This is a genomic window from Achromobacter sp. RTa (assembly GCF_000757485.1).
Classification (GTDB): domain Bacteria; phylum Pseudomonadota; class Gammaproteobacteria; order Burkholderiales; family Burkholderiaceae_B; genus Achromobacter.
The window spans coordinates 30,566-74,720 of sequence record NZ_JPYO01000034.1; the positions used below are offsets into that span (position 1 = coordinate 30,566).

Annotated in this window: 41 protein-coding genes, 3 tRNA genes and 1 pseudogene; 32 read left to right on the plus strand and 13 right to left on the minus strand. The window is 67.8% G+C overall.

The window, feature by feature from the left end:
- Nucleotides 1-120 precede the first annotated feature (120 nt).
- The 8 genes from JL37_RS12195 to JL37_RS12230 all read left to right on the plus strand — a co-directional run bounded on the left by JL37_RS12195 (nucleotide 121) and on the right by JL37_RS12230 (nucleotide 6,065).
- A tRNA-Ala gene (locus JL37_RS12195) sits at nucleotides 121-196 on the plus strand.
- A gap of 40 nt (nucleotides 197-236) precedes the next feature.
- Nucleotides 237-312, plus strand: a tRNA-Glu gene (locus JL37_RS12200).
- A gap of 69 nt (nucleotides 313-381) precedes the next feature.
- Nucleotides 382-458, plus strand: a tRNA-Asp gene (locus tag JL37_RS12205).
- A gap of 250 nt (nucleotides 459-708) precedes the next feature.
- Nucleotides 709-1,764, plus strand: coding sequence for a TRAP transporter substrate-binding protein DctP (dctP, locus tag JL37_RS12210; protein ID WP_043544401.1), 1,056 nt, complete (start codon nucleotides 709-711; stop codon nucleotides 1,762-1,764).
- Between the two features lie 21 nt (nucleotides 1,765-1,785).
- A complete protein-coding gene (locus JL37_RS12215; protein ID WP_043544402.1) occupies nucleotides 1,786-2,301 on the plus strand; it encodes a TRAP transporter small permease subunit in 516 nt (171 codons plus the stop codon).
- Complete coding sequence (locus tag JL37_RS12220) at nucleotides 2,301-3,620, plus strand: TRAP transporter large permease subunit (RefSeq protein WP_043544403.1); 1,320 nt, start codon at nucleotides 2,301-2,303, stop codon at nucleotides 3,618-3,620. Before JL37_RS12215 ends, JL37_RS12220 begins: the two co-directional genes overlap by 1 nt.
- Nucleotides 3,621-3,697: 77 nt before the next feature.
- Nucleotides 3,698-4,573 (plus strand): 4-hydroxy-tetrahydrodipicolinate synthase, encoded by an 876-nt coding sequence (gene dapA / locus JL37_RS12225; RefSeq protein WP_043544404.1) that lies wholly within the window; start codon nucleotides 3,698-3,700, stop codon nucleotides 4,571-4,573.
- Between the two features lie 10 nt (nucleotides 4,574-4,583).
- On the plus strand, nucleotides 4,584-6,065 hold the full coding sequence (locus JL37_RS12230) for an aldehyde dehydrogenase (protein ID WP_043544405.1): 1,482 nt from the start codon (nucleotides 4,584-4,586) through the stop codon (nucleotides 6,063-6,065).
- 43 nt (nucleotides 6,066-6,108) lie between these two features.
- Here the strand turns inward: JL37_RS12230 and JL37_RS12235 are convergent, their stop codons facing one another.
- Nucleotides 6,109-6,765, minus strand: a complete 657-nt coding sequence (locus tag JL37_RS12235; RefSeq protein ID WP_043544406.1) for a GntR family transcriptional regulator — start codon at nucleotides 6,763-6,765, stop codon at nucleotides 6,109-6,111.
- A 267-nt stretch (nucleotides 6,766-7,032) separates the two neighbouring features.
- Here JL37_RS12235 and JL37_RS12240 point away from each other — a divergent pair, with 267 nt between their 5' ends.
- The 3 genes from JL37_RS12240 to JL37_RS12250 all read left to right on the plus strand — a co-directional run bounded on the left by JL37_RS12240 (nucleotide 7,033) and on the right by JL37_RS12250 (nucleotide 10,655).
- A complete protein-coding gene (locus tag JL37_RS12240) occupies nucleotides 7,033-8,526 on the plus strand; it encodes a helix-turn-helix transcriptional regulator (protein ID WP_043544407.1) in 1,494 nt (497 codons plus the stop codon).
- 240 nt (nucleotides 8,527-8,766) lie between these two features.
- Nucleotides 8,767-9,783, plus strand: a complete 1,017-nt coding sequence (gene bioB, locus JL37_RS12245; RefSeq protein ID WP_043544408.1) for a biotin synthase BioB — start codon at nucleotides 8,767-8,769, stop codon at nucleotides 9,781-9,783.
- On the plus strand, nucleotides 9,780-10,655 hold the full coding sequence (locus JL37_RS12250) for an EamA family transporter (RefSeq protein WP_043544486.1): 876 nt from the start codon (nucleotides 9,780-9,782) through the stop codon (nucleotides 10,653-10,655). Before bioB ends, JL37_RS12250 begins: the two co-directional genes overlap by 4 nt.
- Before the next feature lie 16 nt (nucleotides 10,656-10,671).
- Here the strand turns inward: JL37_RS12250 and JL37_RS12255 are convergent, their stop codons facing one another.
- Both JL37_RS12255 and JL37_RS12260 read right to left on the minus strand, forming a co-directional pair.
- Nucleotides 10,672-12,039: an MFS transporter gene (locus tag JL37_RS12255; RefSeq protein ID WP_043544409.1), complete on the minus strand. Its 1,368-nt coding sequence runs from the start codon at nucleotides 12,037-12,039 to the stop codon at nucleotides 10,672-10,674.
- A gap of 86 nt (nucleotides 12,040-12,125) precedes the next feature.
- On the minus strand, nucleotides 12,126-12,629 hold the full coding sequence (locus JL37_RS12260) for a peroxiredoxin (protein WP_043544410.1): 504 nt from the start codon (nucleotides 12,627-12,629) through the stop codon (nucleotides 12,126-12,128).
- A gap of 242 nt (nucleotides 12,630-12,871) precedes the next feature.
- On the opposite strand from JL37_RS12260, the gene JL37_RS12265 reads away from it, so the two are divergent.
- Nucleotides 12,872-13,294, plus strand: a complete 423-nt coding sequence (locus tag JL37_RS12265; RefSeq protein ID WP_043544411.1) for a hypothetical protein — start codon at nucleotides 12,872-12,874, stop codon at nucleotides 13,292-13,294.
- A 193-nt stretch (nucleotides 13,295-13,487) separates the two neighbouring features.
- On the opposite strand, the gene JL37_RS12270 is transcribed toward JL37_RS12265, so the two are convergent.
- Both JL37_RS12270 and JL37_RS12275 read right to left on the minus strand, forming a co-directional pair.
- On the minus strand, nucleotides 13,488-14,366 hold the full coding sequence (locus tag JL37_RS12270; protein WP_043544412.1) for a dienelactone hydrolase family protein: 879 nt from the start codon (nucleotides 14,364-14,366) through the stop codon (nucleotides 13,488-13,490).
- 60 nt (nucleotides 14,367-14,426) lie between these two features.
- Nucleotides 14,427-17,987 (minus strand): DUF748 domain-containing protein, encoded by a 3,561-nt coding sequence (locus JL37_RS12275; protein ID WP_043544413.1) that lies wholly within the window; start codon nucleotides 17,985-17,987, stop codon nucleotides 14,427-14,429.
- Between the two features lie 171 nt (nucleotides 17,988-18,158).
- On the opposite strand from JL37_RS12275, the gene moaC reads away from it, so the two are divergent.
- The 5 genes and pseudogenes from moaC to glp all read left to right on the plus strand — a co-directional run bounded on the left by moaC (nucleotide 18,159) and on the right by glp (nucleotide 21,175).
- Nucleotides 18,159-18,647 carry a cyclic pyranopterin monophosphate synthase MoaC gene (gene moaC / locus JL37_RS12280; RefSeq protein ID WP_043544414.1) on the plus strand — a complete coding sequence of 163 codons (489 nt, stop codon included), beginning with the start codon at nucleotides 18,159-18,161 and terminating at the stop codon, nucleotides 18,645-18,647.
- Entirely contained in the window at nucleotides 18,628-18,879 is a 252-nt protein-coding gene (locus JL37_RS12285; RefSeq protein ID WP_043544415.1) for a MoaD/ThiS family protein, read from the plus strand. The genes moaC and JL37_RS12285 overlap by 20 nt, the downstream gene beginning before the upstream one ends.
- Nucleotides 18,880-18,884: 5 nt before the next feature.
- Nucleotides 18,885-19,349: pseudogene (locus tag JL37_RS12290) on the plus strand (molybdenum cofactor biosynthesis protein MoaE); the annotation flags it as partial.
- A 95-nt stretch (nucleotides 19,350-19,444) separates the two neighbouring features.
- Nucleotides 19,445-19,966, plus strand: a complete 522-nt coding sequence (gene moaB, locus JL37_RS12295; RefSeq protein WP_043544416.1) for a molybdenum cofactor biosynthesis protein B — start codon at nucleotides 19,445-19,447, stop codon at nucleotides 19,964-19,966.
- A gap of 3 nt (nucleotides 19,967-19,969) precedes the next feature.
- Entirely contained in the window at nucleotides 19,970-21,175 is a 1,206-nt protein-coding gene (gene glp / locus JL37_RS12300; RefSeq protein ID WP_043544417.1) for a gephyrin-like molybdotransferase Glp, read from the plus strand.
- A 63-nt stretch (nucleotides 21,176-21,238) separates the two neighbouring features.
- Here glp and moaA read toward each other — a convergent pair whose 3' ends face one another.
- Nucleotides 21,239-22,342, minus strand: a complete 1,104-nt coding sequence (gene moaA / locus JL37_RS12305; RefSeq protein WP_043544418.1) for a GTP 3',8-cyclase MoaA — start codon at nucleotides 22,340-22,342, stop codon at nucleotides 21,239-21,241.
- Between the two features lie 7 nt (nucleotides 22,343-22,349).
- Entirely contained in the window at nucleotides 22,350-23,450 is a 1,101-nt protein-coding gene (locus JL37_RS12310) for a substrate-binding domain-containing protein (RefSeq protein WP_043544419.1), read from the minus strand.
- Nucleotides 23,451-23,591: 141 nt separating this feature from the next.
- Here JL37_RS12310 and JL37_RS12315 point away from each other — a divergent pair, with 141 nt between their 5' ends.
- From JL37_RS12315 to JL37_RS12340, 6 genes are all read left to right on the plus strand, one after another.
- Nucleotides 23,592-24,149, plus strand: coding sequence for a formate dehydrogenase subunit gamma (locus tag JL37_RS12315; protein ID WP_043544420.1), 558 nt, complete (start codon nucleotides 23,592-23,594; stop codon nucleotides 24,147-24,149).
- Entirely contained in the window at nucleotides 24,146-25,717 is a 1,572-nt protein-coding gene (locus JL37_RS12320; RefSeq protein WP_043544421.1) for an NADH-quinone oxidoreductase subunit NuoF, read from the plus strand. The genes JL37_RS12315 and JL37_RS12320 overlap by 4 nt, the downstream gene beginning before the upstream one ends.
- Before the next feature lie 13 nt (nucleotides 25,718-25,730).
- Nucleotides 25,731-28,607 (plus strand): formate dehydrogenase subunit alpha, encoded by a 2,877-nt coding sequence (gene fdhF / locus JL37_RS12325; protein ID WP_043544422.1) that lies wholly within the window; start codon nucleotides 25,731-25,733, stop codon nucleotides 28,605-28,607.
- Between the two features lie 29 nt (nucleotides 28,608-28,636).
- Nucleotides 28,637-29,461 carry a formate dehydrogenase accessory sulfurtransferase FdhD gene (gene fdhD / locus JL37_RS12330; RefSeq protein WP_052097133.1) on the plus strand — a complete coding sequence of 275 codons (825 nt, stop codon included), beginning with the start codon at nucleotides 28,637-28,639 and terminating at the stop codon, nucleotides 29,459-29,461.
- 18 nt (nucleotides 29,462-29,479) lie between these two features.
- Nucleotides 29,480-29,737, plus strand: a complete 258-nt coding sequence (locus JL37_RS12335) for a formate dehydrogenase subunit delta (RefSeq protein WP_043544423.1) — start codon at nucleotides 29,480-29,482, stop codon at nucleotides 29,735-29,737.
- A 113-nt stretch (nucleotides 29,738-29,850) separates the two neighbouring features.
- Nucleotides 29,851-30,969: a class I SAM-dependent methyltransferase gene (locus JL37_RS12340; protein ID WP_052097128.1), complete on the plus strand. Its 1,119-nt coding sequence runs from the start codon at nucleotides 29,851-29,853 to the stop codon at nucleotides 30,967-30,969.
- Nucleotides 30,970-30,999: 30 nt separating this feature from the next.
- On the opposite strand, the gene JL37_RS12345 is transcribed toward JL37_RS12340, so the two are convergent.
- The 3 genes from JL37_RS12345 to JL37_RS12355 form a co-directional block, all read right to left on the minus strand.
- Nucleotides 31,000-31,683 (minus strand): DUF1345 domain-containing protein, encoded by a 684-nt coding sequence (locus tag JL37_RS12345; RefSeq protein ID WP_043544424.1) that lies wholly within the window; start codon nucleotides 31,681-31,683, stop codon nucleotides 31,000-31,002.
- Between the two features lie 69 nt (nucleotides 31,684-31,752).
- Nucleotides 31,753-32,277: a chromate transporter gene (locus JL37_RS12350; protein ID WP_043544425.1), complete on the minus strand. Its 525-nt coding sequence runs from the start codon at nucleotides 32,275-32,277 to the stop codon at nucleotides 31,753-31,755.
- Nucleotides 32,274-32,849: a chromate transporter gene (locus JL37_RS12355; protein WP_043544426.1), complete on the minus strand. Its 576-nt coding sequence runs from the start codon at nucleotides 32,847-32,849 to the stop codon at nucleotides 32,274-32,276. Before JL37_RS12355 ends, JL37_RS12350 begins: the two co-directional genes overlap by 4 nt.
- 191 nt (nucleotides 32,850-33,040) lie before the next feature.
- Here JL37_RS12355 and JL37_RS12360 point away from each other — a divergent pair, with 191 nt between their 5' ends.
- The 4 genes from JL37_RS12360 to JL37_RS12375 all read left to right on the plus strand — a co-directional run bounded on the left by JL37_RS12360 (nucleotide 33,041) and on the right by JL37_RS12375 (nucleotide 35,804).
- Nucleotides 33,041-33,967: a LysR substrate-binding domain-containing protein gene (locus JL37_RS12360; protein ID WP_043544427.1), complete on the plus strand. Its 927-nt coding sequence runs from the start codon at nucleotides 33,041-33,043 to the stop codon at nucleotides 33,965-33,967.
- Nucleotides 33,968-34,025: 58 nt separating this feature from the next.
- On the plus strand, nucleotides 34,026-34,829 hold the full coding sequence (murI, locus tag JL37_RS12365) for a glutamate racemase (RefSeq protein ID WP_043544428.1): 804 nt from the start codon (nucleotides 34,026-34,028) through the stop codon (nucleotides 34,827-34,829).
- 103 nt (nucleotides 34,830-34,932) lie between these two features.
- The gene (locus tag JL37_RS12370; RefSeq protein WP_043544429.1) at nucleotides 34,933-35,358 is read left to right on the plus strand and encodes a universal stress protein; all 426 of its coding nucleotides are present in this window, start codon (nucleotides 34,933-34,935) and stop codon (nucleotides 35,356-35,358) included.
- 17 nt (nucleotides 35,359-35,375) lie between these two features.
- Nucleotides 35,376-35,804: a universal stress protein gene (locus tag JL37_RS12375; protein ID WP_043544430.1), complete on the plus strand. Its 429-nt coding sequence runs from the start codon at nucleotides 35,376-35,378 to the stop codon at nucleotides 35,802-35,804.
- A 29-nt stretch (nucleotides 35,805-35,833) separates the two neighbouring features.
- Here the strand turns inward: JL37_RS12375 and JL37_RS12380 are convergent, their stop codons facing one another.
- From JL37_RS12380 to JL37_RS12390, 3 genes are read right to left on the minus strand one after another with little or no spacing between them, the layout of a single operon-like run.
- Nucleotides 35,834-37,204 (minus strand): sensor histidine kinase, encoded by a 1,371-nt coding sequence (locus JL37_RS12380; protein WP_043544431.1) that lies wholly within the window; start codon nucleotides 37,202-37,204, stop codon nucleotides 35,834-35,836.
- Between the two features lie 5 nt (nucleotides 37,205-37,209).
- On the minus strand, nucleotides 37,210-37,872 hold the full coding sequence (locus JL37_RS12385; protein WP_043544432.1) for a response regulator transcription factor: 663 nt from the start codon (nucleotides 37,870-37,872) through the stop codon (nucleotides 37,210-37,212).
- On the minus strand, nucleotides 37,872-38,195 hold the full coding sequence (locus tag JL37_RS12390) for a PepSY domain-containing protein (RefSeq protein WP_043544490.1): 324 nt from the start codon (nucleotides 38,193-38,195) through the stop codon (nucleotides 37,872-37,874). Before JL37_RS12390 ends, JL37_RS12385 begins: the two co-directional genes overlap by 1 nt.
- 223 nt (nucleotides 38,196-38,418) lie before the next feature.
- Here JL37_RS12390 and JL37_RS12395 point away from each other — a divergent pair, with 223 nt between their 5' ends.
- From JL37_RS12395 to JL37_RS12415, 5 genes are all read left to right on the plus strand, one after another.
- Complete coding sequence (locus JL37_RS12395; RefSeq protein ID WP_197064601.1) at nucleotides 38,419-38,736, plus strand: PepSY domain-containing protein; 318 nt, start codon at nucleotides 38,419-38,421, stop codon at nucleotides 38,734-38,736.
- A gap of 54 nt (nucleotides 38,737-38,790) precedes the next feature.
- The gene (locus JL37_RS12400; RefSeq protein ID WP_043544434.1) at nucleotides 38,791-40,107 is read left to right on the plus strand and encodes a sorbosone dehydrogenase family protein; all 1,317 of its coding nucleotides are present in this window, start codon (nucleotides 38,791-38,793) and stop codon (nucleotides 40,105-40,107) included.
- A gap of 119 nt (nucleotides 40,108-40,226) precedes the next feature.
- Nucleotides 40,227-40,931 carry an SDR family oxidoreductase gene (locus JL37_RS12405; RefSeq protein WP_043544435.1) on the plus strand — a complete coding sequence of 235 codons (705 nt, stop codon included), beginning with the start codon at nucleotides 40,227-40,229 and terminating at the stop codon, nucleotides 40,929-40,931.
- 100 nt (nucleotides 40,932-41,031) lie between these two features.
- Nucleotides 41,032-42,600, plus strand: coding sequence for a DUF1800 family protein (locus JL37_RS12410; RefSeq protein ID WP_043544436.1), 1,569 nt, complete (start codon nucleotides 41,032-41,034; stop codon nucleotides 42,598-42,600).
- Nucleotides 42,601-42,614: 14 nt separating this feature from the next.
- On the plus strand, nucleotides 42,615-43,982 hold the full coding sequence (locus JL37_RS12415) for a DUF1501 domain-containing protein (protein WP_043544491.1): 1,368 nt from the start codon (nucleotides 42,615-42,617) through the stop codon (nucleotides 43,980-43,982).
- The last annotated feature ends 173 nt before the right edge of the window (nucleotides 43,983-44,155 follow it).

Consider the following 44,155-nt stretch of genomic DNA (forward strand, 5'->3'; position numbering starts at 1 on the left):
CCCCGTCCGCTCCGCCAAAAGCTCTCGTTCAGGGTCTTTCAAGAGCTCCGTATTCGGGGCTTTTTGCTTTTTAGGGTGTAAGGCCTGGTTGCCGGCGGTTTGTGGCAACGAGGATTCCTGGGGGGTATAGCTCAGCTGGGAGAGCGCTTGCATGGCATGCAAGAGGTCAGCGGTTCGATCCCGCTTACCTCCACCAGTCCAAAGCGAAGAACGCAGTACGAGTTTTGCAGTTCCAGGTCCCCTTCGTCTAGAGGCCTAGGACATCACCCTTTCACGGTGAGTACAGGGGTTCGAATCCCCTAGGGGACGCCAGTTCGCTGGCACGCAGTACCCGTTGCCTTGACGCCGCAACGTATTGAAGAAGTGAAAGCACACCGCTGCGGAGCGGTAGTTCAGTTGGTTAGAATACCGGCCTGTCACGCCGGGGGTCGCGGGTTCGAGTCCCGTCCGCTCCGCCAAAGATCATGGAAAGCCTTGTAAAGCCCTTGCTTACAAGGCTTTTGTCATTTCCGGCCCCATTCAGGCAAGCCCGCCTGCGTGCACGCCGCCTTCCCGCGCAGCAACGCCCGCGCAACCCTCCCCCTCCTTCCGCAAGACGCCTGCGCGCCCGCCTAGGGCTTACCCTTAAATATGTTGTTAATATATTTAATGGATATTAGACTGTCGCCGCAAAGACCGGTTCGATTTCCACATCCACAAGGGGAAAACATGAAAACATTGATCCGCGTATTGGCTGCCACTGTCGTCTCGGCATGCGCCGCCGGTTCCGCCGTTGCGGCCGACGTCACCTGGCGAGTTCCGACCTCGGTTCCGGAAGGCTCGCCCTTCTACAAGAATTTCCTCGAACGCTTTGCCTCCAACGCCAAGACGCTGACCGGCGGACGGGTGGAGATCCAGCCCTTTGGCGCGGGCGTGATCGTGCCGGCGCTGAAAGTGTTCGATGCGGTGCAGGACGGCGTGGTCGAAGCCGGCCATTCCACCTCCAGCTACCTGGTCAACCAGAACCCGGAAAACGCCATCTTCTCGGGCTTCCCCGGCGGCATGGGCCCCGACGCCTACAAGGCCTGGCTGTACGAAGGCGGCGGCAAGCAGCGGCTCGAAAAGCTGCGCGCCAGCCAGGGCCTGAAGACCATGATCGTGGGGATCGGTTCGTCGGAGATCATGGCGCACGCCAACAAGCCGATCCGCAACGCCGAAGACCTGAAGAACCTGAAATACCGCACTTCGGGCCCTTGGGCGGAGGTGATGCGCGACTACTTCGGCGCGGTGCCGACCGTGGTGCCGCCGGGCGAGACCTACACCCTGCTGCAGCGCAAGGGCGTGGACGCAGTGGAATGGGCGCCGCCGTCGGCCAACATGCCCGAGGGCTTCCACCAGGCCGCCAAGTACATCGTGGTGCCCGGCGTGCACCAGCCCACGTTCATGTGGGAAGTGGTCGTGAAGAAGGAGACCTGGGACAAGGTTCCCGCCGACCTGAAGCCGCTGATCGAGGCAGCCGCCGAACTCACGACGCAACAAGGACTGGACCACTTCTACGACGCCGACATGAAGGCCATGGCGAAGTACCGCAGCGGCCGCAACGAGATCATCACGCTCGGCCCGGAATTCGTGAAGCAGCTTTCCGATGCGGGCAACGACTGGATGCGCAAGACGGCCGAAGCGCAAAAGGCCGCCGGCAAGCCGGACATGGCCGAGGTGCTGGCTGATTACCAGGCCTATCACGAGCGCTGGAAGGCCGAGAGCGGCTACCTGGTTCGCAACTGACGCGCGGCGAGGAAGGCGATCATGCTCGATGTCCTGGCCCGGTTTGCCAACGGCGTGTCCCGATTCGCTTCCCTGCTGGCCAGCATATCGGCGGCAGTGCTGACCCTGGCGATGGTGTACGAAGTCTTCGCGCGCTATGTGTTCGACGCGCCGACGGTGTGGGCGTTCGACATCGCCTACATGAGCAACGGCGCGGTGTTCCTGCTGGGCATGGCCTATGTCCTGCGGGAAGACGCCCATATCCGCATCGACGTGCTGCGCAACCGCTTGCCGGCCCGCTTCAACAACGCGGTCCAGGGCGTCGCCTACCTGCTGATCCTGGCGCCGCTGTTCGGCGTGCTGTCCTCGATCGCCGTCTCGCACACCTGGCGCGCCTGGGTGCGCCACGAAGTCGAGACGGTCAGCCCCTGGGCGCCGGTGATGTGGCCTTTCTATCTGCTGATCGCGATCGGCCTGATCGCGATGACCCTGCAACTCGCGTCCGAGGGCCTGCGCGCCTTTGCCGGCCAGCGCTCCCCCGCCGCGAAGGAACATTGATGAATCCGACTGTCGCAGCGTTGATGTTCCCGGGGATGTTCCTGCTGATCTTCCTGGGCATCCCGGTTTCCCTTTCCCTGATCATCCCCGCCCTCATCGCCGGCTGGTTCGCCTTCGGCGGGAATGTCTTCAACCAGCTCTACGGCGGGCTTTACTCGGCCGCCACCAATTACATCCTGTCCGCGATCCCCATGTTCGTGCTGATGGGCGCCATCCTGGAACGCTCTGGGATCGCGGCGCGCCTGTTCCGCACCATGCAGCTCTGGCTGGGGCGCCTGCCGGGCGGCCTGGCCGTGGCGACCATCGCCATGGGCGCGACCTTTGCGGCGGCCGCCGGCGTGGTCGGCGCGGTCGAGGTCATGGTGGGGCTGATGGCCATCCCCGCGATGCAGCGCTTTCGCTACGACAACTCGCTGATCGCGGGAACCATCTGCGCCGGCGGCTCGCTCGGCACGATGATTCCGCCGTCGGTGGTGGCCGTGGTGTATGCCTCGCTGGCGCAGGTTTCGGTGGGCGAACTGTTCGCCGCCATGCTGTTCCCCGGACTGATCATGGTAGGGCTGTTCGTCCTGTACATCATCGGCGTTTGCGTGCTGAACCCGAAGAAAGGCCCGCCCGCCGACGCCGAGGACATGCGACTGCCGCTGGCAGCCAAGCTGCGTATCACGCTGAGCGGGCTCGTGCCCACGATGCTGCTGATCTTCGCCGTGCTGGGTTCGCTGATGGCGGGCATCGCCTCGCCGACCGAGGCGGCCGCCGTGGGCGCCGTCGGCGCCTTGATCCTGTGCATCTGCTACGGCCAGTTCAGCCTGTCGATGATGCGCGAGTCCCTGGCGATCACGGTCCGCATTTCGGCGATGATCCTGCTGATCGTGGCCGGCGGCATCATGTTCACCGGCATCTTCGCGGCCAACGGCGGCTCGCGCCTGATCCAGGGCCTGACGTCGGACCTGGGCCTGGGCGTCAACGGCACGCTGGTCCTGTTCCTGTGCATCGTCTTCCTGCTGGGTTTCGTCCTGGACTGGACGGCCAATGTGCTGATCTGCGTGCCGCTGTTCCTGCCCGTCCTCACGGCCGCGGGCGTCGATCCGATCTGGTTCGGCACGCTGGTGATCATCGTGATCCAGACGAGCTACCTCACGCCGCCCATGGCCTCGTCGATTTTCTACCTGCTGTCGATCGCCCCGCCGGACATGAAGTACGGCCAGGTGTGCAGGGGCGTGGTGCCCTTCATCCTGGTGCAGTTCGTGACGCTGGCGATCGTGGCGCTGTTCCCCGCCTTGGCGACCTGGCTGCCGCAGCGCATCGTGGGCTTCTGAACAAACCTGGTTTGCGGGCCCGCGCGGCCTCGCTTTTGCCCGGCGATACGGGCGCTTTTTCTGCAATAGGAAGACGTATGAATATCGAAGGAGTCCTGGTACCCATCGTGACGCCGTTCGGCGCGGACGGCCGCGTGAATGCCGATGCCCTGCGGCAGCTGGTGGAACGCTTCGTGGAAGCGGGCGTGGCCGGCATCGTGGCCTGCGGCACGACCGGCGAGTTCTACGCCCTGGAGGACGCCGAGCGCGAGCTGGTGCTGCGCACGGTGGCGGAGGCCGCAAGCGGACGCATCACGCTGATCGCCGGCATCAATGCGCTCTCCACGCCCGAAGCGATCCGCAACGCCCAGCAAGCCCGGGAACTGGGCTATGAAGGCCTGATGCTGACCGCCCCGCCGTACAGCCTGCCCGAGCAGGCGGGCATCCTGCAGCATTTCCGCACCGTGGCGGCCGCCACGCCGCTGCCCATCATCCTGTACGACTTCCCGGCCCGCATCGGCGTGCAGATCGCAGTGGAAACGGTGATCGAACTGGCCCGTATCCCGAACATCATCGGCATCAAGGAAAGCAGCGGCAACTTCAACCGCGCGCTCGCGCTGATCCAGGCCCGCATTCCGGATTTCCAGATCATCAGCGGCTCCGACGACATGGCCGCCGACTTCCTGTTCTGGGGCGTGCGCAGCTGGATCAGCGGCGGTGCCAACGTGTTCCCCGCCGAACAGGCAGCCATGGTCAAGGCGGCCGCCGAACAACGCTGGGATGACGTCCGCGCGCTGATGAGCGGCATGTACCCCGTGATCCAGGCGATGGAATCCGGCGACTACAACCAGAAGGCCAAGCTCGGCTGCCGCCGCCACGGCGTCGACGCCGGGACGGTGCGCCTGCCGCTGGCGCCCTTGTCGGCCGAGGACGAGCGCGCGTTCCTGGCCATGCTCGATGCCTACCAGGGATAGGGGAACCGCCATGCCGCAAGCCAAAGAGCAGATTTTCGAGCAGGCCCGCGCCGGGCAGCTATGGGCGGGCAATCTGATTCCCGGCCATGCCGCGCCGGGGGCCCGTCTCGAGAACACCACGCCCATCGACAACAGCGTGATCGGTTCGATCGAAGCCGGCACGGCTGCCGACGTGGACCGCGCCGTGCAGGCCGCCCGCGCCAGCTTCAAATCGGGCGAGTGGTCGGGCCTGGCGCCGGCCGAACGCAAGCGCATCATGCTGGCCTGGGCCGGCCTGCTGGCCGAGCACGCCGAAGAACTGGCCGCGCTGGACTGCGTGGACGCCGGCAAGCCGATCACCGAATGCCTGAATACCGACATGCCGGCCACGCTGGACACGTTCCGCTGGTATGCCGAAGCCGTGGATAAGTGCTTCGGACGCATCTCGCCGACGGGACCCGAGGCGCTGGGCCTGATCGTGAAGGAACCCATAGGCGTCGTGGGCGCGGTGCTGCCGTGGAATTTCCCGGCGCAGATGTATGCCTGGAAGGTGGCCCCGGCTCTTGCTGCGGGCAATTCCGTGATCGTCAAGCCCGCCGAGCTGACCTCCCTGAGCGCCTACCGCATGACCCAGCTCGCCCATCAGGCCGGCATACCGGCAGGCGCCCTGATACTAGTCACGGGTCTGGGCGAAACCGTCGGCCAGGCCATCGGCCGCCATATGGGCGTGGACGTGGTGTCGTTCACCGGTTCGACCGAGGTGGGAAGGTATTTCCTCAAGTATTCCGCCGAGAGCAATCTCAAGGAAATCGTGCTGGAATGCGGCGGCAAGAGCCCCCAGGTGATTTTCGACGACGCCGACCTGGACGGCCTGGTCGATCACGTGCTCGCCGCGGCCTTCTGGAACATGGGAGAGAACTGCAGTTGCGGTTCGCGCCTGATCGTGCAGGCCGGAATCAAGGACGCCCTGCTCGACCGGCTGCGCCAGCGCCTCTCGGAATGGAAAGTGGGCCTGCCCACCGAGGCCGACGTCAAGATCGGGCCGATGATCGAACGCGCGCATTTCGACAAGGTGCGCGGCTTCCTGGACAACGCGGCGGCCGATGGCGCCCGCCTGATCCATGGCGGGCGCATCCATTCGGAACTGGGCAGCGGCTGGTACGTCGAACCGACGATCTTCGACGCCGTGGGGGCGGACTCGCGTCTGTTCCAGGAAGAGGTCTTCGGCCCGATCCTGGCGGTGACGCCATTCGAGACCGAAGCCGAGGCCATTGAACTGGCCAACAACAGCCAGTATGGCCTCGCGGCCTCGCTGTACACCCGCGACGTACGCCGCGCGCAACGCGTGGCGCGAGCCATCCAGGCCGGCACCGTGTCGGTCAACGGCTTCTCGGAAGGCGACATCACCACGCCGTTCGGCGGCTACAAGCAGTCGGGCTTCGGCGGCCGCGACAACGGCCTGGAAGCGCTGGATCAATACCAGCAGGTCAAGACCATCTGGTATGTGAACTGAGCCTTGCTCAATGGCGCGGGCCTTCGCAAAGCCCGCGCCGCTGTCACCCTTCGATCACCGTGTGGGTGAATTCCGTCAGGTAGCTCATCAATGCGTCCGCGCCCGCCATGGCCCGCTCCGGGTCATTGGCGTGGATGCCTTCGGCCTCCATCAGGTGGCACTGCGCGCCGCGCTCCAGATCGCCTTCATGCTGGAAGGCGTACCAGAAGCGCCGGCACTGGATGATCATGGGAATGATCGCCTGCACCGCATAGGGGTTGCGGCTGGCTTCGTGATTGACCCTGTCCAGGGCCTGGTCGGCGTGCATGTAGCCGGCCAGGTCCCCGCGCCCCGCCGCATCGACCATGTCGTGCGCATGCTGAAGCAGCTTGGCGCGCTGCTCCGGCGTGGCGCGCCGCGCCGAGGACATGGCGATCAGGCGCTCCAGGACCCGGCGGGTTTCGATCAGGATCAGGTGCTCCGCGATGCGGATCTCGCTCACCCGCAGGCCGCGGCGCGGCTGCTGTTCGATCAGGCCGCTGGCGACCAGGCGCATCAAGGCCTCGCGGATGGGCGTGCGGCCCAGGCCGGTCAACTGGATCAGGTCGCTTTCCACGATAGGTTGGTTGGGCTCGAGCTTGAGCGTGGCGATCATTTGCTCGATCGCGTCGTAAGCGGCTTCGGTCGCACGAGTTTTGACGATGGGAGGGGAGTGATTCATGGAAACAATGACCAGGATCCTGCGAGAGTCGAGCGCGCCTCGCGGAAGCTGGGAAGCTCCCTGCAGCGATCGTTAATATTTTTTAAGTATATTAAATTCCCGATCTCCTCGCCTAGGGTCCGCCGCAAAACTATCCCATTGTCGGACCCGGGACTGCCACAGGCTGCGGCCCCCCCTACGCTCAGACTCGTCCGTTTCGCCATCTGGACAGCGGAACAACGCGCCTTCATTCTTTGCGTTCGTGCCCCGCGAAATGAAGAGGACTACGTGACCGAGAACGCCACCGCCCCCCATGCGCGCCACCAGCATCTGCAAAGTATCGCCGCCGGCTTGAACGAGGGCATCATCCTGCTGGAAGCTAACGGGACCATCGCGTGGGCCAATGCCAGCGCTCTCGGCCTCCACGGCACCGACAAGCTGGCAGACCTGGGGGACACGCCTTCCGGCTACCGCAAACGCTACGTCCTCTCCCACCGCAACCACCACCGGGTAGCCGCCCGCCAGTATCCGCTGGACCGCCTGGCGGCGGCCGAACCGTTCGAGGACCTGCTGCTGGACCTGGCGCGCAAGGACGACAAGGAATTCGTGCGGCGCGTGCGCGCGAGCGGCCTGCGCCTTCAAGGCGGCGACGGCGCGGACTACCGGGTGCTGATCCTGCACGACCAGACCGGACGCCCCGACCCCGGCGAAGGCATGGAACGCGCCTTCGACGCCAATCCCGCTCCCGCCCTGCTCTGTCGGCTGCACGATCTGCACTGCGTGAAAGTGAATCAGGGGTTCCTCGAAATGACAGGCTGGACGCGCGAAGCCGTCCTGGGAAAATCGGCTGTCGAGCTCGACGTACTGGGAGGCGGCGAGGACAAGGAGCTCGCGATCGCCCGCCTCAGCCAGGGGTTGGCCATCCCCCCGCGCGAGGGCCTGGTGAAGCTGGCGCGAGGCGGCGAAAAATGCGTAATCGCGTTCGGGCAGCCGGTCGACCCGGACGGCGTGCCGTGCATGTTGTTCACCTTCATCGACATGGACTCGCGCAAACGCGCCGAGCTGGCCCTGCGGGGCAGCGAAGAGCGCTATTCGCAGGCCTTTCGCCTGGCGCCGGCGCCGATGGCGCTATGCCACGCCGACGACCTTCATGTGCAGGAAGCCAATGACGCCTTCGCGGCTGCCATCGGCGCGGACGTCGAGGGCTGCGTCGGGGTGCCGCTGCCCGAACTGGGCCTGCATGCCAGCGAAGACATCGCCGCGAGCCTGAAAGGCAGCGAGGGCTTCCGCAATCGGGAAGCCGCGCTGATCGCACGGGACGGCGCACAACTGGATTGCCTGGTGTCGGCCGCCCCGGTCAAGATCGGCGGCGTGCCGCATGTGCTGGTGCTGATGCAGGACATCACCGAGCGCAGGCGTTCCGAGACCGAATTGCTGACCGCCATCGAGGCCGTCATGCAGGACACGTCCTCATTCAGCCGCGGCATCATCGAAAAGCTGGCGCAATTGCGCCAGCCCGCCCCCGCGACGCTCGACGCCGCGGAGCTCGCCCAGCTCACCTCGCGCGAACGCGAAGTCCTGGGGCTGATGTGCCAGGGCCACGACGACGACGGCATCGCCAGGCATCTGAAACTGTCGCGCAATACCGTGCGCAATCATGTGGCCACCATCTACAGCAAGATCGGCGTGCACCGCCGCAGCGCCGCCATCGTCTGGGCGCGCGATCGCGGCATCACCGGCCGCGAGGCCGCCCGCAAAAGCGACAAGCGGGGCCAGGGCTGAATTTTGAAATTTACAATTAGATGCAAAATATCCAGGCCAGCCACGTCGCCGAAGAAGAGGCCCAGTTAGCGATCGGCGACGATCAAAATCCGCCAATTCCAGCAAAAACCACTCCTAAACCCCTCTAATTCCGGCAATACCCCCTGCATTGCGCAAACCGCGCACAGCTTCTTACGATCCGCCGATCCAGCCCTTGCCCAGCAAGCGGTTCGATTCCGCAAGACCGACAGGAGCCCGTTCATGCAGACCGCCTACATCCCCGTCCCGACTGCCGCCAAACCGGCGACCGCGCCCGCCTGGAACGCCGCCGGCATCATGGCGCTCTATGAGATGCCGTTCATGGACCTGGTTTTCCGCGCCCAGCAGACGCACCGCGCGCATTTCGATCCGAACGCCATCCAGCTGTCCAGCCTGCTCTCGATCAAGACCGGCGGCTGTCCCGAGGATTGCGCCTATTGCCCGCAGTCCTCGCACTACGACACCGGCCTGGACGCGGACAAGCTGATGCCGCTGGAAGACGTGGTGGCCGCGGCGCGCGCCGCTCAGGCCGGCGGCGCGCAGCGCTTCTGCATGGGCGCCGCGTGGCGCAGCCCCAAGCCGCATCATCTGGACGCCGTGGCCGAGATGGTCAGCGCCGTCAAGGCGCTGGGCCTGGAAACCTGCGTCACCCTGGGCATGCTGCGCGCAGGGCAGGCCGAGCAGCTCAAGGAGGCCGGCCTGGACTACTACAACCACAACCTGGACACCTCGCCCGAGTTCTACGGCAAGATCATTTCCACCCGCACCTACCAGGACCGCCTGGACACGCTGGACCGGGTGCGTGACGCCGGCATCAGCGTATGCTGCGGCGGCATCGTCGGCATGGGCGAATCGCGGCGCGAGCGCGCTGGCCTGATCGCCCAACTGGCCAGCATGGAGCCCTATCCCGAATCCGTGCCGATCAACAATCTCGTCCAGGTGGAAGGCACGCCGCTGGCCGGCGTGGAGGCGCTGGACCCCTTCGAGTTCGTGCGCACCATCGCGGTGGCCCGGATCGCCATGCCGCGCGCCGCGGTGCGGCTGTCGGCCGGCCGCGAAGCCATGGACGACGCGCTGCAAGCCCTGTGCTTCATGGCGGGCGCCAACTCGATGTTCTACGGCGACGCGCTGCTGACCACCGCCAATCCGCAGATGGAAGCCGACCAGCGCCTGCTGGCGCGCCTGGGCATGCGGATCGACGCAGCCCAACATACCGCGGAAGCCGCGCCGTGCCGTTGACCCCGGGCCTGCTCTACCTGCTTGCCAGCGTCGCCTGCAGCGTCACGGTGGCCGTGCTGCTGAAGCTGGCCCGGCGCTGGCAGGTGGACGTGCGGCAGGCCATCGCCATGAACTACCTGGTGGCCGCCCTGCTCTGCTGGGCCGTGCTGCGGCCGGATCCGGCCGGCCTGCTTGCGCCGAAGACCCCCTGGATGGTGCTGGCCGGGCTGGGCATCCTGCTGCCCAGCGTGTTCCTGGCGATGGCGGCGGCCGTGCGCCACGCGGGCATCGTGCGCAGCGACGCCGCGCAACGCCTGTCGCTCTTCATTCCGTTGCTGGCGGCGTTCCTGCTGTTCGGCGAGCCGCCCAGCGGCCGCAAGCTGGCCGCGACCGTGCTGGCCGCCGGCGCGCTGTATTGCCTGTTGCGCCGCGCCGCCCCGGCTTCGGCCCCCACGGGCGGCGAAGCCGGCGGCGGCCGCGCGGCCTGGGCCTGGCCGCTGGCCGTCTGGCTGGGCTATGGCGTCATCGACATTCTGTTCAAGCAGATGGCGCGCGCGGGCACGGCGTTCGCGGGCGGGCTGCTCCTGGCGTTCGTCATCGCGGGCCTGCTGATGCTGGCCTACCTGCTGCTGCGCCGGGTTCGCTGCCGAACCAGGCACCTGGCCGCCGGCGTGGCGCTGGGGCTGGCGAACTTCGGCAACATCCTGACCTACATCCGCGCGCACCAATCGCTGCCCGAACATCCCGCGCTGGTGTTCGCATCGATGAACATGGGGGTGATCACGCTGGGCACGCTGGTTGGCGCGCTGGCCTTCCGCGAACCGCTGTCGCGCATGAACGCGCTGGGCATCGCCCTGGCCCTGGCCGCCATTGTGCTGATGGCGCCCTGGTAAGGGCGCCATCCGGGGCTCAGGTGCCGGTGCGGGCCTCGCGCCCCGCATCGGCCTCGTCTTCGTTCTCGGCCTCCTCCGCCGGCACGGCCTCGGCCACCGGGGCGACGCTCGCGGGATCGGGCTGCGCCATTTCCATGGCGATGTCGTTCTCGGGGTCCACGCGGGGATCGAGCACGGCCGCGGCGGGCGAGCTTTGCAGGGTGTCGGGCATGGGCACGAAATGCGTCGGCGCCTCTTCGACCTGGTGCGCCCCGGTAACGCGGGTGGGACGCACGTGCCAGACCAGGATGACGGCGCAGGCCGAGGTGAACACGTAGTACATGCTGGGGCCGGCCAGCGACATCAGCACGCCCGCGATCATGGGACCCACGCAGGCTCCGACGCCGTAGGTCATCAGCAGCACGGCCGACAGGCTGACGCGGCGCTCGGACTCGACGTGGTCATTGGCGAACGCCGCGCCCAGCGGATACAGGGTGAACTGCAGCACGCCGAAGACACAGGACATGGCGACCAGCGCCCAGTACGGCAGCGCGATCCAGCCCCACATGACGGCGGGCAGCAGCACCAGCAGCAAGGCGTTGAAGCGGATCAGCCCAGCCCGGTTGATGCGGTCGGACAGCCAGCCCATGGGCCATTGCGACAGCAGGCCGGCCGTCACGGCTGCGGCCACGAAGATGGCCGCCTGCGAGGTCGACAAGCCGTGCTTGGCCGCATACACGGCGGCCAGGCCGTAGAACGCGCCGGAAAGATTGCCTGCCACGAACAGCACCGTCATCGACAGCGGCACGCGCCGCATGAAGAAGCGGATGTCCAATGGCGCCGGCAGCGGCGTGGGCGGGTGGGAACGGGCCGTGACGGCGATGGGCACCAGGCACAGCACCAGGCACATCGCCACCAGCGTCAGGGGCCGCAAGTCCAGGGTGGCGTACGCGGTCAGGGCGAGCTGCCCCAGCACCGTGCCCAGGCCGGACACGACCATGTAGACGGAGAAGACCCGCCCGCGCTGGTGGTTTTCGGTCTGCTCGTTGAGCCAGCTCTCGATCACCATGAACTCGGTCACCATGACGATGCCGGAAATGACACGGAACACCAGCCACAGCGGCATGGAATCGACCAGCGTCTGGGCCAGGATCATGCTGGTGGCGATGGCCGCGCAGGCCACGAAGGCCCGGATGTGGCCCACGCGGATGATCAGCCGGTGGCCGAGGCGCGCGCCGCACACCAGGCCCAGGTAGTAGCCGGCGATCAGCGCGCCGATCCACACTTCGCTGACGGACTGCGCCGTCAGCCGGAGCCCCATATAGGTATTGAAAAGACCCGTGCCGATCAGCATCAGCAAGGTCGCGAAGTACAGAGAGGAGAATGAAGAGAGCGTGGCAAGCATGGCGTCGGCAACCGCTGCTGGCGGCAGCGCTGCGGGCCGCCATGGCGGCCCGCAGCGCTGAGCGGTAAAACAGGAACTGCGTAGGATCAGACTTGCGACAGCATCGTGGCGGCGTCGCTGACTTCGAACTTGCCAGCCGCTTCGACGTTCAACTGCTTGACCACGCCGTCGACGATCAGCGCCGAGTAGCGCTGCGAGCGCACGCCCATGCCGCGCTGGACCAGGTCCAGCTCCAGGCCCAGCGCCTGGGTCCACAGCGCCGAGCCGTCGGCCAGCATGCGGACCTTGCCATCGGTCTTCTGTTCGCGGCCCCAGGCGCCCATGACGAACGCATCGTTGACGGACACGCACCAGATTTCATCGACGCCCTTGGCCTTCAGGGCCGCGGCCTGCTCCACGTAGCCCGGCAGATGCTTGGCCGAGCAGGTAGGCGTGAAGGCGCCGGGCACGGCAAACAGCGCGATGGTCTTGCCGCGCGCCAGGTCGGAGACCTGGAAGGCGTTGGGGCCCAGCGAGCAGCCGGCGGTTTCGGTTTCGATGAATTCGGTCAGGGTGCCATCCGGCACGCGGTCGCCGACTTTGATCGTCATGTGAATCTCCAGGGTGTGAGGGGCAATGCATTGGGGCAGGATCGCCCCACAGGCTCCATCATAGTTCCTGCGCGGCCGGACTGCTGCCGGCCAGCGGCGGGGAAAAGAAGATGCACAGTCTGAAACGACTCCACACCGCCCTCTCATGGCCTCGAAACGGCGGATTGCCATAATCTTGTGTTGGAAATCCTTGCCCGCCAACGCCGCCGACAGGCGCGCGGGCGCCAAGCGGAGATTCACCGATGCGCAAGATATTGACCGGCCTGGCCTGGGTGCTGGGCGCAGCCGCTCCGGCCTGGGCGGCCCCCGATGCCAGCGAACAGATCCAGTACGACTCCTTCATCACGGCCGCGGGCGCGTCCAACGGCGCGGCGCGCGCCTGCGGCGCCTCCGAGCCCGACCTGGCCCAGCATCAGTCCACCGCCCGCAAGAACCTGCTCCAGTACGCCCAGGAATACGGCTTTGCCGCGGGCGGCTACGATGCGTTGTTCAAGAAGGGGCAGGCCGAGGGCAAGACGATGATGGACGAGATGAAACGTTCCGGCGTGGACGGCTGCCGGGGCGTCCTGGGCGACTTCCAGAACGAACGCGTGATGGATTACGAGGACATGAAGAAGGCGCTGGCGGAGGTCAATGACGGCTTGCCCGGGGAAGATGCGAAGTAGTCTTTCGGGTGTCTGACACCCGCGAGGCGCCTGGGCATGTCGACGGGCATTTCCTGGGGTGTCAGGCACCTGCCGCCTCAGTCAGTGTCTGACACCTGCCGCATCAGCCTGTGTCTGACACCCCGAGACCATCCTGTGCGCCAGGAGTCTCCCCCCGGGGGTCTGACACCAACCAGCTCACGAGCCCCGCCCCTCAAAGCCCGTTCTGCTTGAACCAGTCCAGCATCCGGGTCCAGGCCTGTTCCGCCTCCGCCTTGCGGTACGACGGCCGGTAATCCGCGTGGAACGCATGCGGGGCGTCGGGATAGACGTCGATCCGGGACGCCTTGGCCGCCGCGGGCCCCTGGGCCAGCGCGATCCGCATGCGGTCCACGTCGGCCTGCGATATGCCCGCGTCTTTGCCGCCGTAGGCGCCCAGGACGGGCGCTTTCAGCTCGTTCACCAGGCTGAGCACGGACTTGGGCTTCAGGTCGCTGGGCTCGCCGGCCAATTGGCCGTACCAGGCCGCGCCGGCTTTCAGCTTGGGATTGTGCGCGGCGTATAGCCAGACCTGGCGGCCGCCCCAGCAGAAACCCAGTATTCCCAGCTTGCCTGGATCGCCTCCGTTGGCGGCGGCCCAGGCCGCGGTGGCGTCCAGGTCGCCCTGGACCTGGGCGTCCGGCACCTTTCCGATCACCTCCGCCTGGAGCTTGGGAATATCGGTGTATTTGGAGGGATCGCCCTGCCGGGCGAACAGTTCGGGCGCGACGGCCAGGTAGCCCAGATGGGCCAGCCGTCGGCAAACGTCCTGGATGTATTCATGCACTCCGAATATCTCCGACACCACCATCAGCGTCGGCAGGTTCTTCTTGCCCTGCGGCGCCGCGCGGTAGGCGGGGATCTTGCCGTCCTGGGCGGGGATGTCGATCTTGCCCGCCACAAGGCCGTCGGCTTTCGTGGAAATGGCCGTCTGCGCCACGGCCTGGCCGGCCGCCAGCGAAAATCCGGCCGCCACCGAAGTGGCGATGAAGCCCCGCCGGTCCAGCTTCAGGGGCGGAAGCAGGCTGTCGAATTGCGCGTCCTGGTCTTTCATCGAGCGTCTCCTGGCAAAGGCCGGCCAGGGGCGCCCGAGCGCCCCCGCGGCCAGCCTGGTTCACTTCAGGGAGAAGTCCACGCGCGAGGGCTGCCCCTCGTCCTCGATGCCATCGGCGTCAAGCTGCGGCGCAATGATGAACACCCGTTCCGCGAGTCCTTCCTGGGCTTGCAGCTTCTCATAAACCGCCTGCGCGCGGGCATCCGCCAATTGCCGCAGCTGCTCTTCGCCGACGGGCGCCACGCTGCGCAGCATCTCCTCCATCTGCTCCGCCGGCACGGACTTGGCCATGCCGATGAAGTTGCGCGGCTTGTCCTTGATGTCCGTATCGTCGTAGACCTCTTCCAGGTACTTGGCGCGCTCCGCGGCCGATACCTGGACCCCGGCCGGGTTCGGCTTCTTGCCGCGCGGGGCGGTGTCGGCTGCCTTGGCGGCGCGGATCTGGCCGTCGACCCAGGCCTGGCGCAGGCCTTCCATGTCGGTCTTGGGGTCGGCGCGGCCGCTGATGTCCATTTTCAGCGCGGGACGGTCCAGGAGCGCCTTGGTCAGCGTGTCGATGCGCTGCACGCTGTCGTCCGTCAAGGCCGCGCTGCCGGGCGCGAACTCGACGTAGGACAGCTCCTCGCCGCCGCCGAAGGCCGAGGCCAGCAGGCTGAAAGGCGAGGTCACGGCCTTGACCACCAGGTTCATCAGCACGCGGACCACGATGCCGCCCACCGAGAACTCAGGGTCGTCCAGCGATCCGGAAATCGGCAGGTTGATGTCGATATTGCCGCGCGCATCCTTCAGCAGGGCCACGGCCAGCAGCACGGGCAGCTTGGTCGCGTCGGGGCTGTTGGTCTTGTCGCCGAAGGTCAGCTGGTTGAGCACGACGTGATTGGAAGCCTGCAGCGCGCGGTCCTTGATCTTGTATTCCAGGTCGACCGAGAGCTTGCCGCGCTTGATGGGATAGCCCACGTACTTGGCGGAATAGGTATTGAAGCGCGGCAGGTCCACGCCCTTGGCCGAGGCCTTCAGGTCCAGCGACAGGTACTTGGCGAACGGCTGCACGATGCCGCTGATCGACAGGGGCGCCGTCGTGTAGACGCGGCCCGTGACCTTTACCTTTGCGGGCTGGGGATTGGTGGACGAGACCGCCGTGATCGATCCCTCGACGCTGGATAGTTCCGCCACGTAGTTGGGCTTCACGAAGCGGTCGGTGAAAGTCATGCGGCCGCGCTTCAGGGTGACGCTGTTGACCGCGATGTCCGGCATGGCGCTGGACCCGCCCTTGGCGGCCGGCTCCGCGGGCGGCGCGCTGCGGCGGCCCGGCGTTTGCGTGTCCTGCGTGATGGAGCCGCCCGCCTGGCCCGGCGCTGCCACCAGGTCCATGACGTTCAGGCGCCCTTGCGCATTGAGCAGCACGCGGCCGTAGAAGTCTTCCAGCGCGATGTCTCCCAGCTTGGCGCCGATCTTGTCGCCCGCAACCGAGATATCCATGCCGGAGAAGCCCAGCCGCTTCCAGTTCAGGAAATCGTCGTTGTTGACGCGGTCCTGGAGATCCACGCCCGTGATCTCGACGCCGCCTTTCCAGCTGGCCTTCATCGGCGCGTTGCCGGCCGCGGCCGCGAACTCCGCATTGCCCTTCGCGCCCAGCGTCACGGCGCGCACCGTGGCGTTCAGGCTGGAGGCCGCGTATGGCGCAAAAGAGGCGACGTTCAGTTCGGACAGGTCCACGGACGTCTTCACCGTCAGCGGCTGCGGCGTGAAGGCGCCCTTCAGGTCCAGCTTGCCGTTGCCCTGGATACCCGCCGCCGCCAGGGTGAAGTTGCTCTGCCCCGGCCCCATGGCAAGGCGGTCGGCGGTCACGCGCAGGCTTTGCAGCGCGATGTCCAGCGCGGGCTTGAGAGATTCGTCGCGCGCCTTGAACTGGGTAAGGTCCGCCTGCACCGCGGTCGCGGATGCGTCCACGGCGCCGTTGGCCTCGCGCACGTGCACCTGGGCCGTCGCGCCCAGGCGGCCATCGAGCAGCGAGACCGGCGCCGCGCTGCGGACGGCCGGAGCCAGGGGCGCCAGCGCGATGTTGCCCAGGCGCACGCCCAACTCCAGCGACAGCGGCTTGAGGACCAGCGGCCCCTTGGCGCGCAGCCAGCCGCCGTCGGTGCTGTTGTCCATGGTCAGCCACAGATTAATGGGTTCGTCCTTCACTTGCGGCAGGGCCACGCCTTCGACCGTGGCAGCCAGGCCGGTCATGACGTAGTCCAGCTTGCTGATCGCATCGGTAACGTAGACCTCGCCCTCGTGCAGGTTGAAGGCGTCCAGCGCCACCTTCCATTCCTCGGGCGCCGCGGCGGGAACTGCCGGCGCGGCGGGAACTGCCGGCGCGGCGGGCGTGGCGGCGGGATCCGCGGGAGCGGAAGCCTGGGCGGGAGCCGCGGCAGGTTCAGCCGCCTGCGCGGCTGCGGGCGCTGCGCCCGCGGCAGCCGCCGGGTCCGCCGCGGCCTTCCTGGGATCCAGGCCGCTGGCCTTGCGGAGCTTGTCCGCCACGGGCGTTGCGGTGGGCTCGACGCCGCCCAGCTGCTTCAGTTGGGCGACCACGTCCAGCCAGTTCAGGTGCTCGTTGGCGTAGCGCCGCACGTGGATCTGCGGCGCCCAAAGGCCCACCTCGCCCACGTAGGCGCGGCGCGCTATCGGCTCGAGTTCCAGCCGGGTGACGGTCAGCGCGCTCCATGCCGCCAGGCCTTGGCCGGCGGTATCGCGCAGGTCGAACCGGCGCAGCCCCAGGTCGCCGACGACGCGGATCTTGGGCGGCGCATCCTTGGGTTGCTCGAACACCACCTGCAGATTGGAATCCAGCAGCGCGCTTTCGAGCTTGAACGGCAGGGGCATGGGCCAGACGTCCGCCCATTTTTCGAGCTGCAGGCCGTTGAACGCAACCTGCAGCGTGGACGAAGGCACCTCGTCGAAGGGACGGGCCACGCCGGTCAGGTCGAAGGGACTGCCGTTGATGCGCAGGTGCAGGCGGGGCTGCACGTCGATGTCGGTGGCGTAGCCGAAGGTCGAAATGAAGGGCACGCCCACGCCCAGCTCGTCCACGACCTGCTTGCGGCCGGTAACCTTGTCATCCAGCGTGATGGAGCCGTTCTCGATCACCATGTTGTTCAGCGAGAAGCGGGGCAGCCCTTCATCCGGCTTGGGCGGCTCCTCGGGCTTGGCCGCGGCCAATTCGGCCACGCGTTGCTGAATATCAGAGAAATTGAAGCGGGTGACGTCCTCGCGCACGATAGCGATGTTAGGCTCGCGCAGCGTCAAGCGATCGACGACGGGCGCAAACCAGAACAGCGAGGTCCAGGCGGCGCTGGCGTCCAGTTCGGCCAGCGTCAGCAGCGGAGTCTGCGAGCCGGGCTGGGCCACGGCCAGGTCGCGCGCGCGGATGGTCAGCGTGAACGGGTTGAAGGTGATCTTGCCGACGGAGACGTCGCGGCCGATCATTTTGGAGACGTCCTGGGTCAGGACGTTGCCCAGCACCTTGGGGACTTGCCAGGCAGCGACGCCGAAGAGGATCAGTATGAATGCCGCAATGCCCAGAAGAATTTTGCCGACCCGGCGTGTCAACCGAAGCTTAGGCATCCGCAAGGGCATTGCACGTCTCCTGATACGAATTGAAGGCCGTGCGATCCCGTCCTTCTAATGACTACAGGCGCGATTATCGCGCCCCCTGCACCGCTCGTCTATCATAGGCGTATCAGCGGCCTTGCCCGGCCAGCCGGGGCCGCTCTTTTCAAACATTAACAATTCTCGCTCCTGATTCCCATGTCCACGTCCACCCCCACCTTGAGCCACCTGGATGAAGCCGGCCAGGTCCGCATGGTCGACGTCATCGCCAAGACGGACACCGAACGCGTGGCGATCGCCACAGCCGGAATACGCATGAACGCCGTGGCCTACGGCCTGCTGACCCAGCCGGGCCAGGGCAAAGGCGAGGTCCTCAACACCGCCCGCGTGGCCGCCATCCTGGCCGCCAAGCGCTGCGCCGAGCTGATCCCGCTGTGCCACAGCCTGCCGCTGTCCTTCGTCGGCATCGAGTTCGCGCTGGATGACGCCGCCCACCGGATCGACATTCTGGCCACCTGCCGCACCAGCTATAAAACGGGCGTGGAAATGGAGGCCATGACGGCTTGCAGCGTGGCTGCGCTGACCATCTACGATATGTGCAAGGCTGCCGACAAGGGCATCGTGATCGAGCAAGTTCGCCTGAAGTACAAGGCGGGAGGAAAAAGCGGTGAGTGGCGCAACGATTAACCTTCTCTATTTCGCGCGCGTGGCCGAGCTGGTCGGCAAGCGCTCCGAGGCCTGGCCCCTGGAGGAAGATTCCACGGGCGCGCAACTGCTGGCCGCGCTGGGCGAACGCTATCCCCAGCTGGCTCCCGCCGCGCGCCTGAAACTGGCCATCAACCAGACCCACGCCAAGCCGTCCGCCCCCATCCGCGCGGGCGACGAGGTCGCGGTATTCGAACCCGTCACCGGAGGGTGAACGCCATGATCAGCGTCCAGGAAGCCGATTTCGACGGCGCCGCGCTCACGGCCGCGCTGCGAGAGCGCGCCGGGCCGGGCGTGGGCGGCATCGTCACGTTCGTGGGCTACGTGCGCGACTACTCGCCCGACGCCCCCACCGACACGCTTTTTCTCGAACACTATCCCGGCATGTGCGAACGCGAACTCGAAGAGATCGCCGCAACCGCCCGCGCCCGCTGGAACCTCGACGGCACGGTGATCGTGCATCGCGTGGGCGCCCTGCCCCGCAACGCCCAGATCGTATTCGTGGCGGCGGCCAGCGCCCATCGGGGCGACGCTTTCCGTGGCTGCGAATACATCATCGACGCACTCAAGACCCGGGCCCCCTTCTGGAAGCGCGAGACCCTCGCGGGCGGCGACAGCTTCTGGGTGGAACAACGCCAATCCGACCAGGACCGCACGCAGTCCTGGGATGAAAAGACCCCCACGTCGCACACTACGCGCTTGCTGCCCCCCAAGGAGGCCGTTTTTGCCTCGGGGCGGCCCAGCGGCAAAAAATCCTCAACGACAAAGAAGGAGCATCCATGAGCGACGAAAGCCCCGTTTCGCTGGCCTGCGCAGTGCTGACGGTCAGCGACACCCGCAGCGCGGGCGACGACACGTCCGGCAACCTGCTCGCCCAGAACCTGGCGCGCGCGGGCCACCAGTGCGTGCGGCGCGACATCGTCAAGCACGATCTCTATCAGATCCGCCGCGTCCTGAGCGACTGGATCGCCGACCCGGAAGTCCAGGTCATCATCACGACCGGCGGCACCGGCTTCGCCCCGCGCGACCAGACGCAAGCCGCGGTGCTGCCTCTGCTGGATCACGAGGTCCCCGGTTTCGGCGAGCTGTTCCGGCAGCTCTCCCATGCGGAGATCGGCAGCTCGGCCATCCAGTCCGGCGCCTTCGCGGGTTCCGCCAACCGCACGCTCGTCTTCTGCCTGCCCGGCTCGAACAACGCCTGCGAAACGGCCTGGGAACAGATTCTGCGCGAACAGCTGGACAGCCGCCACCGCCCCTGCAATTTCGCCACGCAATTCAAGAACCGCGAAGAAGGCAACTGACCCATGCTGGATTTCGATCAAGCCCAGACCTTGCTGGCCAATGCCGCGGGCCCGTTGCAACGCAGCGAGGAAGTCGGCCTGGCCGACGCCGCCGGCCGCGTGCTGGCCGCCGATCTCCAGGCAACCGTGGACATCCCCCCGGCCGACAACAGCTCGATGGACGGTTACGCGCTGCGCATGGCCGACTGGGGGCCCGGCGTCCGGCTGCCCATCCAGCAGCGCTGCTACGCCGGCGACATGCCGGAACCGCTCAAGCCCGGCCATGCCATCCGCCTGTTCACGGGCAGCCTGATTCCCGCCGGCGCGGATACCGTCGTCATGCAGGAAGACGCAGCGGAAGCCGACGGCCACGTGGAAATCTCCCGCCAGCCCGAATCCGACCTGTACATCCGCCGCCGCGGCGAAGACACCATGGCGGGCTCGCCGCTGCTGGCCGCGGGCACGCTGCTGGAGGCCGCGCATGTGGCGCTGCTGGCCTCGCAGGGGCTGGCCAGCGTGCCGGTCTTCGGGCAACTGCGCATGGGCATCCTGACCACCGGCGACGAGCTGGTCCTGCCCGGCCAGCCACGCGCGACGGAGCAGATCTACAACTCCAACGGCCCCATGCTGGCCGTGCTCGCGCGCGGCATGGGCGCCCTGCCGGTGCACGTGCTGCATGCGCGCGATACCGAGGAAGACCTGCTGGCGGCCTTCAAGACGCTCCTGGCCGACTGCGACCTGGTGCTGACCGTGGGCGGCGTGTCGGTCGGCGAACGCGATCTGGTCAAGCCCGCCCTGGCCACCCTGGGCGGCGAGCTCTCGCTGTGGAAGGTGCGCATGAAGCCGGGCAAGCCGGTGGCGCTGGCGCAGATCGACGGCAAACCCGTGGTCAGCCTGCCCGGCAACCCGGTCTCGGCCTACGCGGTGTTCGCCATGCTGGTCTCGCCGCTGGTGCGCCGCATGCAGGGCCGCGAAACGCTCTTCCCGCCCATCAGCCACCTGCCGCTGCGCACCGAGCAGCCCCGCCAGGACGCGCGCGAGGAATTCCTGCGCGTGCAGCGCCGTCCGGCCGAGGACGGCGGCGCCGAACTGGTGCCGTATGTCCACCAGGGATCGGGCGTGATCAGCTCGCTGCCCTGGGCGACGGGCCTGGCCCGCCTTCCGGCGGGCGTGCCGGTGCACGACCAGGACAGGGTCCCCTACTACGACCTGCGCCACTGGCTGGCGTAGCGTCCGGCCGCCGGGCCTGCAAGCGCCAGGGCGCTTGCGCCCGGATCGGCCGCGCGGCCGGCGTCAGCCGCCGATGTAGCTCATTTCGATCTTGCGCGAAGGGTCCGCCATGTTGCGCCCGCGCTGTTCGGAATAATTGTCGCCGCGCGCCGCCCAGATGCCCGTCAGGATGCGCGCCAGCTCGTCGTCGCTGGCGCCGTCGCGCAGCGGCGCCCGCAGGTCGTACCCCTCGTGCGCGAAGAGGCACAGGAAGAGTTTCCCCTCGGGCGACAGGCGCGCGCGCGTACAGCCGCCGCAGAAGGCATGGGTGACGCTGGAGATGACGCCGATTTCGCCCCCGCCGTCCGTGTAGCGCCAGCGTTCGGCCACGCGCCCCATCTCGCCGTCCGCGATCGGTTCTATCGGATAGGCCGCGCCGATGCGGTCCAGCACTTCCTGGCTGGGCACGACTTCGGCCAGGTTCCAGCCGTTGGTGTTGCCCACGTCCATGTATTCGATGAAGCGCAAGACGTGGCCGGTATTGCGGAAGCGCTCGGCCATGGGCAGGATCTGGCCGTCGTTCAGCCCGCGCCGCACCACCATGTTCACCTTCACCGGCGCCAGGCCGGCTTCGGCCGCGGCGTCGATGCCGCGCAGCACGTCGTCCGGCGTGAAGCCGCTGTCGCTCATGCCCTGGAACATGGCGGGGTCCAGCGCGTCCAGGCTGACCGTGACCCGCGTGAGCCCCGCCCGCGCGAGGTCGGCGGCCTTGCGCGCCAGTACGCTGCCATTGGTGGTCAGGGTGAGGTCCAGCGGGCGGCCCTGCGGCGTGCGCAAGCCGGCCAGGAGGCCCACCAGGTTCTCGAGGTGCTTGCGCAACAGCGGCTCGCCGCCGGTGAGGCGGATCTTCTCCACGCCCAGGCGGGTGAAGATGCCCGCCAGGCGGCTGATTTCCTCGAACGAGAGCAACGCCGAATGCGGCATGAAGGTGTAGCTGCTGTCGAACACCTCGCGCGGCATGCAATAAGTGCAGCGGAAGTTGCAGCGGTCCGTGACCGATATCCGCAGGTCGCGCAGGGGACGCGCGCGCAGGTCGAGCGCGGGCTGGCCGTCGGGCGGCAATTCCGCAGGCGCGGCGGAGGCCGGGCGGCCCGTTCGGTGATCGGCAAGGAGTATCACTTTGCTCATGGGAACATCATATCCCGGCGCCCGGCGCCGATGGGAAGGCTTCTTCAAGGGTCTGCAGGCGGCCGGTGTCGCGGGCATCGTAGCCCACGAGCTGGCCGACGTAGCCGACATAATCGGGACTGCGCATGATGGACAGCAGGTCGCGCATGGCCGGTGTCTCCAGCGCCGTCTTGCGGATGGCGAAGAAATAGCGTTCGCGCACCAGCGGGATGAAGTCCAGCCCGAAGCGGCAGGCGGCGGTCTCGACGCCCATCCCCGTGTCCGCCATGCCGCTGGCGATGTGCGCGGCGATGGCCATATGGGTGAATTCGTTGGTTTCGTAGCCCTGGACCTCGCCGGTCGACACCCCGGCGCGATCCAGCATCAGCTCAACCAGATGGCGGGTGCTGGAGCCGATCTGGCGGTTGACGAAGCGCACGTCGGGGCGGGCCAGGTCCGCCATGCCGCTTATGCCCTTGGGGTTGCCGGCGATGACGAACAGACCGGTATTGCGCACCGCCAGGTGGATAAGCACGTTTTCGTCCACGTGCAGCCATTGCGCGTAACGCTCCATGATGGGCGGCTCGAACTCGCCAACCGGCACCTGGAAGCCGGCCAGGTCGCATTCGCGGCGCTCAAGGGAGGCCAGGGCCTCGCTGGCGGTGCGGTAGCGCAGTTCCAGCCCCGGCTTGCGGCCGCCCATGTGCTGCATCAGCGATTCCACCGCGAAACCGTGGCTGGCATGCAGCCGCAGGTGCGGGCCGCTTTCGGGCAGCAAGCGCTCGAGTTCTTCCTGCAGTTCCGACGCCATGCTTTCCAGCGTGGGCATCAGACGGGCCTCGATGCGCCGGTTGGCCCACAGCAGACGCTGCGCGAACGGCGCCAGCTGGGTGCCCTGGCGGCGGTTGGTGATGAGCAGCTGCGTGCCGAAGATGGCCTCGAACCGCCGCAGCACGCCCCAGGCATGCCGGTACGACAGCCCGCAGGCCCGGCACGCGCCGGCGATGTTGCCGGTGGCGTCGATGGCCGCCAGCAGCGCCAGCATGTCCTGCAAGGGCACGGGCGCCGACTCGCCGTCGCCGCCCAGCGTCCATTGCGGCCGCAGGCCGATGCGGAACTTATATGTCATTTATTTCTTATTGAACACGTTGGTTTACCTCGCTAGAGTACACAAATAACGCGATGGGCGGGCAATTTATATGTTTTTTAAAGCATATAAAACCAAGGCAGGATCCCGCCTCACACAACAGCAACGCAGGAGGAGACCGACGTGCAAGCGCGCGAGGCAACATCCGATCTGGCGTCCAGCGGCGGCGCCAGGGGCGGCCAGATGGCCCTGGACGCGGCCCAGGCGTCCCCTACCCCGGCCGTCGCGGCCACCGCCCGCATCCTTGCCCGGCTGAAAGACCAGCCCGGCCCGCTACTTCCCGTGCTGCACGCGGTGCAGCACGAATTGGGCTGTATCCCGGCCCCGGCGGTGCAAACCATCGCCGAGGCCCTGAACCTGTCCCGCGCCGAAGTCCATGGCGTCGTCACTTTCTACCCGCACTTCCGCAGCGAGCCCCCGGCGCCCCACAAGCTGGAAGTCTGCCGCGCCGAATCCTGCCAGGCCATGGGCGGCGAACGCCTAGCCGAGCACGCGCGCGCTGCGCTGGGCTGCGATTTCCATGCCCACTCCGCCGACGGCAATTTCTCGCTGGAACCGGTGTATTGCCTGGGCCTGTGCGCCCAGTCCCCGGCCGTCATGATCGACGGCCATCCGCAGGCCCGCGTCACGCCGGAAAAACTGGACCGTCTGCTGGCCCGCGCGCTGGAGGCCACGCCATGAACGCCCCCGTCGTCATCTACGTGCCGCGCGACGCCGCGGCGCTGGCCATGGACGCAGACACCGTGGCCCGCGATATCGAGCGCATCGCGGACCAGCGCGGCCTGTCCGTGCAGATCGTGCGCAACGGCTCGCGCGGCCTGCTGTGGCTGGAGCCCCTGGTCGAGATCGCCACGCCGCAGGGCCGCATCGCGTACGGGCCCGTGCAGCCCGAGGACGTCGCCGGGCTGTTCGACGCCGGCTGGCTCACGGGCGGCGCGCATGCGCTGCGCCTGGGCCTGACCGAGGAAATCCCCTACCTGAAGCACCAGGAGCGCCTGACCTTCGCCCGGGTCGGCGTGACCGATCCGCTGTCGTTGCAGGACTATGCCGCGCACGGCGGCCTGGAAGGGCTGAAACGCGCACTGGCCATGGAGCCGGCGCAGATCCTCGACGACATGGTGGAATCGGGCTTGCGCGGCCGCGGCGGCGCGGCCTTCCCGACCGGCATCAAGTGGAAGACCGTGGCCGCGGCTTCCGCCAGCCAGAAGTACATCGTCTGCAACGCGGACGAGGGCGATTCGGGCACTTTCGCCGACCGCCTGCTGATGGAAGGCGACCCTTACGTGCTGATCGAGGGCATGACCATCGCCGGGCTGGCGGTGGGCGCGACCTATGGCTATATCTACGTGCGCTCGGAGTACCCCCAGGCCATCGGCACATTGGAGGCCGCCATCGCGCGGGCGCGCAGCGTGGGCTGGCTGGGCGGCGACGTGCATGGCAGCGGCCGCCGCTTCGACCTGGAAGTGCGCGTAGGCGCGGGCGCATACATCTGCGGCGAGGAAACCTCGCTGCTGGAGAGCATCGAGGGCAAGCGCGGCGTGGTTCGCGCCAAGCCGCCGCTTCCCGCCGTCTCGGGCCTGTTCGGCAAGCCCACCGTCATCAACAACGTCATCTCCCTGGCCACCGTGCCCATCATCCTGGCCAAGGGCGCCGCGTACTACCGCGACTACGGCGTGGGCCGGTCGCACGGCACCCTGCCCTTCCAGCTGGCGGGCAATCTCAAGCACGGCGGGCTGGTGGAGAAGGCGTTCGGCCTGACCCTGCGCGACCTGCTGTACGGCTTCGGAGGCGGCAGCGCCTCGGGGCGTCCGCTGCGCGCGGTGCAGGTCGGCGGCCCGCTCGGCGCCTACCTGCCGGAATCCCAATGGGATGTGCCGCTGGACTACGAGGCCTATGTCCAGATCTCGGCCATGATCGGCCACGGCGGGCTGGTGGCCTTCGACGATACGGTCGACATGGCTCGCATGGCGCGCTATGCGATGGAGTTCTGCGCCATCGAATCCTGCGGCAAGTGCACGCCCTGCCGCATCGGGTCCACCCGCAGCGTGGAAACCCTCGACAAGATCGCCGCCGGCGGCCCAGGCCGCGAGCAGCAGGTGCATCTGCTGCGCGACCTCTGCGACACGATGATGGCCGGTTCGCTGTGCGCGCTGGGGGGCATGGCGCCCTACCCCGTGCTGTCCGCGCTGAACCACTTCCCGCAGGATTTCGGCATCGAATCCTCCCAGCCTGCCGCGCACGCGGCCTGAACCCGAGACCGCCATGCTAGAAACCGTCATCAAGCGCGACCGCGACATGGGCACGCCGGCGCGCGAGTCCGCCGAGACCGTCACCCTCACCATCGACGGCCAGGCCATCACGGTGCCGGCCGGCACCTCGCTGATGCGCGCGGCCGCGGAAGCCGGCATCAACATCCCCAAGCTGTGCGCCACGGACAGCCTGGAAGCCTTCGGCTCGTGCCGGCTCTGCCTCGTGCAGATCGACGGCCGCCGAGGCTACCCCGCCTCGTGCACGACCCCGGCCGAAAACGGCATGGTCGTCCATACCGAGACGCCGAAGCTGCATGAACTGCGGCGCGGCGTCATGGAGCTCTACATCTCCGACCATCCGCTGGATTGCCTGACCTGCCCGGCCAACGGCGACTGCGAGCTGCAGGACATGGCCGGCGTGGTGGGGCTGCGCAACGTGCGCTACGGCTACGATGGCGCCAACCACCTGAAGAGCGAGAAGGACGAATCCAACCCGTATTTCACCTATGACCCGTCCAAGTGCATCGTCTGCAACCGCTGCGTGCGCGCCTGCGAGGAAACGCAGGGCACGTTCGCGCTGACGATTTCCGGCAAGGGCTTCGAATCGCGGGTGTCGCCGGGCCAGGACCAGCCGTTCCTGGACAGCGAATGCGTGTCCTGCGGCGCCTGTGTGCAGGCCTGTCCGACTTCGACCCTGCAGGAAAAGACCGTCATCATGATGGGCCAGGCCGAGCATTCGGTCGTGACCACCTGCGCGTACTGCGGCGTGGGCTGCGGCTTCAAGGCCGAAATGAAGGGCCAGGAAGTGGTGCGCATGGTGCCCTGGAAGGACGGCCAGGCCAATCGCGGCCATTCCTGCGTGAAGGGCCGCTTCGCCTGGGGCTACGCCACCCACAAGGAGCGCGTGCTCAAGCCCATGATCCGCAAGCGCATCACCGATCCCTGGAAGGAAGTGTCCTGGGACGAGGCGATCAACTACGCAGCCTCCGAATTCCGCCGCATCCAGGACCAGCACGGCCGCGACGCGGTCGGCGGCATTACGTCGTCGCGCTGCACCAATGAAGAGACCTGGCTGGTGCAGAAGCTGGTGCGCGCCGCCTTCGGCACCAACAACGTCGATACCTGCGCGCGGGTCTGCCACTCGCCCACCGGCTACGGCCTGAAGCAGACGCTGGGCGAATCCGCCGGCACCCAGACCTTCGATTCGGTCATGCATACCGACGTGGTCATCGTGATGGGCGCCAACCCCAGCAGCGGCCACCCGGTGTTCGCCTCGCGCCTGAAGCGCCGCCTGCGCCAGGGCGCCCGGCTGATCGTGATCGATCCGCGCCGAATCGAGCTCGTGAGTTCGCCGCACATCAAGGCCGATTTCCATCTGCAGGTGCGGCCGGGAACCAACACCGCGCTGCTGTCCTCGCTGGCGCATGTGATCGCCACCGAGGGGCTGATCGATGAGGCCTTCGTCGCCGAGCGCTGCGAAGCCAAGCCGTTCAAGGAATGGCGCGACTTCGTGTCGCTGCCCGAGAACTCGCCGGAAGCCATGGAGGAAATCACCGGCGTGCCCGCGCAGGCCGTGCGCGGCGCGGCCCGCCTGTACGCCACGGGCGGCAATGGCTCCATCTATTACGGCCTGGGCGTGACCGAGCACAGCCAGGGCTCGACCACGGTCATGGCGATCGCCAACCTGGCGATGGCCACCGGCAACGTCGGCCGCGAAGGCGTGGGCGTGAATCCGCTGCGCGGACAGAACAATGTGCAGGGTTCGTGCGACATGGGCTCGTTCCCGCACGAACTGCCGGGCTACCGCCACATCTCCGACGACGCGGTGCGCGGCCAGTTCGAGCGCGACTGGGGCGTGACCCTGCAGCCCGAGCCCGGACTGCGCATTCCCAATATGTTCGATGCCGCGCTGGCCGGTTCGTTCAAGGGCCTGTACTGCCAGGGCGAGGACATCGTGCAGTCCGACCCCAACACCCAGCACGTGGCGGCCTCGCTGGCGGCCATGGAGTGCATCGTGGTGCAGGACCTGTTCCTGAACGAAACGGCGAAGTACGCGCACGTGTTCCTGCCCGGCTCCTCGTTCCTGGAGAAGGACGGCACCTTCACCAATGCAGAACGCCGCATCTCGCGCGTGCGCAAGGTGATGGAGCCCAAGAACGGCAAGTCCGACTGGGAAGTGACGGTGGCGCTTTCCAATGCGCTGGGCTATCCCATGGACTACCGCCACCCCAGCGAGATCATGGACGAGATCGCCCGCCTGACGCCGACCTTCGCCGGCGTCAGTTACGACAAGCTGGACAGGCTGGGCAGCCTGCAATGGCCGTGCAACGAGGAGGCGCCGGAAGGCACGCCGATCATGCACATCGACGAATTCGTGCGCGGCAAGGGCAGGTTCATGATCACCAAGTACGTCCCCACCGACGAACGCAGCACGCGCCGCTTCCCGCTGCTGCTGACGACGGGCCGCATCCTGTCCCAATACAACGTGGGCGCGCAGACCCGGCGCACGCCGAACGTGGTGTGGCATGGCGAGGACTTGTTGGAGCTGCATCCGCAGGACGCGGAGGACCGCGGCGTGCGCGACGGCGACTGGGTGGGCGTGCAGAGCCGCGCGGGCGAAACCGTGCTGCGCGCGACGCTCACCGACCGGGTGCAGCCGGGCGTGGTATACACCACGTTCCACTTCCCCGAATCCGGCGCCAACGTCGTCACCACCGACAGCTCCGACTGGGCGACCAACTGCCCCGAGTACAAGGTGACCGCCGTGCAGGTCACGCGCGTTTCCCAGCCCTCGGAATGGCAGCGCCAATGGTCGCGCTTTGCCGACATCCAGCAAAAGCTCCTGCGCGAACGCGAGCGCGAAAGCGAAGCGGCGCTGGCCGGGAAATGACCGCCGGACAGAACCGCCACGTCGCATCCATGCCCCCGCCACTGCCTACATCCCGCTCCGACTGCGCGCAGGTCCAGGTGACCCGCCTGCGCGCAGGAGCCATCGAGCCCGGCGCCGAAGCCGATTACGTTGCCCTGGAAACGCCGGTGGCGCTCGAATTCAACGGCATCAGCCACGCCACCATGCTGGCGACCCCCGCCGACCTCGAGGATTTCGCCCTGGGCTTCGCGCTGTCCGAAGGCATCGTCTCGGGCGTCGGCGACGTGCGCGGCATCGACCTGCTGCCGCAACGCGATGGCATCGTGGTCCAGGTCGAGATCTCCACCGCCTGCGAGGTCCGGCTGAGATCCCGGCGGCGCGCCATGGCCGGCCGCACGGGGTGCGGCCTGTGCGGCGTGGAAACGCTGCCCGAGGTGCTGAGGCCCGTGGCGCCCATCGCCAACACCGCGCCCGTGCGTTTCCAGTCCGTGCTGGCCGCCATGCGCGACATCCGCGCGCTCCAGGCGCTGCATGACCTCACCGGCGCTACGCATGCCGCGGGCTGGGCCGGCGCCGACGGAACGATGACGCTGGTGCGCGAGGACGTGGGCCGCCACAACGCATTGGACAAGCTCATCGGCGCGCTGGCGCGCCAGGGCGCGCGCGCGGGCGACGGCATCGTCGCCGTGTCCAGCCGGGCCAGTTTCGAAATGGTGCAGAAGACGGCGTCGGCCGGGATCAGGGTGCTTGCGGCGGTATCCGCGCCCACCTCCCTGGCGATCCGCCTGGCGAACGAGGCCAACCTGACACTGCTCGGCTTCCTGCGCGGGGACGACGCCACGCTGTACGCCCACCCTGAACGCATCATTACCTGAACCGGACCTCACCCAAGCATGGAAATCGGCAACCTCATCCGCATGGCCAATCGCATCGGCCAGTTCTTCGAAGCGATGCCCGACCGGCAGGAAGCGCTGGAAGGCGTGGCCAACCACATCCACAAATTCTGGGAGCCGCGCATGCGCAACGAGCTCCTGGATTTCCTGGCGCAGCAGCCCGACGGCGATGCCGGCGAAGAACGCCTGCATCCCCTGGTGCTGGAAGCGGTCACGCAGAACCGCGAGCGCCTTACCCCGCTTGCCCGCGCGCAGTAGGCAACACGGCGCGAAGAAGGGCGAAGCTGCTACATTGGCAGCCCGCGCCCTTTTTCTTTTGCGTCCCGAATGATTCCCCTGCCCCGCGCGCCCCGACCTGCTGGAGCCCCACGTTGACCGTCCCCGAAATCCTCTGGGAAGAAAACCAGACCCCGCGCGCCGCGCGCTGGCGCTCCGAAAGCGGCGCCGCGCCGCCCAAGCGCGTCGTGCTCGCGGACGACACCCTCACTGCGGACATGGCGTATCGCCAGGCCTGCGAAGGCGTCGGGCTGCTGTGGCGCGGCGACTTCCAGAACGCCCGGCAACTGCTGCAGGCCATGACGCGCCGCGTCGACAAGCGCCCCCGCAAGCCCGTGGACACCCTGCTGGACGCCTTCAACCAGCACCGCCAGATCCAGTCGCAGCGCGCGCGCATTCTCGGCATGCTGCTGATCCCCTTCGACGCCGGCCACGGCATCCCCCTGCGCCGCGCGCCCGACGCGCGCCTGGCCTGCGAAGCGGCCCACGGCCCCGCCGCCGAGCCGTACGTGGCGTCTTTGAGAGAGCTGCTGGGCCTGATCGGCGCCTTCGAATGGCGCAAGAAGGGCGTGGAGATTCCCGCGCTGGGCGCCCGCATCCATCCGCATTACGGCGTCTTCTCGCCCGTGCGAGGCGAATACGTGGAGCTGGTGGCGCGCGCGCCGCTGCCGCCCGGCGATACCGCCTTCGATATCGGCACGGGCACCGGCGTGCTGGCGGCCGTGCTGGCGCGGCGCGGCATCAAGCGGATCGTGGGCACTGACCAGGATGCCCGCGCGCTGGTCTGCGCCCGCGACAACCTGAAACGCCTGGGCCTCGAAAAACAGGTGGAGCTTGCGCAGGCCGACCTGTATCCGGAGGGCCGGGCGTCGCTGGTCGTCTGCAATCCGCCCTGGCTTCCGGCACGCCCCAGCTCGCCGGTGGAACATGCCGTCTATGACCCCGACAGCCGCATGCTGCGCGGCTTTCTGGGCGGGCTCGCGGCGCATCTCGCGCCCGCAGGAGAAGGCTGGCTGATCCTGTCCGACCTGGCCGAACACCTGGGCCTGCGCAGCCGCGAACAGCTTCTGGAAATGTTCCGCCAGGCCGGCCTGCGCGTGGTGGACCGGCTCGATACCCGCCCCACGCACGGACGCGCCAAGGATCCGTCCGACCCGCTCCATGCGGCGCGCTCGAAGGAAGTCACGTCGCTCTGGCGCCTGGCTGCCGCGTAACCCCGGCGCGGGCCTCCGGCCCGCGCCCGGCTACACCCGCCCCGCCGCCACGTTCACGCTGATGGCGATGATGAAGACGTTGAAGAAAAAGGCGATGACGCTGTGCGTCAGGGCGGTGCGGCGCAGCCGACGGTTCACGATCTGCACGTCCGACACCTGGAACGTCATGCCCAACACCAGCGCGAAATAGGCGAAATCCCAGTAGTCGGGCTCTTCCGTGCCCGGGAAGTCCAACCCCTTGTGCATGGCGTTGCGATGGCCGTAATAGCCATGGGCGTAATGCAGCGCGAAGATCATGTTCATGTAGAGCCACGACAGGATGATGGTCGCCGCGGCGGCCAGCATGGCGATCGCACTGCCCGCGCCGCCCTCGCCCTGCAGTTCCACCCACAAGGCCATCATCACCATGCACGACAGCGCCACGCTGCTCCACAGCACTCCGGAGCGCCCGACGTCCTGTTCCTGGGCATGGCGGCGCATGGACTCGGCGCTGGTCCGGCCGAATACGCGGGCCGTCGCCACCAGGAAGACGAGCGCCCCGGCGTCGAACCCTAGCAGCAGCGCCAGCATCAGCTGCACGCCGGCGGCGTACAGGCCGGCCGCCATGACGAGCAGCAGGCCCGCGCACAGCACGAGGCGCAGATGCGCGTGGAAGAACGGCAGGCTGCCGGCGGATGGTGCGGAGGTCTCGGGCTCGAAGTCCTTGAGCGGCATGGCAGGCTCCTGCGCTCGGCTCCCCCGGGCCTTGCGCCCGCGGGGCCTTTCCGGATTGAAGCCCCTACCCTAACCGATGCCGAGCAAACCGGCCAGCGCGCCGCCGAACAGCAGCCACAGGGGATGGATGCGGGTGACGCTGCCCAGCAGCGCCACCACGGCGGTAATGATCCCCAGCAGCCAGGTATGGACCGACGCCTCGGTAATGAGCGCCGCGCTGGCGGCCACCAGCCCCACCGTCATCGGGAAGATGCCCGCCTGGACGACGCCGCGCCACGGACGGTCCTTGAATCGCTCCCACAGCCCCAGGGCAATGACCGTGATGACGGAGGACGGGCCGAACTTGGCGATGGTGGTGACCAGCATGCCCAGCCCTCCGGCCACGTGCCAGCCGACCAGCGTGACCACCATGAGGTTGGGGCCCGGCGCGGCCTGCCCCAGGGCGAAAAGCGCGGAGAAATCCGCCGCCGTCATCCAGCCGTGCACCTCCACCACCTGGCGCTGCATCTCCGGCAGGATGGTATTGCCCCCGCCGAAAGCCAGCACGGACAGCTCGGAAAAGATCAGGGCCAGGGCTATCAGGGTATGGATCATCGACGCTGCCTCCAGACCATCAGGATGCTCAGCGGCGTCAGCACCGCCATGGTGGGCAGGAGCGGGATCCGCAGCACCGCGATGGCGATGAAACAGGCCGTGGCGACCAGGCCCGCCAGCCAGTCCCTGCGCTTGAGCACCGGGGCGCCGATCTTCACCGCCATCGAGATCAGAAGCCCCGCAGCCGCGGCCGCCAGGCCGGCGAACAGGTGCTGGATGTGCGGATCGTCCTGGAACCGGTCGTACACCATGCCCAGCAGGACCACGATGGCCGATGGCGCCAGGATCAGGCCCATCAGCGCCGCGAAAGCCCCCCGCGGGCCGCGGAACTTCATGCCCAGCGCCACCGACAGGTTGATGATGTTGCCGCCGGGCAGGAACTGGCACAGCCCGAGCAGGTCGGTGAATTCCGGGCCGCTGAGCCAGCGGTGCTTTTCGACGACCATGCGGCGCGCCAGCGGCAGCGCGCCGCCGAAGGCGGTCAGGCCCAGCATGAGAAAGCCGTAGAACAGTTGCCCGCAAGTGGGCGGAGGCCGGAGCCCGGCCTCAGGGGTGGAAGGTACTGCGTTCATGGTTTTTATGGCCGCGTTGCTCCGGGACAACCCACCGTCCGGAGGCGGCGCGGGCATCTTGTGCCGCCGGCAGGGCCGGCGCGTGGGAGCGGACACGATGGTATTCGGGGGTGGACAAAGAGATTGCAGCCTACTCCTCCACCAAGATAATGTCTAATATATGACTTATTCATAAACCATATCGATTACATATGGCATCCGTAGACTTGCGCCTGCTGCGCTACTTCGTGGCCGTGGCCGAGGAATCCCACCTGACCAAGGCCGCGGCGCGGCTGGGCATCCGCCAGCCGCCGCTGTCCCAGCAGATCCGCGTGCTGGAACAGGAACTGGGGGTCACGCTGTTCCACCGCCTGCCGCGCGGCATGGAACTGACCGAAAGCGGCCGCGCGCTGCTGGACGACGCGCGCAACATCATCGCGCTGACGGAACAGGCGGTGGAAGGCGTGCGCCGCGTATCGCTGGGCGAGGCCGGACGCCTGACCGTCGGGTTCACGGGATCGGCCGCCTTCCACCCCTTCGTGCCTTCCGTGATCCGGCGCTTCCGCGAAAGCGCGCCGAACGTGCGGCTGGTGCTCGAGGAAAGCAGCACCGGCGAACTGATGGAAGACGTCAGCGAGGGCCGCGTGGACGTGGCCTTCATCCGCGGGGCCTACGGCCCGGACCGCGGCGTGGTGGTGGAAACGGTGCTGGAAGAAACCATGCTGGCCGCGTTTCCCGCCGACCATCCTGCCGTCAAGGGGCGCGCGCGCAAACGCATCGCACTGTCCGAACTCGCGGACGAATCCCTGATCCTCTACCGCCGCCACAGCGGCCCGGGCCTGTACGACGCGATCATCAGCGCCTGCAGCGCCGCCGGGTTCAGCCCGCGCGTCGCCCAGGAAGCGCCGCGCATGCTGTCCACGCTGAGCCTCGTGGCCGCGGGCCTGGGCGTTTCCCTGGTGCCCGCGTCTCTGCGCCGGGTGAACATCGAGGGCGTGGTCTACATCAGCGTGAGCCAGCCGACGGAACTACGGGCTCCGCTGAACCTGATCTGGCGCGACGCGCCCCTGTCCGGCGCGGCGCGCAGGCTGATCGAAGAAGCGCGCCAGCACCGCAAGGAATCCCTGGCCCAGGGCTGAGCGGCCCGCTGCCGTCCTGGCGCTACACTGCCGGACACCCGCAATCCGTATTGCTTCCATGTTTTCCGAATCTCCCATCGGCATCTACGACTCCGGCGTCGGCGGCCTGAGCGTGCTGCGCGCCATCGGCGACGCCCTGCCCCACGAATCCCTGCTCTACGTAGCCGATTCCGCCCACGTGCCCTATGGCGAAAAGACGCAGGAATACGTGGAGCGCCGCGCCAGCACGCTGGCCGACTATTTCGTGTCGCGCGGGGCCAAGGCCATGGTGGTGGCCTGCAACACGGCAACCGCCGCGGCCATCGCGCAGCTGCGCCAGCGCCATCCCGGGCTGGCCATCATCGGCGTGGAGCCCGCCATCAAGCCGGCGGCGCACCTGACCCACAGCGGCGTGGTCGGCGTGTTCGCCACCACGGGCACGCTGGCCAGTCCCAAGTTCGCCGCCCTGGTCCGGCGCGAAGCCCCCGAAGTCCGCATCCTGTTCAGGCCCTGCCCCGAATGGGTGCGGCTGGTGGAACGGGGCGTGCTCGACGGCCCCGAGGCCGAGGCCGCCGTACGCGCCCCCGTCGCGGAACTGCGGGAAGCAGGCGCGGACGTGCTGGTGCTGGGCTGCACGCATTTTCCCTTCCTGCGCGATGCGATCCAGGCGGCGGCCGGCCCCGGCGTGCCGTTGCTGGAAACCGGCGCTCCCGTGGCGCGCCGGCTGCGCCATCAATTGCAGGAGCGCGGCCTGCTGCGCACCGGCGGCCCCGGCCGGCTGCGGCTGGAAACCAGCGGCGGCGCCGACGCCCTGGCCCGCCAGGCCAGCCTCCTGCTCGGCCAGCCCCTGTCCGCGGACACCCTGGCCGAACGCTGGCGCTGATCGGCCGCGGTTTGATCCCGCGCATTTCGCGCTGGCGGGATTCGGCGAATAATGGGGATACCGTGGGCGGCACCTCGCCTGCGGCGCGCGCAAGGAGACGCTAGTGAAACGCATCCTGATCCCCGTGGACGGCTCGCAGCAGTCCACCCACGCCGTGAAGGCCCTGCTCGACGCCCGCCGTTACGATCCGGTCGAGCGCGTGGAGCTCCTGACCGTCCAGATCCCCCTGCAGGCGGGCAAGATCGGCCGCGGCCTGTCCCAGGCGGAAATCGACGCCTACCACCAGGAAGAAGGCCAGGCCGCCCTCCAGGCCGCCAGCGCCCTCCTGGCCGAGGCCGGCGTGCCCTTCCAGGCCCGCGTCGAAGTGGGCGCGGCGGCGGACACCATCGTCCGGGTCGCCAATGAATCCGAGGCGGACGAAATCTACATGGGCTCGCGCGGCCTGGGCTCCGTATCGTCCTGGTTCCTGGGATCCGTCGCGACCCGCGTCCTGCACCTGACGGAATTGCCCGTCACACTGGTCAAGTAACGCATCGAGGAGCAACCATGCTGAACATCCTGGTCCCGGTCGACGGCTCCGACAATGCCAACCGCGCGGTGCTGTATGCGCGCCAGCTTGCCCAAGGCGCCGGATCCGCGCGCATCCACATCCTGAACGTCCAGACGCCCGTGCAGGGCCGGGCCGGCCTGTCCCGGCTGATCACGCAGGACATGATCGACGATTTCTACATCCGCGAAGGCCAGAAGGCCACGGAAGAGGCGCGCAAGCTGCTCGACGTGACCGGCACCGGCTACGCCAGCCACGTCGCCTTCGGCCACGTGGCGACCGAAATCGCCGGCTATGCGCGCGACCATGGCTGCGCGCGCATCGTCATGGGCACGCGCGGCAACGGCTCGCTGGCGAACATCCTGATCGGCTCCGCCGCCAACCAGGTGCTGCAGCTGGCCGACGTCCCCGTCACGCTGGTGAAGTAAGGCGGGGCCGCCTAGGCGGGGCCGCCGCGTCACGCGGCCGGCAGCCGCAACGACGCCCTGAGCCCGCCCAGCGGGGAGCGCGCCGCGCGCACCTCGCCGCCATAGGTGCCCGCCAAGTCGCGCACGATGTCCAGCCCCAGGCCCGAACCCGGACGCTGCTCGTCCATGCGCACGCCGCGCAGGAAGATGCGTTCGCGCTCGTGGTCTTCGATGCCCGGCCCGTCGTCATCGACGTGAATCACCAGGCGTCCGGGCCCGTCCTGCTCCGCTGTGACCTGCACTTGTCCGGCCGCCCATTTGCAAGCGTTGTCCAGCAGGTTGCCCAGCATTTCCTGCAGGTCCTGCTGTTCGCCGCGGAACACGAGGCCTGGCGGGATATCCCCGCCGCCGATACGCAGATCGCGCTGGGCATACAGGCGCCGGACCACCCGCAGCAGCCCTTGCGCCGTTTCCGCCAGGGGCGTGCGCCCGTCGGCGGCGCCGGAGGACGCGGCGGCCCTGGCCCGCGCCAGGTGGTAGTCGATCTGGCGGTTCGCCATGCCGACCTGCTCGCGCACCAGGCCCGCCAGCGGGCTGTCCTCGCGCGCGGCGGCATTGGACAGGATGGCCAGCGGCGTCTTCACCGCGTGCGCCAGGTTGCCGGCCTGCGTCCGTGCGCGCTGCACGATCTCGGCGTTCATCGCCAGCACCTTATTGAAATCATCGACCAGCGGCTGGATTTCACTGGGAAAACTGCCCTCGATGCGGCTGCTGTCGCCCGCGTTCTGCGCCGCCAGCTGCCGCCGCAGGCGGGCCAGCGGCCGCAGGCCGACCAGCACCTGCACCACGGCGGCAAGCGTCAGTCCCGCCGCCAGCGCGCCCAGCGCGATCGCCAGCATGTGGTTGAAGCGCCCGATGGGTTCGGCCAGCACGGCGCGGTCTGCGGCCACCAGCAGGCGCAACGGAGCCGCGTCCTCTTCCGCCGGCTTCAGCACGCGCGCCAGCACGGCCAGCTTGCGCCCCGCCGGCCCCGCGACGTCGTGGACCTGGTCGCCCTCGCTTGCCGATGGCAGCGGCACATCCAGCGTCTGGTCCCACAACGACCGCGAGCGCGCCACGCCGAGCGCTGCCGGCCGCCCGTCCTCGGGCAGGCGGTCGATCTGCCAGTACAGGCCGGACAGGGGCTGTTCCAGCCGCGGATCGCTCAAGGGCGGAGCGACCACCGGCCGCCCGTCCGGACCGATGTTGACCGCCGCCGTGAGTTGGTTCAGGTGCAGCGTCAATTCCGCCTGCAACTGCTGGGTGATGTGCTGGCGGAACAGGCTGGCCAGCCCCCAGCCCGCCAGGGCCACCGACAGCAGGATCCAGGCCAGCGTGCCTGCCAGCAGCCTCAGCCGCAACGACCCCGCGGGGCGCCGCATCGGCGTCACCCTCGGGCCGCCAGGCGGTAGCCCAGGCCGCGCACGGTCTCGATCGTGTCCGGCGGCAGCTTTTTGCGCAGCCGGCCGATGAAGACTTCGATGGTGTTGGAATCGCGGTCGAAGTCCTGCGCGTAGATATGCTCGGTGAGCTCGCTGCGCGACACCACCTCGCCGGCGCGCTGCATCAGCACCGCCAGCACCTTGAACTCATGGCTGGTCAGGGCAAGCGGCCGTCCGTCGATGCTGGCCCTGGCCTGGCGCGTGTCCAGCACCAGGGGGCCGCAACGCCATTCGGCGCTGGCGTGCGCGGTACTGCGGCGCAACAGCGCCCGCACCCGCGCCAGCAGCTCTTCCATGTGGAACGGCTTGGTCAGGTAATCGTCCGCGCCGGCATCGATGCCCGCCCCCTTCTCGTGCCAGTTGTCGCGCGCGGTGAGAATCAGCACCGGCATGTTGCGCCCGCCGGCCCGCCACGCCTTCAGGACGGTCAGGCCGTCCATCACGGGCAGCCCCAGGTCCAGCACCACCGCGTCGAACGCTTCCACATCCCCAAGGTATCGCGCCGATTCGCCGTCGGCGGCTGCGTCCACCGTGTAGCCTGCGGCGCGCAGCGCCTCGGCGAGCTGGCCGGCCAGCGTGGGTTCGTCTTCAACCACGAGTATGCGCATCAGGGCTTGCCCTTGAATTTGATGTCGCGGCCCTTGATCCCGAGCAATGTGCCGTCGCGCGCGTCGATCTTCAGCTTGAGGACGCTGCCGCCGCTTTGCAGCACCCGGATCTCGTAGATGAACTCGTCGTCGTCTTCCTCGAATTCGACCTTGACCACCTGCCCCGGAAAATCGCGCTCGACGATGTCCAGCACCGCGCCCAGCGGCAGCACCTTGCCCGCCTCGAGCGCCTGGCGCGCGCGTTCGTGGTCGCTCTCGTCGGCCAGGCCGGCCACGGGGCCTGCGGCCAGCGCGAACGCCAGCGCGCCAGCCGCGAGGACCAGGCCGCGGCGCCTATGGCGGGAGATTCGGTTTCCACGGTCGCGCAAGGCGGGGCCTCTCTTTAAACTTTAAACGGGGATGGATAGAGCGTCTTTTATACCGCGCAACGGATGAACCCCGCATGAACGGCGGCTTCAGAATCAGTTCATGCGCCGGCCCCAATAATGGCCGCAGGGTCGTGAAAACGGCCTTATCCACTCAGTCAAACCCTAGGAGATATCCATGATGACGCGCATTCAGAAAACCCTGGCAGTCCTGGCGATCGGCGGCTCTGCCCTGGTGGCGGGCGCGCCGGCCTTCGCGCAGGCCGCGGCGCCCCAGGCCCCGGCCCCCGCCGCGGCCACCGCCCCCGCCGCCCCGATGCTGACGATCCGCCAGGTCTACGACAAGATGGAAGCGGCCGGCTACCGCAACATCTCCGAGATCGAACGCTCCAGCAAGCACGGCTACGAGGTCAAGGCCTACGATCCGCAAGGCCAGCGCGTCAAGCTGTACGTCGATCCGCAAACCGGCGCCGTGACGCGCAGCCGCTTCGACGATTGAGCCCCTGAGGGCTCCGAGCCTGAGTATGATGGGACATCGTCCTGGAGTCGCATCATGCAGATCCTACGTATCGTGGCCGCGGCCGGCCTTGCGCTGGCCACGCTCGGCGCCTGCGGCGAAATGGCCAGGCTGCCCGTCGAGGCGGGCATGGGGCCCTCGCCGCAGATCCCGGCTCCCAATCCCACCCTGATCCCCACCGTCAAGACCGCCAAGGCGGTCGGCTGGCCCGCCGGCGCGCACCCGGTGGCCGCTGGCGGCATGGAGGTGACCGCGTTTGCCTCAGGCCTGGATCACCCGAGGTGGCTATATGTGCTGCCCAACGGCGACGTACTGGTCGCCGAGACAAATGCGCCGCCCAAGCCGGAATCGGCCTCGGGCGGCCTGAAGGCATGGGTCGCCGGCCTGGCGATGAAGCGGGCCGGCGCCAGGACGGCCAGCGCGAACCGCATTACGCTGCTGCGCGACGCCGATCACGACGGTGTCGCGGAAACCCGCCATGTGTTGCTGGAGGGCCTGAATTCTCCCTTCGGCATGGCGCTCATCGGCAACCGCCTTTATGTGGCCAATGCGGACGCCGTGATGCGCTTCCCTTACGAAACCGGGCAGACCCGCATCGACTCTTCCGGCGAGAAAGTCACCGACCTGCCCGCCGGCATCAACCACCATTGGACCAAGAACCTGCTTGCCAGCCCGGACGGCGGCAAGCTGTACGTGTCCGTGGGTTCCAACAGCAACGTGGCCGAGAACGGCATGGAGATCGAAGAAGGCCGGGCCGCCATCTGGGAAATCGACGTGCCCAGCGGCGCCAAGCGGCTGTACGCCACGGGGCTGCGCAATCCCGTGGGCATGGCCTGGGCGCCGGACGGCAAGACGCTCTGGACCGCGGTGAACGAACGCGACGAACTGGGCAGCGACCTCGTGCCCGACTACATGACCTCGGTGCGCGACGGCGGTTTCTACGGCTGGCCCTATAGCTACTTCGGCCAGCACGTCGATATCCGCGTGAAGCCGCAACGGCCCGACCTGGTCGCGCGCGCCATCGTGCCCGATTACGCGCTGGGGCCGCATACCGCATCGCTGGGCCTGGCCTGGTCCGGCGGCGCAAAGCTGCCCGAACCCTTCGTGGGCGGCATGTTCGTGGGCCAGCACGGCTCGTGGAACCGCGACCCGCGCAGCGGCTACAAGGTCATCTTCGTGCCCTTCGGCAAGAACGCGCCCAGCGGCCCCGCGCGCGACGTGCTGACGGGCTTCCTGAATGAAAGCGGTGAAGCCCAGGGCCGGCCGGTCGGCGTGGCCATCGACGGCCAGGGCGGCCTGTTGGTGGCCGACGACGTGGGCAACGTGGTCTGGCGCGTCGGCGCCGCGCCTTAGAGCCTGCCTGCAGGCCTTAACTCCCTTCCGGAAGCCCTGCCCCCGGCTCGGGAACCTCCTCCGCGCCCGGGACTCGCCCCTACAATGGCCGATCCAGAGCATCAGACACAGGAGCGAGCATGAGCACGGAAAAAGTGGCGATCGTCACCGCTGGCGGCAGCGGCATGGGTGCGGCGGCGGCGCGCAAGCTGGCGGCCGACGGCTTCCGCGTGGCCATATTGTCTTCCTCCGGCAAAGGCGAAGCCCTGGCCCAGGAACTGGGCGGGTTGGGCGTCACGGGCTCCAACCGCTCTCCCGAAGACCTGTCCCGCCTGGTGGACGCTACCCTGCAGAAATGGGGCCGCGTCGACGCGGTGGTCAATAGCGCCGGCCACGGCCCCAAGGGCCCGTTGCTCGAAATCAGCGACGACGATTGGCACCTGGGCATGGAGTTCTACCTGCTGAACGTCGTGCGCATTGCGCGCCTGGTCGCGCCGGTGATGAAGCAGCAGAAGCACGGCGCCATCGTCAATATTTCCACCTACGCGACCTTCGAGCCCGAGGCGCTGTTCCCCACCTCGGGCGTGTTCCGCGCTGGGCTTGCCGCCTTCACGAAAGTCTTTGCCGACGAGTACGCCGAACACAATGTGCGGATCAACAATGTGCTGCCGGGCTTCATCGACAGCCTGCCCGAAAAGGAAGACCGGCGCGTCCGGATCCCGATGGGCCGCTACGGCACGGCCGAGGAAGTCGCGGACCTGATCGCCTTCCTGGCGTCCGACGCCTCATCCTACATTACTGGCCAGAACATCCGCATCGACGGCGGCATCACGCGCTCGGTCTGACCCTCACGCTTTTGGACTAGTCCCTCATCCGAATGACGGTATTGAAGCCCGCCCGGGGCTTCAGTACCGTAGGTTTTCGCATTCGACGAGGTGCCTGCGCATGTCCGCTACGCCGTCAGCGGCTGCGCCGCAGTCCGCTGCCCCTTCTTCTCCCCGCCGTCCCACCCCGGGCCAGGCCTCGCGCTTCCTGGCGCAGGCGACCTTCGGGCCCACGCCTGCCGACATCGACGCCGTGGTGCGCGACGGATACGCGGCATGGCTGGACGCGCAGCTGGCGCTTGCCCCATCGCAAACGCATTTCGACTGGCTGCTCCAGCAAGGGAAGAACACCGAGGAGTTCAAGGGCAACGGCATCAACGCGCCGCTGGAATCGACGCTATGGCGCAAGTTCATCAGCGCCCCGGACCAGGTGCGCACGCGGGTGGCTTTCTCGCTGTCCGAGATCTTCGTGGTGGGCGTGTCCTCCATCACGGCGTCGTGGCCGCTTTTCGGCGCGGCGGGGTTCATGGACCTGCTGGCCGAGCACGCTCTGGGCAACTACGAGGAATTGCTGGCCGCGGTGAGCCAGAACCTGTCGATGGGCTGCATGCTGACCTATCGCGGCAACCGCAAGGAAGACCCAAAGACAGGCCGCCATCCCGACGAAAACTACGCCCGCGAAATCATGCAGCTGTTCAGCATCGGCCTGCTGGAGCTGGAGCCCGACGGCTCGATCAGGACGGTCAACGGTGCGCCCGTGGAAACCTATTCCAACGCGGACGTGCAGGGGCTGGCCAAGGTGTTCACCGGCTGGGACATCAACGGCCCGGAAACGGATGTGGAGTTCCATCGCCGGCCGATGGCGCTGAACAATGCGCTGCACTCGATGGCCGAGAAGCGTTTCCTGGGCGCCGTCATTCCGCCGGGCACCGATGGCCATCTGTCTCTAAAGCGCGCCGTGGAAGTCATCAGCGCCCATCCCAACGTAGGGCCCTTCATCGGCACGCAGCTGATACAGCGGCTGGTCACCAGCAACCCCAGCCGCGCCTATGTCGGGCGCGTGTCCGCGGTATTCGACGACGACGGCGCGGGCGTTCGCGGCAACCTGAAGGCCGTGGTGCGCGCCATCCTGCTGGATCCCGAGGCTCGCCATCCGGATCTGGCCGCGCCGGACTGGGGCAAGGTGCGCGAGCCCATCCTGCGCTTTTCGGGATGGGCCCGGGCCTTCGAAGCCCGGTCCACCAACGGCGCCTGGGCCATGCCCGACACCACCGACAACACGATACGGCTGGCCCAGAGCCCGATGCGCTCGGCCAGCGTCTTCAACTTCTTCCGCCCGCGCTACGTGCCGCCGGTGACGGAGCTGGCGCGCCGGCACCTGGTGGCGCCCGAACTGCAGATCACCGACGAAACCAGCGTTGCGGGCTACCTGAACTTCCTGGCGATCTATGTCGACCGTGGCTGGGAAGACCTGCAAACCCCGTATACCGCCGAGATCGCGCTGGCGCGCGACCCCGCAGCGCTGGTGGCGCGGGTGGCGCTGCTGCTGGCAGGCGACGCGTTCTCGGATCAGACCGCCGCCGCGATCGCCCAGGCAGTGTCCTCGATCCCGCCAGAACGCCCCCGCGACCGGGTGCGCGCCGCAATCACGCTGGTGGCCGCCAGCCCTGAATACCTGGTGCAGAAATGAACCGCGGCCCGACGATGAAAGGCTCCTCCCGTCGCGAATTCCTGCTGCGCGCGTGCGCGCTGGGCGCGAGCCACGCGGCTGCGCCGATGGCGCTGAACCTGGCGGCGCTGGGCGCCGCGGCGGCGCAGTCCGCGCCCGGCGACTACAAGGCGCTGGTGTGCGTGTTCCTGTATGGTGGCAACGATCCCTACAACTCAGTGGTTCCGTATGACGCGGCGGCGTACCGGGCCTACGCCCAGGCGCGCGGCGACATCGCGCTTGCGCGCGATGCCTTGCAGGCAACGGCGCTGCGCGGCAAGGAGGCCGCGCCGGGCGGAGCGCAATTCGCGCTGGCGCCCTCCCTGGCGCCGCTCAAGCCCCTGTACGAAGCCGGCGACATGGCGGTGCTGCTGAATATCGGCCCGCTGGTCGTGCCGACGACGAAGGCCGAATACATCGGCGCGCGCGTGCCCCTGCCGCCCAAGCTGTTCTCGCACAACGACCAGCAGTCGTATTGGCAGGCGCTGGCGCCGGAGGGCGCGTCTTCCGGCTGGGCAGGCAGGCTGACGGACCTGTTCGCCAGCGCCAACGCGCAGCGCACATTCACGGGCATCACGGCAGGCGGCAGCACCGTGCTGCTCGCCGGCCGCCGGGTCGCGGGCTACCGCGTCGGCATCCATGGGTCGACTCGCATGGAACTGCTGACGCGCGATATGTATGGCTCCAGCGACTGCACCGCGCTGCTGCGCAAGCTGATCACCCAGCCGCGCGAGCACCTGATGGAGCGCGAGCTGTCGCGCATCGCCGCGCAGTCCATCGACGCCGACACGAAGCTGCGCGCGGCCCTGGCCGACGTGGCGGTGCCGGGGGATTTCTCGTCGCCCCTGGCGCAGCAGCTTAAGATCGTCGCCCGCATCATTGGCGCCCGCCAGGCGCTCGGGGCGCGGCGCCAAGTGTTCTTCGTCTCGCAGAACGGCTACGACAACCACGCCGGCCTGAACGACACCCACCCTGCGCTGCTGCGCGAACTCGGCCAGTCGCTGGCCGACTTCCAGCATGCGTTATCCGCGATGGGCGTGGCGGACCAGGTTACGACATTCACCGCGTCGGAATTCGGCCGCACGCTGGGATCGAACGGGAACGGGTCCGACCATGGTTGGGGTTCGCATCATTTCGTGCTGGGCGGCGCGGTCAAGGGCGGCCGCTATTACGGCCAGCACCCCGAGATCGCCCGGGACGGCCCCGGCTTCGTCGACAACGGACGCCTACTGCCCACGCTTGCCGTGGACCAGCTCGGCGCGGCGCTGGGCGGTTGGTTCGGCGCCAGCCGCGAAGACTTGGCCCTGGTCTTCCCCAACCTCAAGCACTTCGGCCCTGAACCGCTGGCCTTGTTCGAGGGCTGATGGGTTGCGCGCGTTCGACGGCTGGGTTATTGCCACGACCTTTTCGCGCTACACCCATCCTACAGATCGTGGGATGGATATGGTGCGAGACACGCCAAAGAAGCACCCAGCCCCCAAAACGCGCGTAACCCATCAAGCAATGCAGCCATGTCAGAAATCGCGAAAAACATGAT

What these genes read in the sequence shown, in the direction of transcription:
- dctP (WP_043544401.1), top strand. Translation starts at nt 709, where the DNA reads ATGAAAACATTGATCCGCGTATTGGCTGCCACTGTCGTCTCGGCATGC.
- JL37_RS12215 (WP_043544402.1), top strand. Translation starts at nt 1,786, where the DNA reads ATGCTCGATGTCCTGGCCCGGTTTGCCAACGGCGTGTCCCGATTCGCT.
- JL37_RS12220 (WP_043544403.1), top strand. Translation starts at nt 2,301, where the DNA reads ATGAATCCGACTGTCGCAGCGTTGATGTTCCCGGGGATGTTCCTGCTG.
- dapA (WP_043544404.1), top strand. Translation starts at nt 3,698, where the DNA reads ATGAATATCGAAGGAGTCCTGGTACCCATCGTGACGCCGTTCGGCGCG.
- JL37_RS12230 (WP_043544405.1), top strand. Translation starts at nt 4,584, where the DNA reads ATGCCGCAAGCCAAAGAGCAGATTTTCGAGCAGGCCCGCGCCGGGCAG.
- JL37_RS12235 (WP_043544406.1), bottom strand. Translation starts at nt 6,765, where the DNA reads ATGAATCACTCCCCTCCCATCGTCAAAACTCGTGCGACCGAAGCCGCT.
- bioB (WP_043544408.1), top strand. Translation starts at nt 8,767, where the DNA reads ATGCAGACCGCCTACATCCCCGTCCCGACTGCCGCCAAACCGGCGACC.
- JL37_RS12255 (WP_043544409.1), bottom strand. Translation starts at nt 12,039, where the DNA reads ATGCTTGCCACGCTCTCTTCATTCTCCTCTCTGTACTTCGCGACCTTG.
- JL37_RS12260 (WP_043544410.1), bottom strand. Translation starts at nt 12,629, where the DNA reads ATGACGATCAAAGTCGGCGACCGCGTGCCGGATGGCACCCTGACCGAA.
- JL37_RS12265 (WP_043544411.1), top strand. Translation starts at nt 12,872, where the DNA reads ATGCGCAAGATATTGACCGGCCTGGCCTGGGTGCTGGGCGCAGCCGCT.
- JL37_RS12270 (WP_043544412.1), bottom strand. Translation starts at nt 14,366, where the DNA reads ATGAAAGACCAGGACGCGCAATTCGACAGCCTGCTTCCGCCCCTGAAG.
- JL37_RS12275 (WP_043544413.1), bottom strand. Translation starts at nt 17,987, where the DNA reads ATGCCCTTGCGGATGCCTAAGCTTCGGTTGACACGCCGGGTCGGCAAA.
- moaC (WP_043544414.1), top strand. Translation starts at nt 18,159, where the DNA reads ATGTCCACGTCCACCCCCACCTTGAGCCACCTGGATGAAGCCGGCCAG.
- moaB (WP_043544416.1), top strand. Translation starts at nt 19,445, where the DNA reads ATGAGCGACGAAAGCCCCGTTTCGCTGGCCTGCGCAGTGCTGACGGTC.
- glp (WP_043544417.1), top strand. Translation starts at nt 19,970, where the DNA reads ATGCTGGATTTCGATCAAGCCCAGACCTTGCTGGCCAATGCCGCGGGC.
- moaA (WP_043544418.1), bottom strand. Translation starts at nt 22,342, where the DNA reads ATGAGCAAAGTGATACTCCTTGCCGATCACCGAACGGGCCGCCCGGCC.
- JL37_RS12310 (WP_043544419.1), bottom strand. Translation starts at nt 23,450, where the DNA reads ATGACATATAAGTTCCGCATCGGCCTGCGGCCGCAATGGACGCTGGGC.
- JL37_RS12320 (WP_043544421.1), top strand. Translation starts at nt 24,146, where the DNA reads ATGAACGCCCCCGTCGTCATCTACGTGCCGCGCGACGCCGCGGCGCTG.
- fdhF (WP_043544422.1), top strand. Translation starts at nt 25,731, where the DNA reads ATGCTAGAAACCGTCATCAAGCGCGACCGCGACATGGGCACGCCGGCG.
- fdhD (WP_052097133.1), top strand. Translation starts at nt 28,637, where the DNA reads ATGCCCCCGCCACTGCCTACATCCCGCTCCGACTGCGCGCAGGTCCAG.
- JL37_RS12335 (WP_043544423.1), top strand. Translation starts at nt 29,480, where the DNA reads ATGGAAATCGGCAACCTCATCCGCATGGCCAATCGCATCGGCCAGTTC.
- JL37_RS12345 (WP_043544424.1), bottom strand. Translation starts at nt 31,683, where the DNA reads ATGCCGCTCAAGGACTTCGAGCCCGAGACCTCCGCACCATCCGCCGGC.
- JL37_RS12350 (WP_043544425.1), bottom strand. Translation starts at nt 32,277, where the DNA reads ATGATCCATACCCTGATAGCCCTGGCCCTGATCTTTTCCGAGCTGTCC.
- JL37_RS12355 (WP_043544426.1), bottom strand. Translation starts at nt 32,849, where the DNA reads ATGAACGCAGTACCTTCCACCCCTGAGGCCGGGCTCCGGCCTCCGCCC.
- JL37_RS12360 (WP_043544427.1), top strand. Translation starts at nt 33,041, where the DNA reads ATGGCATCCGTAGACTTGCGCCTGCTGCGCTACTTCGTGGCCGTGGCC.
- murI (WP_043544428.1), top strand. Translation starts at nt 34,026, where the DNA reads ATGTTTTCCGAATCTCCCATCGGCATCTACGACTCCGGCGTCGGCGGC.
- JL37_RS12375 (WP_043544430.1), top strand. Translation starts at nt 35,376, where the DNA reads ATGCTGAACATCCTGGTCCCGGTCGACGGCTCCGACAATGCCAACCGC.
- JL37_RS12380 (WP_043544431.1), bottom strand. Translation starts at nt 37,204, where the DNA reads ATGCGGCGCCCCGCGGGGTCGTTGCGGCTGAGGCTGCTGGCAGGCACG.
- JL37_RS12385 (WP_043544432.1), bottom strand. Translation starts at nt 37,872, where the DNA reads ATGCGCATACTCGTGGTTGAAGACGAACCCACGCTGGCCGGCCAGCTC.
- JL37_RS12395 (WP_197064601.1), top strand. Translation starts at nt 38,419, where the DNA reads ATGACGCGCATTCAGAAAACCCTGGCAGTCCTGGCGATCGGCGGCTCT.
- JL37_RS12400 (WP_043544434.1), top strand. Translation starts at nt 38,791, where the DNA reads ATGCAGATCCTACGTATCGTGGCCGCGGCCGGCCTTGCGCTGGCCACG.
- JL37_RS12405 (WP_043544435.1), top strand. Translation starts at nt 40,227, where the DNA reads ATGAGCACGGAAAAAGTGGCGATCGTCACCGCTGGCGGCAGCGGCATG.
- JL37_RS12410 (WP_043544436.1), top strand. Translation starts at nt 41,032, where the DNA reads ATGTCCGCTACGCCGTCAGCGGCTGCGCCGCAGTCCGCTGCCCCTTCT.
- JL37_RS12415 (WP_043544491.1), top strand. Translation starts at nt 42,615, where the DNA reads ATGAAAGGCTCCTCCCGTCGCGAATTCCTGCTGCGCGCGTGCGCGCTG.